We start from the raw sequence: 55063 nt of genomic DNA on the forward strand, positions 1-55063 counted from the left end.
GGCCCGGCCACCTGCTCGGCGAACCACTCCGGGTTCTTGGTGGACGAGGGCGTGTTCGTGAGGTCCCGGGCCAGGCGGGTCATCTCGGCGGTGGTCCGGGCGGCGTCGAGCGTGCCCGCGAGCGCCTCCGGGTCGTCGACGAGCACCAGCGCCTCGGCCAGGGCCGGGCGTCCGCCGGACTCGGTGAGGCGGAAGCGGTACGAGCCGAGCAGCAGGCCCTCGGCCAGGCCGCGCAGCGCCTCGGTCGCCTCGCCGGGAAGCGCGATGGTGATCTGCGTCTCATCCTTCGCCGCGCGGGCCAGCGCGGCGCCCGCGGTGCGCCAGTCGCGCTCGTCGCCGGACCCGACGCCGAGCAGCCACAGCCGTGCCGGAGCGCCGCCGGGACGCAGGTGCTCGCGTACCTCACCGGCGGCGCCGGTGAGCCGGGTGGCGGGCAGCAGGGCGGCGGCCTCGGCCCGGACGTCGTCGCCGGGCGCGACGGCGGTCGGGACCAGTTCGGCCGGAGAGCCGGACGAGTCCGCGGAGTCGGGCTTCCCGGGACGGACGGGCAGGACGAGAGCGTCGGACCCCGCGGGCCCACTCACCAGACGAATGACCAGCACGCTGGACCGTACCTCCGAAATGGTTTCAACGGGGACGTTTCATCGCTCACCCGCAGAGGAAGGCCCTGAGCCACCGGCGGTGCCGGTGGCTCAGGGTATGACGAACCGCCCGCGCGGCGGACGCCACGCGGACACTCCTCGAATCAGCCCGCTGCCGCCTTCAGCGCGTCACCCAACGCGGTGGCCTCGTCGGGAGTCATCTCGACGACGAGCCGGCCACCACCCTCCAGCGGGACACGCATGACGATGCCCCGGCCCTCCTTGGTGACTTCCAGCGGACCGTCGCCCGTCCGCGGCTTCATCGCCGCCATGTTGTCTCCCCTCAGACCTACACCAGGGTCGGTGAGTTGCCCCACAGCCACTTCGCCAACGCCAACCGCAACCATCACGGGAGGCTCGACCAACGATTTTCCCTGATGAACACCGCCGGACCCAAACCGAAGCAGCATTGATGTAACAGCATCTAGCTTATCTTGGATAGGCCTGTCACAATGTGCGGTCATGCAGGCACGGTCGGCACTCTTCGACCTGTACGGCGACCACCTCCGGGCCCGAGGTGGCCGCGCACCCGTCGCCGCCCTGGTCAAGCTGCTCGCCCCGCTCGGGATCGCCCCACCGGCGGTGCGCACCGCGGTCAGCCGGATGGTCCGCCAGGGCTGGCTGGAACCACTCCGGCTCGCCTCCGGACCCGGGTATTCGATCACCCCGAAGGCGGCACGTCGACTCGACGAGGCGGCGTCGCGGATCTACCGGACCGGACGGCACAGCTGGGACGGACGGTTCGACCTCCTGGTGCTCACCCCGCCCGCGTCCCGCCGCGACCGGCAGCGGCTCGCCGCCAACCTCAGCTTCCTCGGCTACGGCACGCTCGACGACTGCACCTGGGTCGCCACCCGCGCCGGCGAGGACGTCGACCTGCTGCTCGACGAGGCGGGCGTGCGCTACGAGCGGTTCACCGCCGCCCACACCTCCGGCACGCCCGGCGCGATGGGCGTGGTCCGCCGCGCGTGGGACCTGGCCGAGATCGGCCGCGCGTACGAGCGTTTCGTCGCCGAGCAGAAGCCGCTCCTGTCCGGCGTCACGGTGCGCAGCAGCGACGAGGACGCGTACGCGGCCCGGTTCCGGCTCGTGCACGCGTGGCGTACGTTCCTGTTCCGGGACCCGCAGCTGCCACCGGCGCTGCTACCCGAGCGGTGGCCGGGCACCAGCGCGGCCAGCTTCTTCGACCGGCACGCCGCCCGGCTCCGGCCGGCCGCCGACCGGTACGTCGAGCAGTGCCTCGACGCGAGCAACCGCCTGGCACGACAGAAGGGTCGTTAGAAACGTGACCGAGCCGCTGCTCGTCGACCGCACCGACGCCGTCGTCACCCTGACGCTGAACCGCCCGACGGCGATGAACTCGCTCGACGTGGCGCTCAAGGAGGCGCTCCGGGACACCCTGGCCGAGCTGGAGACCGACCGCTCCTGCCGGGCCGTGGTGCTGACCGGCGCGGGCGGCTCGTTCAGCGCCGGGCAGGACCTGCGCGAGCACGTGCAGACGCTGGACTCGGCCGACGCCGACCCGCTGGGCACGGTCCGGGCGCACTACAACCCGATCGCCGCCCGGCTGGCCAACCTGCCCAAGCCGGTGGTCGCCGCGGTGCGCGGCATGGCCGCCGGGGCGGGCGCCTCACTGGCCCTGCTCGCCGACTTCCGCATCGGCGGCCCGAAGACCCGTTTCCTGATGGCCTTCGCCGGGGTGGGGCTGGCCGCCGACACCGGCGCGTCCTGGACGCTGCCCCGGCTGGTCGGCCACGCCAAGGCCGTCGAGCTGCTGATGCTCGCCGAGCCGGTGAGCGCCGACGACGCCTGCCGGCTTGGCCTGCTGAACCGGCTGGTGGACGACGACGAGCAGGTGCTCCCGGCCGCGCAGGAGCTGGCCGCGCGGCTCGCCGCCGGCCCGACCGTCGCGTACGGGGCGATCAAGCGCCAGCTCTCCATCGCCGACGCCGGCACGCTCGCCGACGCGCTGGCCGCCGAGGCGCAGGCGCAGGCGATCTGCGGCGCCACCGCCGACCACCACGCCGCCACCAAGGCGTTCGTCAACAAGCAGAAGCCGGTCTTCGAGGGCCGCTGAACCGGGCCGGGGCGGGCGCCGGGCACCCCTCGCGCGCCCGCTCAGCGGGCCACGTAGCCGCCGTCGATGGGGATCGTGTGCCCGGTGACCCAGGCCGCGTCGTCGGAGGCGAGGAAGAGCACCACGCCCGCCACGTCGTCGGCGGTCGGGATGCCGGGCTTCGGGTTGAACGACTCCATCTGCCGGCGCATCTGTTCCGGGTCCGGCGCGTTCGCGATGAAGTGCTCCACGAGCGGGGTCATCACCACTGTCGGGGCGACCGCGTTGACGCGTACGCCCCGGGCGGCGTACTCGACGGCCGCGGACCGGGTCAGCCCGACGATGCCGGCCTTGGTGAACGTGTACGGCGAGATGTTGTCCTGCGCGGTCAGCCCGGCCGTGGACGAGGTGTTGACGATCGCGCCGCCGCCGGAGCGCAGCATCGCGTCGATGCCGTACCGCAGCACGTAGAACACGCCGTCGCCGTTGATCCGGCGGACCTTCTCCCAGTTCGCCAGGTCCATCTCGTGCAGCGCCTGCTGCTGCCCGTCGATGCCGGCGTTGTTGAAGATCACGTCGAGCCTGCCGTACCGCGCGACCGCCTCGGCGATGCCGCGCTCGACGGAGGTGGCGTCGCCGGTGTCCATGGTCACCGCGAGCGCGTCCGGCAGGCTCGACGCCACCCGTTCGGCGCCCTCGGTGTTGATGTCCGCGATCACCAGCTTGCCGCCCTCGGCGGCGAACCGGCGCGCCGTCGCCTCACCCAGGCCGGACGCTCCGCCGGTCACCAGCACGACCCTGTCCCGGAACCGCATGGCACCCCCTTGACCACGCCGGCCGGCGCCGGCCCTCGTCCCGGACGCTACCGCCCGGGACGGGGGGTCAGTCGTCCTCTTCCGGATCCTGGTTGGCCTCGACGCCGAGCACGAACGCCTGCATGGCCAGCTCGTCGCCGTAGGGCGAGACGAACGCCGGCAGCTCCCGCGGGCCCAGCTCCTGCACGTAGGACCAGAAGATCCGGACCGCCTCGGCCCGCGACGCCGCCTCGATCGGCAGGTCCAGGCTGACCAGCCAGGTGCTGCGGGCCGGCGGCGGGCCGAGCCGGTCGGCCAGCGCCCGCCAGCGGGCCGGGTCGAGCGCGACCACCGGTCCGTCCGGCGCCGGGCCGTCGACCGGAACCGGCTCGTCCAGCGCCCGCCGGGTGTACGCGACCACGAGCGGCCCGGCCGCCAGGTCGGACTGCGGATCGTCCGGGTCCTCCCGGGTCCCGGACGCCGCGAGCGCGACCCGGCCGAGCGCGACCAGCCGCAGCGGCTCGTCGACCAGCACCGCCACCCGGTCGCCGGGGCGCGGGCGGGCCGCTGCGGCCGGCCCGGTCAGCTCCAGCACGTCGTGGTGCACCAGCCGCTCGGCCTCGAAGCGCTCGGCGGGCAGCAGCACCGCCCAGGCGCCGGTAGTGGTCTCACCGTCGGTCGTCCCGCTCGTACGCGGCTCGGTGTCGGTCATGTCCCAATCCCATCACGCCGGAGGTGGCGCGCTCGGTCACACCCCGGCCGGTCACCGCTCACGTGACAGTCGGCCAGGTGGTCGTCGACCATGCCGGTGGCCTGCATCAGCGCGTAGGCGGTGGTGGGGCCGACGAACCGGAAGCCCCGCTTCTTGAGCGCCTTGGCCATCGCGGCGGACTCCGGGCTGGTGGCCGGCACCTCGGCGAAGGACCGGGGGCGCGCCGCCCGGGGCGGCGGCGCGAACGACCAGAGCAGCGCGGAGAGGCCCTCGGGCAGCTCCGACGCGGCCCGGGCGTTGGCGATCGCCGCCTCGATCTTGGCCCGGTTTCGGACGATCCCCGCGTCGGCCATCAGCCGGGCCACGTCGGACTCGCCGTAGCGGGCCACCGACTCGATCCGGAACCCGGCGAAGGCGTCCCGGAACGCCTGCCGCTTGCGCAGGATGGTCAGCCAGGACAGGCCGGACTGGAACGCCTCCAGCGTCAGCCGCTCGTAGAGCGCGTCGTCGCCGCGCAGCGGCCGGCCCCACTCCTCGTCGTGGTAGACGGCGTAGTCGGGGGTGCTCGCTCCCCACGCGCAGCGCGGCAGCCCGTCGGGGCCGTTCACCAGGTCAGTCACGGCGTCCACGATAGGCCGGGCCACCGACAGCCCCGCCGCGCCGACCGCCGGTCAGGGCAGCCGGCCCTGCTCGACCAGCCGGGCGAACTTCTTCAACGCCTGGGTCAGGCTGAACTTCGAGCCGGGCCAGAGCACCGGCCAGGCCACCCGCCCGGCCGGGCCACCCGGCAGGTGGAACCACTCGTGCCAGACCACCTGGGTGCGGTCGCGGTCCATCGGGGTGCAGCGCAGCACGCCGGGGCCGCGCAGCAGCTTGCCGCAGTGCACCACGCCGACCTCGTACGGGGCGTCGACCCGGACCACACGCATCTCGTCCCGGAGCACGGCCGGGCCGAGCGCGGTGACCGCCTCGACCAGGCTGCCCTCGCCGCCGTCACCCTCGACCACCCGGACCCGGGTCAGCGGGATCCAGTCCGACTGGCGTTCCCAGGCGGTGAGCGCGGCGAAGACGCGATCGGCCGGCGCGTCGACGATCACGGTGGCGGTGACCTCGCCGGCGCCGCGCCGGGACGCCTCGGTGAAGTCGTCGGCCGGGCGGCCGGCGCCGGTCACGCGGACTCCGACCGGACCACCGAACCGCGCTCCCGGTCGTCGTCGGCCGAGCCGGCAGCGATCCCGTTCGCCGGGGAGACGGTGTCCTCGGTCGCCGCGGCGGCGGGGGCCTCCGCCACGCCCGGCTCGGCCGGGGTGCCTCCCGGCTGTCCGTCGGCGTCGGTACGGGACGGCTGCTCGGGCGCGGACAGGTCGATCACCACCGGCTCCAGGTCGGACGGGTCGGGCGCCTGCTCGGTCTCGGGCCGGGTCGCGGCGGCCTCCTCGCGCGCCCGGCGCAGCGCGTCGGACGTCCTCGGTGCGGCCGTCGCGCAGGGCCGCGTTCTCCGCCTCCAACACGCTGATCAGCTCGGACTTGTAGCCGATGTCGTACGCCGCGCGGCGCAGCGCGGAGTCGACCTGGGCCATCCGGTAGCCGCGCAGCGCGGTGTCGAAGCGGACGCCTGTCACGTCCGACTCGTCGAGCGGACGGCTGCCCGGCAGGGGCACGGCCCGCCCGTCCGGCTCGGCCGGTGTCAGGCCCGGATCCTTGCCGGAGACCAGCACCGTCACGCCGAACACCACCGCCGCGACTGTCAGCGCGACGACCAAGAGGAGCAGAACCTCACCCATGCACAGATCGTGGCATGCGGGCCGGGATCGGGCGAGCCCTCCGGGACGTCCGGTCGGTAAATGCGTCCGACGCACGGGACCGGCAGGGGTGGCGCGCACGGGACCGGATAGCGTCGGACCGGCCGGCGAGCGCGGGCGACGAGGAGGCGGGCATGACCGGGGCGTTGCGGCTGGGCGGACGGACGTTCGGCCCCGGTGAGCTGGTGGTGATGGCGATCGTCAACCGCACGCCCGACTCGTTCTTCGACCGGGGCGCCACGTTCGCCCAGGACAGCGCGCTGCGCGCGGTGGAGCGCGCGGTCGACGAGGGCGCTGAGATCATCGACATCGGCGGGGTGAAGGCCGGCCCGGGCGACGAGGTGGACGTGGCCGAGGAGATCCGGCGGACGGTGGACACCATCGCCGCGGTCCGGTCCGCCTTCCCCGAGGTGGTCGTCTCCATCGACACCTGGCGGGCCGAGGTGGCGGTGGAGGCGGTGGCGGCCGGCGCGGACCTGCTCAACGACACCTGGTCGGGGGCGGATCCGGCGCTGGCCCGGGTCGCCGCGGCGACCGGCGCCGGGCTGGTCTGCTCGCACGCCGGCGGGCTCGCGCCGCGTACCCGGCCGCACCGGGCCCACTTCGACGACGTGGTGGCCGACGTGCTCACCACGGTGACCGGGCTGGCCGAACGCGCGGCCGGGCTGGGCGTACGCCGGGACGGCATCCTGATCGACCCGGCGCACGACTTCGGCAAGAACACCCGGCACTCGCTGGAGATCACCCGGCGGCTGGCGGAGCTGACCGACACCGGCTGGCCGCTGCTGGTGGCCCTGTCGAACAAGGACTTCATCGGCGAGACGCTCGACCTGCCGGTGCCCGAGCGGTTGGAGGGGACGCTCGCCGCCACCGCGGTCTCGGCCTGGCTCGGCGCCCGGGTGTTCCGCGCCCACCAGGTCCGCGAGACCCGCCGGGTGCTGGACATGGTGGCCTCGATCCGGGGCGACCGGCCGCCGGCGGCGACCCGGCGCGGGCTGGCCTAGGAGGTCAGGTGACGCGCGGCGCCTGACGGGTCAGGTCCAGCGCAGGACGCCGCGCCGCCAGGCGTAGAGGATGCCGAGCGCGACGATCGCCACGAAGACGCCCATCTCGACCACGGTGGTGGCGCCGAAGCCGGGCCGGTCGAACACCAGCGCCCAGGGGAACAGGAAGACCGCCTCGACCGCGAAGAGCACGTACAGGTAGGCGTAGACGTAGTAGCGGATCTGCATCTGGGCCCAGTCGCCGCCGACCGGGTCGATGCCGCACTCGTACGTGGCCCGTTTGCCCCACGGCTCGGCCGGGCGGCTCGGACGTAACACCCGGTTCGCGGAGAACGCCGTCACGAAGAAGAGCACGGCGGCGAGCAGCAGCAGACCGAGCGTGGCGTACGAGCCGAGATATCCGGTCACGAGCGGAGCGTACCGGTCCCGTCCAGATGTCCCGGACACGTTACGAATTCGTTTCCTGGCAGGACTAGTGCCTGATGGCAAGCGTCACCGAATAATGGGACACCTTGACCCGCCCCGGAGGACAGATGGCCCGCCTGCGCGTTCGACCCGTTCGGCGGGCCGCGCTCCGTCGTACCCTCGCACTGCTGGTGCCCGCGTTGGTCGCGGCGGCGGTGGCGGTGGTGCCGGCCGGAGCCACGGCCGCCGCCGGAGGTCCGGCCGGCCTGGCCCGGGTGATCGAACCCGCCGATCCGGCCGGCGAGCCGACCGAACCGGTCCCCACCGCGGACCCGGGAACCAGCTCGCCCGCACCGCCGCCCACCGAGGCGCCGCCACCCCCGAGCACGCCTCCGCCGCCGGTCACCACCGCGCCGGCCCCGCCGGTCAGCAGCCCGCCCGTCGAACCGGCGCCGACCAGCGCGGCCCCGAACACCACCAGCGCGCCGCCGCCGGTCGTGCCGCCGGTCCAGCCCCCGCCGCCGCCCTCGGCCCAGCCGCCCGGCGGGCCGCTCGGGGTACGGGTGAACACCGAGGACGTGGTGCTCACGCCCGACTACTGGAACGCCGACAGCACGGTGGCCACGCTGCGGGTGACGGTGACGAACACCGGCGGCCGGGCGGAGCGGATCACGCTCGCCTACACGCTGCCGCCCGGGCTGACCGACGCGGGCACGCCGGGCTGCCAGCCGACCGGCGGCGCCAACCACAGCTGCGTCGGGTGGGACGCCGAGCCGGGCGCCCGGTTCAGCGCGACCATCCGGGTACGGGTCGACGGCGACGCCTGGCGGACCATGCCGCTGACCGGTTCCGTGCAGGTCACCGCCGTCGCGCCGGGGGTCAGCGGAGCGGCGTACGACGACGAGGGCTTCCCGGTGCTCTTCCCGCCCGGGCCGCCGGTGCCCGGGATCTCGCTGCGCGCCGACGAGGTGCTGTTCGACATCAGTGGCGCGCCCAGCACGCTCACCGTAAGGCTCGGCAACACCGGCGCTGTCGACGCCGCGGGCCGTGTCGAGGTGCTCCTGCCGGCCGGTGTCACGGTCGGCGACACCGGGAGCGGCTGTGCCGCGGTGACGCCCGACCGGACCCGGTGCGAGCTGGGCGTCCTGCCGGCCGGCCGGACCGCGACCCTGCGGCTGACGCTCGCCGCCTCGGCCGAGGCGCAGCGCCGTGCCCCGCTGGCCGGCGCGGTGATCGGCCGGCTGGACCCGCGCAGCGGGCGGGACCGGCAGGTGCAGATGAGCTTTCGGATCAGCGCCGCCGCGGCGGACGCCACCCCGCCGGTGGGCGTGCCGGGTCCGACCGCCTCGCAGGGCGTGCTCGCCGCCGGTGGCGGGCCGGCCGACGACGACGCCTCGACCCGGCGGACCGCGATCGCGCTGATCGCCGTGTCCGGCCTCCTGGTCGTGCTCGCGCTGACGCTGGCGACCCGCTCGCTGCGCCGCCGCAGTGACATCACGGTGCCGGAGCGGCCGGCAACCGACCGGTGATCATGAATACGTGGTGATCTGGGTTACGGACCCAGGTACTAAACGCTGCAAAGCGGGGCATACAGCGGCCCGAACCAGTCCCATACGTCGGACCTCGACCAAGGTGGCCCTAACGTGGCGACGTAGGCTCTGACGTGAGAATCGGAGCGGGCCGGGCCGGCAGGGGCGACGGCGCTCAGCGAAGCGAGGTGCGGGTGTGACCAAGCAGATCCGTCAACTGGACCGGGTGGTCATCCGGTTCGCCGGGGACTCCGGCGACGGCATGCAGCTCACCGGCGACCGGTTCACGTCGGAGACGGCGCAGCTGGGCAACGACATCTCCACGTTGCCCAACTTCCCGGCCGAGATCCGCGCCCCCGCCGGCACCCTTCCCGGCGTCTCCAGCTTCCAGGTGCACTTCGCCGACTACGACATCCTGACCCCGGGTGACGCGCCGAACGTGCTGGTGGCGATGAACCCGGCCGCGCTCAAGGCCAACCTGGCCGACCTGCCGCGCGGGGCGGACATCATCGTCAACACCGACGAGTTCACCCGGCGCAACCTGGCGAAGGTCGGCTACGCGACCAGCCCGCTGGACGACGACTCGCTCGACGGGTACGCGGTGCACCCGGTGGCGCTCACCTCGATGACGATCGGCGCGCTGGCCGAGCACGACGTCTCCAAGAAGGACGCCGAGCGCGCCAAGAACATGTTCGCGCTCGGGCTGCTGAGCTGGATGTACTCCCGCCCGTACGAGTCCACGCTGCGCTTCCTGGAGCGCAAGTTCGCGGCCCGCCCCGAGCTGGTGGCGGCGAACGTGGCCGCGTTCCGGGCCGGCTGGAACTTCGGCGAGACCACCGAGGACTTCTCCGTCCGGTACGAGGTCAAGCCGGCCAAGATGCTGCCCGGCACCTACCGGAACATCACCGGCAACGCGGCGCTGTCGCTGGGCCTGGTGGCCGCCGGGGTGCGCTCCGGGCTGCCGGTGTTCCTCGGCGCGTACCCGATCACGCCGGCCTCGGACATCCTGCACGAGCTGAGCAAGCACAAGAAGTTCGGCGTGGTCACCATGCAGGCCGAGGACGAGATCGCCGCGGTCGGTGCGGCGCTCGGCGCGTCGTACGGCGGCTCGCTCGGCGTCACCACGACGAGCGGTCCCGGTGTGGCGCTGAAGAGCGAGACGATCTCCCTCGCGGTGGCGCTGGAACTGCCGCTGGTCATCGTCGACGTGCAGCGGGCCGGACCGTCCACCGGCATGCCGACCAAGACCGAGCAGGCCGACCTGAACATGGCCCTGTACGGCCGGCACGGCGAGGCCCCGGTCGCGGTAATCGCGCCGAAGTCGCCGTCGGACTGCTTCCACGCGGCGCTGGAGGCGGCCCGGATCGCGCTGACCTACCGCACGCCGGTGATCCTGCTGTCGGACAACTACGTCGCCAACGGCTCCGAGCCGTGGCTGCTGCCGGACGTGGAGTCGCTGCCCGACCTGCGGGTCGAGTTCGCCACGAAGCCCAACGGCGAGGACGGCACCACCTTCCTGCCGTACCTGCGGGACCCGCAGACGCTGGCCCGCCCGTGGGCGGTGCCCGGCACGGCCGGTCTGGAGCACCGGATCGGCGGCTTGGAGAAGGCCGACAAGACCGGCGACATCTCGTACGACCCGGACAACCACGACTTCATGGTGCGGACCCGCGCGGCCCGGATCGAGACCATCCCGGTGCCGGCCGTCGAGGTGGAGGACCCGGACGGCGACGCCCGGGTGCTGGTGCTGGGCTGGGGCTCCACGTACGGCCCGATCGGCGCGGCCTGCCGTGGCCTGCGCCAGCGCGGGCACTCGGTGGCCCAGGCGCACCTGCGGCACCTGGCCCCGATGCCGGCCAACCTCGGCGAGGTGCTGGCCCGGTACGACAAGGTGGTCGTGCCGGAGATGAACCTCGGCCAGCTCGCCCACGTGATCCGGGCGAAGTACCTGGTCGACGCGATCGGCTACAACCAGGTCCGCGGTCTGCCGTTCACCGCCGCCGAGCTGGAGACGATGCTGGAAGAGGTCCTGAAGAATGTCTGAGCCCGTCGCCCTCAAGCTCACCGCCAAGGACTTCAAGTCCGACCAGGAGGTGCGCTGGTGCCCCGGCTGCGGCGACTACGCCATCCTGGCGGCCGTGCAGGGCTTCATGCCGGAGCTGAACATCCCCCGGGAGAACATCGTCTTCGTCTCGGGCATCGGCTGCTCGTCGCGCTTCCCGTACTACATGAACACGTACGGGATGCACTCGATCCACGGGCGTGCCCCGGCGATCGCCACCGGCCTGTCGGTGTCCCGGCCGGACCTGTCGGTCTGGGTGGTCACCGGTGACGGCGACGCGCTCTCCATCGGCGGCAACCACCTGATCCACGCGCTGCGCCGCAACGTCAACCTGAAGATCCTGCTGTTCAACAACCGGATCTACGGGTTGACCAAGGGCCAGTACTCGCCGACCTCCGAGGTCGGCAAGATCACCAAGTCGACGCCGGTCGGTTCGGCGGACGCGCCGTTCAACCCGCTGTCGCTGGCGCTCGGCGCCGAGGCCACGTTCGTGGCCCGGACGATCGACTCGGACCGCAAGCACCTCCAGTCGGTGCTGCGGGCCGCCGCCCAGCACGAGGGCTCCGCGTTCGTGGAGATCTACCAGAACTGCAACATCTTCAACGACGGCGCGTTCGACACGCTGAAGGAGCCGGCCACCCGGGACGACTTCCTGATCCGGCTGGAGCACGGGCAGCCGATCACGTTCGGCAAGGACGGGCAGTTCTGCGTCGTCCACCCGCCGGGCGGCTTCGGCCTGGAGGTCCGGGAGACCGCGAACACGCCGGCCGAGGAGATCGTGGTGCACGACGCGGGCGTGGCCGACCCGGCGTACGCGTTCGCGCTGTCCCGGCTGCCCGGCCTGGATCTGAGCAACACCCCGATCGGCGTGTTCCGGTCGGTGGGCCGCCCCTCCTACGACAGCGTGGTGCAGGAGCAGGTCGCGGCCGCCAAGGCGAGCGTGGACAAGACCCCGGAGCAGCAGCTCGCCGCGCTGCTCGGCAGCGGCGACACCTGGACGATCCTCTGATCCGCCGCTGACGCGTCACGCGAGAGGGCGGGCCGTTCCCCGTGGAGCGGCCCGCCCTCTCGCGTGTGACGCAGCCCGGTCAGGCGGCCGCCGAGGCGGGCACCCACAGGTCGTCGACGGCCCGCTCGGCCGCGGCGAGGCTCTGCTCGAACAGCGGGACCAGCTCGGCCATCGCCGGGTTGACCGGGGCCAGGGTCAGCTCGGCGCAGATGAACCGCGGCTCCAGGCCGGTCAGGGACAGGCCGTGCGGCAGCCACGGCTCGGCGTGGTCCCAGCCCTCGCGCGGGGTGCCCGGGCCGTACCCGCCGCCGCGGCTGACCAGGACGACGAACTGGCGGTCGCCGAGCAGCCCGGCGTTCGTCACCGGGTCGTAGGCGATGCCGGGGGCGATCAGGTGGTCGACCCAGGACTTCACGCTGCTGGGCGCGCCGTAGTTGTAGAGCGGGAGCCCGAGCAGGACCGTGTCGGCCTGCTTCACCTCGGCCACGACCTCCTCGGTCAGCCGCCAGGACGCCGCCTGATCGGGGGTGTGCTGATCCGGCGGCACCATGCGCGCGAGGCCGCTCGCGGTGTTCAGGTGCGGCAGCGGGTTCTGTCCCAGGTCCCGGTAGGTGACGGTGCCGTCCGGGTGGGCGGCGCGCCAGGCGGCGGCGGCGCGGGCGGTGAGCCGCCGGCTGATCGACCGCTCCCCGGTGATGCTGGAGTCGATGTGCAGTAGGTGTGCCATTGGTGATTCCTCCTCCGACGATCGTTCGTGTAGAACCAACTATTTATAGCAGGTCGATGTTCCTCGGAGCGCGTAAACTGGGTCACATGTCCGCCGCACCGGTCGAGGAGTCCGAGCGCCGCTCCGGGCCCCTGCTCGACCACCTGGCCCGGCGGATGCGGCTGCGCTCGGAGTCGGTGCTGGCCCCGCTGGGCCTGCGCCCCCGCCACCTGGTGGCGCTCACCGTGCTGCGCGACTCCGGCGGCATCAGCCAGCAGGCGCTCGCCGGCACGCTCCAGCTCGACAGCACGAACGTGGTCGGGCTGCTCAACGACCTGGAGGCGGACGGCCTGGCCGAGCGCCGCCGCTCCCCGGAGGACCGCCGCCGGCACGAGGTACGCCTCACCGAGGCGGGCACGAAGCGACTGCGCGAGGCCGAGTGCGCGCTCGCCGGAGCCGAGGAGGAAGTTCTCGGCGCGCTGGCGCCCGGCGAGCGGGACCTGCTCTACGACCTGCTGCGACGGGCCACCCAGGGCCGGTCGTCGACCTGCGGCGAAGTGATGGCGGAGGGCGGCCCGGGCGCCTGCTGACCGCCGGCGCTCAGCGGGGCCGGGTCAGAGCGCCGTGGTGGCCTGCGGCCGGTCGTCGCGGACGTGGACCAGCATGTCGCCGGTCTCGATCACCGCGCCGGCACGGTCGTTGAGCGTGACCACCTTGCCCCGGCGGACCAGCGCGATGACCAGCGACTCCAGCTCACGCGGAGAACGGCCCACCTCGTCGCGCTCGGCCGACCGCATCGCCAGCGCCATGCCCTGCCCCGGGGTGAGCAGGTCCTCCACCACGTCGATCAGGGGCGGGGCCGAGGTGGACAGGCCGAGCAGCCGCCCGGCCGTGGCCGACGAGACGATCACGTGGTGCGCGCCGCTCTGCTTGAGCAGCGGCGCGTTCTCCGCCTCGCGTACCGCCGCGATGATCCGCACCTGACCGGCGGTGAGCTGCCGGACCGTGAGCGCCACCAGCACCGAGGCGTCGTCGCTGTCGGTCGCGATGATGACCGACTTCGCGGTACGCACGTGCGCCTGCTCCAGCACCGACGAGCGGGTCGCCGAGCCCTCGATCGTCACCAGGCCGTTCGAGGTGGCCTGCCGAAGCGCCGGGCCACTGCGCTCGACCACCACGATCTTGGACTTGTCCGTGCCGTTCTCCAGCAGGGCGGAGACCGCGCTGCGGCCCTTGGTGCCGTAGCCGCAGATGATGACGTGGTCCTTCACGGTTCTCCTCCACCGCGACAGGCGACGCCCGGTGCGGTACTGCTCGGTCAGGACTTCCAGGGTGGTGCCGACCAGGATGATCAGGAAGAGCACCCGGGCGGGGGTGACGAACAGGACGTTCGCCAGTCGAGCCGACGAGCTGACCGGCGTGATGTCGCCGTACCCGGTGGTGGAGAGCGAGACCACCACATAGTAGAAGCAGTCGAGCAGGCTCAGGCCGCTGTCGTCGACGTCGCGGTAGCCGTCGCGGTCGAGCCACACCACGAACACCGTGGCGAAGACCAGGCCGAGAGCGGCGAGCAGGCGCAGGCTCAGCGCGCTCAGCGGCCCTCGCCGCTGCGCGGGAAAATGGATCACCGTCGGTCCTGCTCCGCCACCTGCACGCCCACAAGATAACGGGTACGCGGGGACGCGGCCCGCCGGGTGACGATCGGAACCCGTCGGGGCCGCTGCCGGAGGCGTGGAGAGGGCATGATGGGTAAGTCCGGGGCGCCCGACCGCGAGGAGGCCGGCATGTCGTTGCTGCGACGGGTGATCGGCGGGGTGCTCCGGCGCATCCGCCTGCGCCAGGGCCGCACGCTGCGCGAGGTGGCCCAGGCCGCCGGCGTCTCCCTGCCCTACCTCTCCGAGGTCGAGCGCGGACGCAAGGAGGCCTCCTCCGAGGTGCTCGCCGCGATCTGCCGGGCGCTCGGGATCCACCTCGCCGACCTGCTCGAAGAAGCCCGTGACGAGCTGCGCCGCGAGCGGCCGACGCCGGTCGTCCCCGGAGTCTCGGCGGCCCGGTTCGACCGGGTGCCGGTCGCCCGCACCGGGCCACAGCTGCGGGTCGGCCCGCCCCGGCTGTCCGTCACGCGCCGTCCGGCCGTGTCGTCCCGGCCACCCGTGTCCCGCCGGCCCGCCGTCTCGCTCCGGCCGCACGTCGCCCGTCGGCCGGTCACCGCCACGCCGCTGCTCGGCGGCACGCTGCGGCCCCTGGGCCCCGGGCCGGCGCCGCTCGGCGCGCCCCTCGGCGCCGCCACGCCGATCGGGTTCGGTGGCGGCATCCGGATCTGGCCGGCTCCCTCCGCCCCGACCGCCCGCCCCCGTCCGCGTACCTCCGTCACGCTGGCCCGGCGGCGGGCCCGCGCGGGCCGGCGGCGGCCGGTCGCCGCGTAGCTTCTGCCGAGGGCGGATCTGCCCCGGGCAGAAAGCCTGGGCCGCGACCGTGCGCCCGGCGGACGCTGGAGACCGCCGGGTTCCCGGGCGGTCCACCGTCCACCGGCGGTACGGAGGTGCGCGGTGATGGGTGGCATCTGGATGCTCGACGATCGGCAGGCGGTGTTCGACGACCGGGTCTTCGAGCGGTTGCTGAAGGAACGGATCATCTTCCTCGGCACCGAGGTCACCGAGGCGTCGGCGAATCAGATCTGCGCGCAGATCCTGCTCCTCGCGGCCGAGGACGCGGAGCGCGACATCTTCCTCTACATCAACTCGCCCGGCGGCTCGGTGAGCGCCGGCATGGCCATCTACGACACCATGCGGTACGTCAAGAACGACGTCGCGACGCTGGCGCTCGGGATCGCCGGCTCGATGGGGCAGTTCCTGCTCTGCGCCGGGACGGCCGGCAAGCGGTTCGCGCTGCCGCACACCCGGATCCTGATGCACCAGCCCTCCGGCGGGATGGGCGGCACGGCCTCCGACATCACCATCCAGGCCGAGAACATGCTGCACGTGAAGCGGACCATGCAGGAGCTCATCGCCCGGCACAGCGGGCGCACGCTGGAGGAGATCCAGCGCGACTGGGACCGCGACCGCTGGTTCACCGCCGAGGAGGCCCGCGAGTACGGCCTGATCGACCAGGTGCTCTCCCGCGTCGACCAGCTCGCCGGGTGAGCCGGGCGGCCCGGCCGGATCACCGGCCGGGCCGCCGCTGACGTCACGGGTAGCTGATCACCGTGCTGGTGCCGTACGAGCCGACGACCGGCATCCCGACGTCGTTTATCGTGCGCTCGATCCCGCCGCTGCCGTCGAGGAACACGGTGATCGCGTCGTGGAACCGCACCCCGGCCCGGCGCGGCGCCTCGATCCCCCTGTCACAGCGGATGTCCACGCCCTGGTTGAAGTACGAGTAGACGCCCAGTCCCCACGCCTCGTGCGTGCGGACGTGATCGGCCACCTTGTACGAGGCCCAGCCGTTGCCGGTCGGGCTGCGCCAGGCCGCCTGGCTGGGCGGGTCGTAGGGCAGCTCGCTCTGGTAGAACACGGTCCGGCCGCGCTCGCCGTTCCAGATCGTCTGCCAGCGCTGGTAGTGCTCGACGAAGAGCCCGTACGCGGTCACGTCGTCACCGTTGACGATCACGCCGGTGGCGGCGGTGTTCACGGTCCAGCCGATCGTGCCGGCCCGGCCGTGGTCGCCGCGCCAGGCCCAGATGTTGTCGATCAGCGTGTGCCGGCTGTGCACCACGAGGCTGGTCACCGCCCGCCCGGCGTACGGGCCGCCGATGCGGAAGAAGACGTCCTGCAGCGAGATCGGGTTCGTGGCGTGCGACCGGTGGCAGTGCCGCGTACCGACCTCGACCAGCACCGGCGACTCGACCGGCCCGGCGTCCACCAGCACCCCGGCGATGCGGACCCCGTCCACGTCCTCGATCCGCAGCGCCGCGTCCCCGCGGTCCGGCACCAGGCTCGGCATGCCGAGGCCGAGCACGACGGTGTTCGGACGGCGTACCCGCAGGGCCCGGTCCAGGTGGTAGACGCCGGGGGTGAGCAGCAGGTGCCGGCCCCGGGCCAGTTCCGCGTTGATCCGCTTCGCCGAGTCGGTGGGCCGGGCCAGGAAAAACGCGGACAGCGGCAGCGACGGCACCGGCGCGCCGCCGGTGGCCCAGGTGGTGCCGGCGGTGTTCCGGCGCAGACGCGGTACGGCGACCCGCCAGGCGCCCCGGGCGTCGACAAACAGGTACGGCTTCTCCCGGGTCACCGGGCTGGTCGGCAGCGTCGTGTACGGCGGGTCGGGGAAGCCCTGGGCGGGCGCGCCGATCACGCCGGAGAAGACCTGGTTCCACACGCCGTTGGTCCACTCGCCGCCGAGTTCGCTGTCCCGGGTGAGCCACTGCTGCTGGGAGCCGTTGATGGTGATGCCGTCCACCTTGGAGTCGGCGATGTAGCCGCCGCTGGAGTAGCCGCCGTTGCCGGGTTCCAGCCACAGCACACCCTTGACGTGCACCCGGCGCATCGGCGACGCCTGGGAGACGGCCCATTGGTTCGACCAGTCGGTCGGGGTGACCGCGAGGTTCTCCGCCGAGCGCCAGAAGTTGGTCAGCGCGGAGATGCCGGCGGGCGAGTTCGGGTCCGGCTGCCCGACCACCCGGACCGCGCCGTGGATCTCCACGTCGTCCGGGTGGGCGCCGAGACCAGCGACAGTCGTGTAGTAGCCGAGCCTGGCGTCCACCTCGTAGCGGCCGGGCTTGAACAGCACGGCGTACCTGTCGAAGCCCATCTCGTTGCGTTCCTGGGCGGTGAAGAGCCGGTCCAGCGTGGACTGGATCTCCTCCACCGGCGTGCCGGGGTCGTACACGAAGACGTTGGGGCCGAAGTCGGGCTCGCGTGCCGGGCGCGCGGCCGGGGACGCGGCGGCGGCGCCGGCCGGGAGGCCGAGGGCGGTGAGCGAGGCCGCGGAGGCGGTGAGCGTGAGGAAACGGCGGCGGGAGGGGTCGGGTGATCGCATCTGCCTGCCTGTTCGGTGGATGGGACGGGAGAGCGCTCTCTCGGCTGTTCCTACCTCATCACCGTCGATACCGCCAGAGCCCCGCCGGTTCCGGAACCGGCGGGCTCTGCGTCGCACGTCGGTCAGGCGCGCCCGGCGCGCTGCTTCACCAGGTCGTCGACGAGCCGCTCCACGTAGTCGGCGGTGTCCTCCCACCGGGTGACCGCGTGGCAGCGGATGTCCATGGCCTTGACCGGGTAGTCGTTGCCGCCCACGTCCAGCCGGTCCCCCACGAAGAGCACGTTGTCGATGGTCAGGTCCAGGTGCTCCAGCAGCTTCCGCATGCCGTACGCCTTGTCCACACCCTTGCGGGTGACGTCGATCGAGGTCGAGCCGCCGCCACGGACCTCCAGGTCGGGCAGCTTCGCCGCGACCGCGTCCCGCAGCCGCCGCTTCTTGTCGCCGTCCGGGTCCCAGCCGTACTTCTCCGCCGGCGGCGCGGACTGACCCAGCGCGGAGAACGTGATCTGACTGCCCCGGTCCTCGATGATGTCGCCCCAGGTCTTCGCCTCCCACAGACCCAGCGCCTGCGCCGACTCGGTCAGCGCGGCAACGACACGTGCCTTGTCGGACTCGCTCAGATCCTCGGCGTAGACCTGCCGCCAGTCCCCGTCGGACCAGCGGTAGTACCGGGTACCGCAGGTGGGCATCAGGTGCAGCCGCTCGCGCTGCTGCTCGGTGAGGTCGAGGTGGGCCAGCACCTGCGACTGGAACTGCTCGAACCGACCACCGGAGATGATGAGTACGTCCACCTCGGTGAGCAGGTGGCCGAGCAGCTCCGCCATCCGACGATCGATCTGGGACTTGGAAATCGCCAGGGTGTCGTCCAGGTCGAACGCCACCACTCGAAGATCGTTCACGAATACCTCATGTCGTCGCGGACAGGCCAGAACTAGCAGGGTACCGACGCACCCTGACACCGACCTGGAGGGCCCGGACCGGAGGGCTCACCAGACCACGCGGCCCTCATGACGGAGCGTAACAGCGGCTCCGCAGCGGGTTCGGGCCTTCCGGAACCGGGCTCGACGGTGAAATGCGGTCGACAGCGTCCGGCGCCGATCGCCATGGTGAGCGGATGCGCCAGGACGAGATCTGGAACGCCGAGACCGCCGAGCGGTACGACACACCGGGCACGGGGATGTTCGCGCCGGAGGTGCTCGACCCGGCCGTGGACCGGCTCGCCGCGCTCGCCGGCGACGGGCCGGTGCTGGAGTTCGCCATCGGCACGGGCCGGGTGGCAGTCCCCCTGGCCGGACGCGGCGTGCGGGTCAGCGGCATCGAACTCTCCGTACCGATGGTGGAGCGACTGCGGTCGAAGGCCGATGCGGCGACGATCCCGGTGGTGATCGGCGACATGGCCACCGCCACCTCACCCGGGGAGTACAGCCTGGTCTACCTCGTCTACAACACCATCTCCAACCTGCTCGAACAGGCCGAACAGGTGGCGTGCTTCCGCAACGCCGCCCGCCACCTCAAGCCCGGCGGCCGGTTCGTGATCGAGCTGGAGGTGCCGGAGCTGCGCGTACTGCCGCCCGGCCAGCGGGCGGCGGTCTTCGCGACCGAGCCCGGATACGTCGGCGTGGACACCTACGACGTGCTGCGGCAACACCTCGTCTCGCACCACTTCGAGTTCGGCGACGGCCGCGAGGCGCGCGTCTTCCGCAGCCCGCACCGCTACGTCTGGCCGTCCGAGCTGGACCTGATGGGCGAGTTGGCCGGCTTCACGCTGGAGCATCGGCACGCGGACTGGTCCGGCGCGGAGTTCACCGCCGAATCGCGCTCCCACGTGTCGATCTACCGGCTCCCGGCCCGACCCACGCACCTCGCGTCGCATTGATTCATTGACTTCGATCACTCACCGTCGATAGCCTCGCGTCGACAATTACCTTCATCGATGGAGGCTGAGCGGTGAGAATCTTACGACTGCGCGAGGCGCTCGTCGCGCTCGTGACGACCGCCCTGATGACCACCACAGCGGCAACACCCGCCACGGCCGCGCCCGGCAGCGGCCTGTCCACGCTGGCGAGTTCGTCCACCTTCCCGCTGGCCGACCCGGACACCCTGCTGGCGAAGGACGGCACCTACGTCACCTACGGCACCACAGTCGGCGCCGGCACCGGCGCGCGCTGCGGCGCGACCGGCAGGCTGTACGTACCCGTCCTCGTCCATGGCTCCGGCAGCAGCGTCGGCATGGCCGATTGCGCCTCGCACGACGCGCTGCCGTCCGGTCCGGGCGCCTGGGCCGAGCCCGGCGGCGCGGTCTGGGCCCCCGGCGTCGCCCGCTTCGGCAACCGGTTCTTCATGTTCTACACCGCCTCCCGCAAGGGCTCCGGCCAGAAGTGCATCGGACGGGCCATCTCCGACAGCGCCCGCGGCCCCTTCCAGAACCAGGGCGAGTGGGCCTGCCCGGACGCCGGGCGGTGGGCACTCGACGCGAACCCCTTCGTGGCCGGCGGGAACCTGTACGTGACCTACCGGGACGACGCCATCGCCTCCGGCGCCGAGACCGGCATCTCCACGGTCCGCACCGACAGTGAGGGCCGCGCGATCTGGGACACCCGCCGGGACATGCTCAAGAGCACCGACATCACCTGGGACACCGCCAAGATCAGCGGCGGTACGCACGTGGTCGAGAACCCGGCGATGTGGAAGGCCGCCGACGGCGACTGGTACCTGATGTACTCGGGCAACAACTGGGACAGCGCGCGCTACTCCACCGGCATCGCCCGCTGCGGCGCGACTCCCCTGCCCGGCTCCCGCTGCACCCCCATCCGCGAAGGCGTGTCCCGGCCCTTCTTCGGCTACACCGGCAGCGCCGGACTCAACCCGATCCGCGGCCTGCCCGGCAACCACCAGGGCCCCGGCGGGATGGACGTCTTCGACGCCGCCGATGGCACCGCGCGCGTCGTGTGGCACTGGTGGAACGGCTCCACCCGCTTCCCGATGACCGGCGTCCTGACCCGCCCCTCCACCGGCTTCCTCGTCTCGTAGTCGGCGCGCTTGCCGACACGACTGCTCACCGTAAGCTTCGGGATGGTCACGTTCGGTAGAACTCGTTCACGGAAAATTGCATTTGGCAAGAGGTGGCACCGAAATTTTCTCGATGCGATGCATCTGCTTGTCAGGTACCCGACAGTGAATTGCCCGCTCTTGTGCTAGCTGTCCGGCGAGAGGATGCTCGAACCGTCGAACGGCACTGCGTCGCCTCACACAGAGGGCGGCGCCCGGCTGCCACCGGACGCCGCATTCGACTCCACCGCTGCAACGGAAGGAGTCACGTTGACTGTAATCCCTCACGGGTCAGACTTCGAGACACCAGAGGACGAGGACGAAACCGTTGCCGAGCCGACCGACCGGCACCGGCTCATCCTGGCGTACATCAAGACGCTCAGTCCGATCATCGCCGCCGTCGTCGCCTGCATCGGGACGCTGGTGGCAGCGCTGGTCCGCTGACCCGCCGGCCCCGCGCTCCGGCTCCGGCCGGACGCGGGGCCGTCCGCGTCACCGCCTCGTCGCCGGTTCGTCGTCCAATGTCGCCGGCGCGCCGCGTCGCGGCCACTGTCACCGGCGGGCTGCGTCGCCGTCCGGCAGCCGCCGGGACCTGACCTCCGCCAGGATCAGGACCGCCAGGAGCACCACGAACAGCCCTGCCGACCCGGCCACCAGGGGATTGACGTAACCGGGCACCAGGTCGGGGCCGCACGTGGTGTCGCGCAGCGGCCACATGCTCGACGACCCGTCAGCCGACGCGCCGATGCGGTGGCTGTAGCCTTCCGGCCGCCGCAGCATGCAAGCGTCATCGGGATCCAGGATCCCGAAGGTCGTCGCCGCCAACCCGCGACCGTAAGCGGCGGCCCCGGTGAACGCCGCACCGGCGGCCAGGAACCATCCCGCCCGCCTCAGCGCCCATGCCCTGCCCCGGAGGTGCGGGTCGCGACGGAGCGCCAACAGTGCGACCACCACGAACACGAGGGCAGCGGCCGCGAACACCGGCCAGGCCAGAGCGAGCAGCACAAGTGCGAAGAAGACGAGAAACATCGACGTGCAACCTACCGCTCCAGGCGTCGTCGTACCGGCCCCGATCACCTCGCCGGATGGTCAGCATGCGCAACTCTTGTCGCCGGGCTCGGACTTGACCGTGTGCGCATCGGCTATCTGGCCGCCCACCTCACCTGGCACCTCGCGACGGGCACTGTCACCTTGCTCGTTTGTGGCCCGGGAGAGTCGCCTACTCGCCGCTGGAACCCCGGGTGAGCACGTGAGCCGGGACGGCCGAACAGAGCGTGCCCCGCCGCCCCGGCCATGATCAGAACCGCGACGAACGGTCGGGAAATGAGTGAATGCAGGCACCGCCGGCAGGGTTTTCACCCGCTTCCGCACTGACCGGCAACGATTCCGAGACGGAGCCCCTTCGCGCGTCCTCTACACGGGTGGACGCTGCCGTCCCGTCGGGAACGAAGTGACGTACGGCAATCGCAACCGCACGTCCCGCGCCGGCCAACTCATGCAGCAGAACGCGTCAGCGGTCGGACGACATTCCACCAGCAACGGCTGAGGAGATCATCGGCTGAAGCGGGGATGGTTATAGATGGCCCGGCTGAGCAGACTCGCCGTATACGCGGTTACGCACAGTCTCCCGAAGGGTCCCATCAGTGAGCTACAGCGCTCCGCCGCCCCCCGGTTACCCAGCTACGCATTTGCAGCAGCCTCCGAAGAAGCGCCCCGTGCGGCTCATCATCGCAGCGGCCGTCGGCGGTGTCTTGGTGCTCTGCTGCGGCGGAGTGACCATCGCTGCGGCAGTCGGCGGTGGCGACTCACCCCCCGCAAGGAGCGCCGCCGCGGAGGCGACCGCTGCCGCGTCCGTCCCGGCAGAAAGCCCTACAGCAGCACCGTCGGTGGAGATCACCACCGCAGCACCCACTACCCCAACACCCACCACCGCAGCTCCTACGACAACAACACCGAAGCCGAAGCCGAAGGCCACCACCAAGGCGCCGACCGAGCCGAAGGTGTCCGTAGAGCAGGAGAACGCCATCAGGGCCGCCTCCGACTACCTGCAATATCAAGCGTTCTCCCGCTCCGGCCTGATCAAGCAGTTGGAGTTCGAGGGCTACCCGAGGAAGATCGCAACCCAGGCCGTGGATTCTCTGAAGGTTGACTACAAGAAACAGGCTGCCAAGATGGCGAAGGACTACCTCGACACCCAGCCGTTCTCTCGTTCGGGCCTGATCAAGCAGTTGGAATTCGAGGGGTACACGCACGCACAGGCCGTCTACGGTGTCGATCAGGTGATGTGAGAAGGGCATGCGGGTGCCTGTTGCGGCTTTGTCCATGGCGGGTGGCAGGCTCTGGCATGGCTCGCCGTGTCACCTACGGTCGACCGCAGACCATGTCAGTCGGTCGTAGGAGCGCCCCGCATCCGGCGCCTGCCTCGCGCCTCCGGCCAGTTCAAGGCCAGGTTCATCTAGTGGCGGCCGTTGGCGTCTGTGCGGAATTCGGGGTCAGCAAGGACGACCTGTTGCAGTTCTTCGAACGGGTCAGCGACGAGCGAGGGTGGCCGCTGCTGTCAGTCCCGCTCACACAACCGCGTTGCTGCAGCAGATCTCGGCGAGGCGATCGGGCACGCAAGCTCCGGAAGGCGGCACAGTGATCGTTGATCAAACACCTGACCTGGTGCCCCCGGCAGGATTCGAACCTGCGACACACGGTTTAGGAAACCGATGCTCTATCCCCTGAGCTACGAGGGCGCGAGGGCACAGTCTAGCGACCTGGGGTTCACCTGGGGTGGCAGGGAGTGGCCCCCGTTCACCCACGTTCCCCGGACCGCCGTTCTCCCAGCCCAGGAGCACACCTGAGCACACGAACCCCGGTTTGCGGCCGGCGGTCGGCCATGGTGACCCTCGTTGGCACCGGTCCACCCCGGTCGGCATCCGCTGGAGGAGTCTCCAGGTGACTCTGGTTGATCTTGGCGGGCAGGATGAAGTGGCCGGCGTCGACTGTCTGGGGCGTCACGCTGACACGCCGCACCGGCCCTCCACGATCCTTGCCACACCTTGGCGACGGTCAGCGAAGAACCATGCGTCAGGTGTCGAGGCCTGCGAGGTTGAGGCGTTCGAGCAAACTGGGCTTGCGGGCATGCGCCGCCCGGAGCTCGGCCAGCCGGTGCTGGAACGACGAACTGTCCCCGTCGCGTTCGCTGAGTTCGCGCAGGTCGATGAGGAGTTGCACGGCGGTGTCGTACTCGCGGGGTTTCTTGGTGGCGATGAGCTCGTCGACTCGCTGCCAGGCGGCGGGTTGGTCGACTGCGAGGGTGTCGAGGTGCCGTTGCCGGGCTGCTGCGGCGGACCGTTCGCGGCGGATCCGGTCGCGTTCGCGTTGCTCAGCGTCCCGTCGTTCCCGTTCGGCGCGCAACCCCGCGGCGGTGGAGAGCAGTTCCCCGGCGGTACGGGCGGCTGCCGGGGTGGGCGTATCAGTGCGGTGTGCGTCGCGGTAGCGGCGCAGCAGTCGGTTGCGCAGGTGGCTGTCGCCGCCGGTGATCAGGTCGGTCAGGATGGCGTCCTTGTCCCGAGCGGGCAGCCCGACGACCCAGGTGCGTAGTTGCGCAGCGGTCGGTTCGCCGGAGGTGGCCGGCGGCGGTCCGGCCGCCGCGGCCGCGATCAGGTCGGGGTCGATGCGTAGGAACTCGGCGACGGCGGTGAGGGACGCGTCGAGGGTCCCCAGCCGGGCGGGGACGGGCGGTTCAGGCTCGTCATCGGCGATCTCGGCGGACTGTACGCAGCGCAGCCAGGCCAGGTAGAGCAGGCGCAGGTCGCCGGCGGCGAGGCGGGCCCGGACCGGGATGACGGAGGCGAGGAGGCCGTGGCCGTCGAGGTCCCACTCGTCGGTGCCGTCCTCGTCCTCGTCGTGCAGGTCGATGATGACGTGCTTGCCGGTGGTCCACGCGGATGCGCTGTCCCCTTGGCAGTACTGGGAGACGGTGGCGGGGTCGAGCACGTGTCTCGGTAGCCGCAGCATGAGCTGGCGGGTGCCCCAGTTCGTCAGGTACAGGTGCGCGTCGAAGTACCGCTCCATCAGCGTGCGCGGGTCGCCCTTGAAGTCGCCCCACTCGTAGGTGTTGACGAAGCTGGTGGCGGTGATGTCGGCCCGGGTCGACAGCGACCGAAGCTCGGCCCGCTCCCGGCCGGTGAGGGGCCGGTCGACGGCGGTGAACTCGTAGTACTGGTACTCGCTCACCGTGGCCTACCGTCCGGCCCAGTGCCGGTAGGCGTCGATCCACGCGGCGCCGTCCGGCGCGGGGGTGAGCAACGGCAGGTCGAGGAGATCGATCCTCTGCCGGTGGCGACCTCGGGCGCAGACCGCGACGATGTTGTCCGCCGCCAGCTCGACCTTCCGTACGGTGGCCTCGACGCCGAGGACGGTGGTGGTGAACGGCACCGCCAGATGCTCCTCGATCATGGTGAACAGGCCGGCGCGCTCGTCCTCATGACCGTCCGTGTCGGCGGTGGCTTCCTCGATCATCGCCTCCAGCGCGGCGTTGTCCTTCGATGCCATCGGCGGAGGATAGCGGACCGGCGCCGGGATGTTCGACGCCCCACTGGGATGGTGCCTTTCCCGAACTCGCCGCGATCCGCAGCAACGCGACGTAGCGGTGGACCCTTTCACGAACCGCCCCGTTCGCCTGCCCCCGCAAATCGAACATCAAGTAACCGCGTATCGAACGCCCAGCGTGCCGCAAATCGAAAGCGGACGTCCTCGCAGATCGGAAATTCGCGTTGGTCCCGTCCGGGAAGGACCATGTCATGGCAGACAAGAAGAACGCTGTTCAGCTTCCTGAACCGACGTCGGCGGAGGTGGAGTTCGCTCAGCAGTTGGTCGAGCGGGGCAAGGCCGACGGCACAGGTACTCCGGCTACATCCACCGTGGCGCGGGCGCAAAGTGCGCTGGGCACGGCGACCTCCAGGTCGCCGTGCCCGCGGGTCTGCGCGCCGTGGAACAGATCCACCACCTGGCCAGCCGTGACGTACCAAGGAACTGCGGAGGCGTTCGGCCAGAACGGCGCGGATGTCAAGCCCTCACGCGTCGGCATCAGGAGGGCGCACGACCACCAGCCTGAAGCGGACGAGGGCCGGACAAGAGATTCGTCTGCTCGTCGAGGGACGGGCGGTCGCCCTCACCCACCCGCGCCGAACCATCCGTCGGAACCTCGGGGATCGGCGTACCCTCGCACTCCGCTCCCCGTTTCGGCAGCTTTCCGTTCAGCAGGTAGTCGTCGATGGCGGCGTCGACGCAGGCGTTGGTGCCGTGGACGACGTGGTAGCCATCGCGGGGAACGCTGAGGAGCCGGTGCCCGAGCAGGTCCGCCATCGCCCGACCGCCCTCGTACGGCGTCTGCGGGTCGAACTCCTCCTGCACGACCAGCCCTGTCGGGTAGCCGCTGCGGCGCAGCTTCACCAGCGGCTCAACCCGCTCCACCGAGCCGAAGGTGCACTCACGCGGAGAAACCGCCGAAGCACCCCAGCCGTAGGGGAAGTGCTCGGAGAAGTAGCGCATGTCCGCGTAGTACACCTTGAGGTCGGCGGGCCATTCGGCCTCGCAGTTGACTGCCTCCCAGACGCCGTTGCTGGTCGGCGGCGGGTCGGCCTGGATCTCTTGCTGAAGAGCCAACGCCCGGCCCAGGTCACCCGGCACGTCCGAGGGTGTCTCGACCTGCTGACGCAGCCGGCTCGCCGTCGCTGCGAAGAAGTCCCAGTACGCCACCTCGTTGGTGGCCCCGATGAGGCCGTCGAACTCGGTGCCGTCGTACACGAAATCACCCTGGTCGATCGGGCGTTGCTCCAGCTTCGCCCGGGTCCGTTCGATCGTGGCGCGCACCTGCGACCGGGTGGTTCCCAGCCCGTAGATTCCGTTGCGCTCGGCCACCCACGTCATCCAGGCGTCGGCGGTCCTACGTTGGGCGATTGCCTGTTGCTTCCACGCCTCCCGCCATATCCATTGCGGGTGGATCGCGGAGTCCAGGACGTTGCGGTTCAGTCGCTTCGGAAAAAGCGTGCCGTAGACGGCCGTCACGTACGTGCCGTAGGACTTCCCCATCAGGTTCAGCTGACGCTCACCCAGGACCGCGCGGACGATGTCGAGATCTCTGGCGTTGTTGGCGGTGGTGAAGTAGGGACGTCGGGCACCGTCCGCGCGTTCGCATTGCTGATCACGCCTGCGGAACTCCTCGGTGTACGCCCGCATCTGCGCGTCGGTGAAGCGTGTCCTGCCGGACAACTGCACGCTCGTGCCCTCGCACAGCAGAGGCTGTGACTGCCCGACACCGCGCGGGTTGTACCCGATGATGTCGTACCGCGTTGACAGCGCCTCGTACGCCGGGTCCTCCGGCGCGTAGATTCCCTGCCCGCCCGGCCCGCCGGGGACCTCGACCAGTACGCCGAGCCGGTTCGGCTGATCGCTCGCCAGGCGCCGGGAGAGCTCGACGGTCTCCCGGGGGCCGTCCGGTCGCCGGTAGTCCAACGGCACCCGCACAGTCGTGCATTCCACCGCCGGGGACGCGCTCCCGGCACGGGGGAGCGCGGACGCCGAAGCATCCGGTGACCGCCTCGGTGGCACCGGCGGGCGGGGGCAGGGTCCCCACGCAGGACGCTGTGCGTAGAACTCCGCCAGTCCGACCGGCACCGCGTCGGACTTCGGCGCGGTATTCGCCTCGGCGAGAGGCACCACCTGTACGCACAGAGCCGCTGTTGCCGTGGCAATCAGACCGGCCTTTGCTCTGCGTCTCATCCCAAGCCTTCATTCTTCGCGACAGGAGCGGCTGAAGCGGCCCTGCGGAACAGCACCGTCGTGGTGCCGGCGCCGGCCGTCATGGCCGCAGGGCGGTCGCGGCCGGAGTCCAGGTCGACTCGTCCTCGACGTCGGCGACCGTGATCCCCTTGGCGATCTTCTCCAGCTCGACCCGCGGCAGCGTGTTACCGGCACCATCGGGGCTGACCTCGACTACGACTGCGCCGTCGGCGCTCCGGAACTGGCACCAGATGTCGACCTGCGGGCCGTCCCACCCGGGCCGGTCGGGTACGTCGTAGCACTTCGTCACACCGGGCTCCGGCGTCTGGTTCGCGCTGCTGCTCGGGATGACCGAGATGTGGAACCCGTCTTTGATGCCACCCTCGCTCGCCTCGTACGGTGCGGTCAGCCCGGTGGTGGGCGCGGCGGACCTGGTGTACGTCGCGCCGCCGTAGTCGCCGCCGCGGGCCGAGGCGATGCCGCCGAGGCCCGCCGTGGCGTGGGTGCCGATCTGCAACGGCACGTAACCGTCCGGCAGGTAGCCCACCGTGAAGGGCACCAGGGCCGGCGTCGGCCTGCTGGGCTTCAGGCCTTCGACCAGGCCGCCCAGCTCCTCGAAGCTCGGCGTGGCCTTGTCGCCGGAGTACGACGTGACAGCCGCCCAGGCGTTGTCGGCGTACTCCCAGGCGAAGAGCTTGTTGCCGCCATCCACCGGGCGCTGCGGGTCAAGGCCGACCGGCAGCGTCGCCTGCACGGCCCTGCGCCCGGCCACGGTGACGTTCGCGCCGTCCTTGATCCCGGCCGGGTCGAAGGCACCGGGCCGGTAGACGGTCAGGTACGCCAAGAGGGCCGGCTTCCCGTTTTCCTTGTTCCGCAAGAACGCGTCGCCCTGCTCCTCCACCTCCTGGCGGGTCATGGGCTTGTCGTTCGAGGTGTGACCGTCGGAGTAGACGGGAGCGATCTGGTACGCGGTGGACGCGACGATCGGGTCCTGCACATGCAGCGTGCCGGCGTCGTACCCGGTGAAGGTGAAGGTGAACGACGCGGCGTCGGGCCACTCGGCCCCGGCCGGCTCGGACGCCGCCGCACCGGCCACGAACGGCGCGGCCGGGGGGCTCTGCTGCGCACCCAGGGCCGGTACCACGAACGCACCGGCGACCACGGCCACGACGAGGCCCGCCGCGCCGGCTGACGCGAATCCGGCCCGACGGCGGCGCTGCGCCCGCCGCCCTGCCGTGATGATGTCGTCGACGGTGCGGGACATCGGCGGCTCATCGCCCGTTACCGCGTCCACGAGATCATGCAACCGCATGGGTCCACTCCTTTATCGATGGTCCGTTGAGATCGGTACGGTCGCCGCCGAGTGACTCGCGCAGCTTCGCCAGGCCACGGGACACCTGACTCTTGGCCGTGCCCACCGTGCAGTTCAGGACGCTGGCGGTGTCCTCCAGGCTCAGATCCAGGTAGTGCCGGAGCACGACCGCGGCTCGCTGCCGGGGTGGCACCGAGTCGAGCGCCGCCCGCAGGCGCATCCGCTCGTCGCTCGCGCCGGCGGGGTCGCGCAGCGCGATGTCCGGCATGGCGTCACCGGCCGACCGCTCGCGCCGCCACGGCCGACGGGTCTCGTCGACCGCGGCCCGGTAGACCATGGTCTTGACGTAGAGATCGGGCCGGTCCAGCTTCCGCCAGCGGGGATAGAGCTTGACCAGAGCATTGGCCACGGCGTCCTCCGCCGCGTGCCAGTCGCCGCAGGTCACGTACGCCAGCTTGCGCAGTGACGCCATTTCTGACGTCACGAACTCGCGGAATGCTTGCTCGTCTTCGGCTATCAAGTGCGCTGCCTCCTCGTGACGGAGGTAGAACGGAACCGCCCACCCGGAAAGTTGCACCGCTCGAAGAAGTTGGCGGATCAACAGGATGATCGAGCGGGTTCTACGGTCGCGCCGACGCGCTCTGAAGAGATCATCGTCGCGGTCGAGCAGGTAGTGGTCGCCCGCCGGTCCAGGCCGTCCACACCCGAGCAGGATTCGGCCGACACCGACCGTCCGGATCGTCGTACCGGCGGCCGCTCATCCGTCCCGGCCGCCCGGAGCGGATTCCACCATCGCGGCGAGGAGCGTGGCCACCGGCACGGTGGCGAACCCGACCCGGTTGTCGCCGGCCCCGTACGGCAGCCACAGCTCGCCGTCGTGTACGAGCGCGCCGCAGGAGTAGACGACGTTGGGGACGTAACCGTCCTGCTCGGCCTCGTCGGGTGACAGGAGCGCGCCGGGCAGCCGCGCGATCACCCGTTCCGGCCGGCGCAGGTCGAGCAGGAGCGCGCCGATGGCGTACCGGCGCATCGGGCCGACGCCGTGGGTGAGCACGAGCCAGCCGGCGTCGGTCTCGATGGGCGATCCGCAGTTGCCGACCTGGATCAGTTCCCAGCTGTCCCGGGGGGCGTGCAGCGGCACCGGCCTCCGCCACCGGTTCTCACGGTCCAGGCTGGTCAGGCCGATGGTCTCGCCGTCCGCGCGGCACAGGGCGAGGTGCCGTCCGGCCACGGTACGGGGGAACAGCGCGACGCCCTTGTTGCGGACGCCCGGCCCGCGCATCGGGGTGCTGTCGAACCGGCGCAGGTCCACGCTGGCAAGCGTGCGGGTGGCGATGCGCCGTCCGTCGTAGGCGGTGTAGGTCGCCCGGTACAAGGGTCCGGACTCGCCGGTGAACCTGACGAACCGGGCGTCCTCCATGCCGTTGCCCTCCGCCGGAACGGCCGGCCAGAGGACTCGTTGATGCAGGGCGGTGTCGGCGGGGAAGATCGTGGCGTAACTGGCGGCGTTGGTGCGGCGTACCTGTTCGAGGGTGTCCGGTCCGGTGCTGCGGGAGAGCAGGTCCGGTGGCAGATCGCCGATCACCCGGTCGAAGGTCGCCTCGTCGTAGCGTTCGGGCAGGGCGTGCAGCACGGTGGCGGTGATTTCGTTGTCGCAGTCCACCTCGGTCAGGCCGGCGGCGAGGAGGTCCCGGCGGTGTCGTACGGCCGTCCGCTGTCCGACGACCGGCGGCCCGGACCGGTCGGCGACGGTGAGCCGGAGTCCGGGTCCGAGGACCGCGGTGGCGAACCCGATGGACGACAGGTGCCCCTCGCCGATCTGGCGCAGGCTGATCGCGACGCGCAGTTGCCCGGCGATCAGGCCGGTCTGGTCCGGATGGGCAACCATCGACGGGTTGCACAGGGCCGCCGCCTCGACCGCGTACTCGTGGCTGAAGTAGGCGCCGATCAGGAGCCGGGTGGTGGGGGAAAGGTCCCGGTCCCGGGCGATGCGGTGCCGGACGAGGTCGTAGTGGTGGTGGAACGTGGCGTCCAGATCGCGGTGCCGGGTGCCGAACCGGTCGAAGGTCTCCCTCAGCAGCCGGCCGGTCTCCTCGTCGTCGAGGTGCGCGACGCGGTCGATGAGCGCCCGCGCTCGGCTGCGTACCAGGGCGGCGTCCTCACCCGGGACGAAGAGCTTGACGACGACCCGGCGTGGATCCGGGGCCAGGATGGCGCCGTGCCGGACGGCCAGGGTGTCGGTCACGACCACCGCCGGGCGTGCTGCACGGTGGAGATCAGCGCGAGGGTCGATTCGGCGCCCTGGTTGAGGTTGGGTCCGTGCGGGGTCAGCCCGTCGTAGCCGCCGCCGGTCGCCGGATCCCACATCCGCGTACCGACGTCGTTGTCGCCGAGGAACCACCCCACCGCCTGCCGGACGCCGGTCTCCCAGCCGGGGTCGCCGGTGACGGCGGCGGCGGTGGCGCAGGCGTCGGCGAACGCGGCTACCTCGATCGCCTGCTGGTCGTGGCGCAGCCGCGCCGCGCCGCGCTGCCACCCGCCGGCGGGTACGACCGACAGGTGTCCATCACGGAGCTGGACGTCGCGCAGCCAGGTCAGCATCCGCAGGCCGTCGTCGAGGGGCGGGCCGTCGTGGCGTAGCTGACTGGCCGCGATGACGACCTCCGCGAGGGCCGCGTTGGCATAGGTCAGGCACGGCTGCGGCCAGGGCCAGAGCGGGTCGGGGCCGGGGGCGCCGATCGTGGCGGCCGCGTCCATGAGCAGTGTGGCCGCATCGGCGTGGCCCGGGTGGCGGCGCAGCACCTCGATGGCACCGAGCCCGGCGAAGGCCATCGCGTGCGGGGCCGGGGAGCGCCGTCTGGCGCCCCGGCCGAAGGCGACGAGTGCCTCCTCCCGGATCCAGGGCGCGGGGCTGCGGGCGGCGGCGGTGCCGAGCCCCCACAGCGCCCGCCCCCACCAGTCGCCGAGCCCGGGGGCGTCGGTCCACCGCCGGTCGTGGCCGAGCCGATTGCGGAAGGCGCCCCGGGTGTCCTGCGCGTGGGTGAGGAACGCGAGGTAGCGCTCCGCCAGCCCGAGCACCTCCGGGGTCGGCTCCGGCTCCCGGCTGGTGACGACCAGCCCGCGCGCGGCGTCATCGGTGCAGTAGCCGTGTTCGCGGCGGACGATGGCGTGTCGGGCGTGCTCGAACAGGCCGGTGTCGTCACTCAAACGGCTCAGGTGCGCGAAGCTCGGCCGGGGCGTCGGATGCCGGCCACCGCTGCCTGACATGTTGGACAGATCGGTGGTCGCGGTCACGCCGACGCCGCGCTGACCGCGGAGAGGCGGGCGGCGACGAGCCGCTCGGCGAGCGTGCCGTAGCTGGCCGCCACCGCCGGCCAGCGCAGGTCCGCGGCCGGCGGCCGGACGCGGCCCGCCAGCCGGGCGGCCAGGCCGGGCTCGGTCAGGATCCGCCGGATCGCGGCGGCCAGCGCCGCCGAATCCTGGTGGGGTACGACCAGACCGGGCCCGCCGTTGAGCAGCTCGACGGCATGCGGGAAGGCCGTGGCCACGACGGGCACCCCGGCGGCCACTGCCTCGATGAGCACGCCGGAGGTGACCTGTTCGCGGGAGTCGTAGGGCAGCACGACCACGTCGGCGGAGCGGATCAACCGGGCGAGCGCGGGTTGGCCGTGGTAGACGTTCTGGTAGTCCACGGCGTGGGCGATGCCCAGCTGGGCGCCGAGCTGGTGCAGTCCCGCCCGGTACGCCTCCCCCTGGTGCTCGACCACCTTCGGATGGGTCCGGCCGGCAATCGTGTAGGTGGGGGTCGGTTCGAGGTCCTGCAACCGCGCGAGGGCCCGCAACGACCACTCGACGCCCTTGCCCGGGCCGAGCAGTCCCCAGGTCAGCAGGTGCGGGCGGGTACGGCGGTCGGCGGGCACGTGGACGTGTTCGGCGGCGCCGTGCGGGATGACCGTGACCTTGTCCGGACGTACGGCGTAGCCGACGAGCAGCCGGTCGTGAGCCGTGCGGGTCATGGTGACGACCGCTCCCGCGGCGGTGACGATCTGCTCCAGCAGGGACTTCTGCCTGGGCGAGGGCCGGCGGAGCACGGTGTGCAGGACCACGATGCTCGGCACGGTGAGCCGGCGCAGCAGCGGCAGGACGTCCTCGCCGTCGGCGCCGGGGTAGATGCCGTACTCGTGCTGCACGACGGCCACGTCGAAGGTGTTGAGGACGGCCGCGGCGTCCCGCCAGCCGGTCTGCGTACGGGCCGACCAGGTGTGCACGACCCCGGGTCCGGCCCGCAGGTCGTCGCCGTGGTCGGTGACCCGGACGATGCCGCCGCGCGTGCCGTCGGCGGTCAGGTGGGTGGCGAGGGCGGAGTTGAAGGTGGCCAGTCCGCATCGGGTCGGTGGGTGCGTGCTGAGGAAGCCGTAGCTGGGCATGGGTGTCGGGCCTTCCGGTTGTCGGCCGCCTCGGAGTGGGGGCGGCCTCACGCGGTGTCGGCGCACGCCGGCCAGCGTGTGTGGCCGGCGGAACGGATCGGGCGGTGGTGGCCGGGGGTTCAGCGGTGCGACCGACGGGTGAGGCGGTCGTAGACGGTCAGGTAGTCGGTCACCATGCGGTCCGCGCCGAAGCGTTGCCCGGCCCGGGTCCGACAGGTGGCCCGGTCCAGCGCGGCAGCCCGGCCGACGGCGTCGACGGCCTGCTCGGCGGTCCGCACGAGGAACCCCGTCACCCCTTCGTCGACGACCTCCGGCATCGACCCGCGCGCGTACGCGACGACCGGCGTGCCGCAGGCCATCGACTCCACCACCGAGAGCCCGAACGGCTCGTCGAAGGCGATCGGGTGCAGCAGCGCGGCGCTCGCGCCCAGCACCTCCGCACGCCGCCGAGGGCCGACCGAGCCGAGGAAGACGACCCGGTCGCCGTCGATGTGGGGGGCCACCTGCTCGGCGAAGTACCGCTCGTCCTGAACGATGCCGCAGATGGTCAGCGGCCGTCCGGCGCGGCGGGCGATCTCGATGGCGGTGTGGGTGCCCTTGTCGGGGTGGATCCGGCCGAAGGCGGCCAGTCCCGGGCCGGCGTCGCGGGTGAACGGCAGCCCGGTCAGGTCGACACCGTGGTGCACCGTGGCGACGTAGTCGAGGTCCGCGTTCCGGTCGGCGTCGGAGATCGGAGACGTAGGACGAGCGGGCCCGGGCGTACGCGGGGAGGATGCCCGCACCGGAGAAACCGTGCACGGTGGTGAGCAGCGGCGCGCGGCAGTGTTCGGCGAAGGCGAGCGGCAGCCAGTCGAGGTGGCTGTGCACCAGGTCGAACTCCGACGAACGGGCCATCGCGTGGGAGACGTGCATCGCCTCCCACACCCGGCCGTCCATGGCCGGGTCGTCGGCGTACCCGCGGGGGCACACACCGTCGAGGGCGGCGGAGGTGACGGAGTCCAGCGTCGCGAACAGGGTCACCTCCACGCCACGGGTGACCAACCCCTCCGCGAGCAGCCCGGTCACCTGCTCCCAGGGGCCGTAGTGGTGCGGGGGTGTCCGCCAGGCGACCGGCCCGAGCAGGGCGACCCTCACGGGGACGGCGAGTCGGCGAGGTCGGCCGGATCGAGACGCAGGGTCGCGAGCAGCCCCACGTGCTTAGCGGGGTCCACCCGCTCCGGTAGGTCGCGCTCGACCCAGTCGGCCCTGGCGTGCTGACCGCGCTCGCGCAGCGCCGCGACGATCCGGTTTCTGGCGATCCCCATCATCTGCCTCTCGAGAAGCTGTTCGGAGTGGTTCCGCGTGCCGGCGCCGGGTCAGCGGAGGAGCCCTGTTCTCAGTTGAGCCAGCGAGCGCTTCAGCAGCCGGGAGACGTGCATCTGGGACAGCCCGACCCGGGCGGCGATCTGCGCCTGGGTCAGGTCACCGGTGAACCTCATGGTCAGGATCCGGAGTTCGCGTGGGGGAAGCGCCGCGAGGAGCGGCCCGAGGGTGAGGTGGTCGTCGACGGCCGCGTAGCCCGCATCGACGGTGCCGCTGCGCGCGTGGCGTTCGATGCGGTCGGCCGCGAGTCGTGGCTCGTTCAGCGATGCCAGGCGATAGACACCGAGGGCGACGACGGCGGCCAGGACCTGGGCGACGGTCACCTCCAGGTCGTCGGCGAGCTCTCGATCGGTCGGCTGGCGGCCGTGTTGCTGCGCCAGCCTGCCCCGGGCCTCGGGCACCCGTGCACCCAGTTCCTGGGTCGGACGCGGAACCCGGATCGCCCAGGCCGAGTCGCGGAAGTGCTTCCGGATGCCGCCGAGGATGGTCGGGACGGCGTAGGCGGCGAACGGCACGCCACGACCGCCGTCGTATCCGTCGACGGCCTTGATCAGGCCGAGCGCGCCGATCTGCGCCAGATCGTCGTAGGACTCCCCGCGACCGGTGTACCGGCGGGCCAACCGACACGCCATCGGCAGATTCGCCTCGATGACCCGATTTCGTAGCCGTACGCGCTCGGGATCGTCGACGGTCAGGGCGGCGCGTCGACGCAACATGTCTTCATTGATCCCCGAGGCCGGGTTCGGCGTCGGAGGGGAGAAGGTGGCTGTGGGTGTCACGGCGGAGGTGACCATTGTTCCAACGCCCCTAACGGGCTGGTGGCGGCAAGACTGGCGCCACCGGGGACCCGGGCGACACCGTCACCGTACGCCTTCATCTCCAGGACCGACACCCGAACGGGTTCCGGGTGCCGAACCGGTCGTCAGGCGGACCCGTGGTCGACCGGGCCCAGCGTGATCTGCTCGGAGCCGTCGACGATCGCCTGGGACAGGTCGGACAGCCGCCGGTTGCGGCTGCGGGCGCCGTCGCGCAGCAACGCGAAGGCCTGACCCACGTCCACCTGGAGGCGTTCGGCGAGGACTCCCTTGGCCTGTTCGATCAGAACGCGGCTGTTCAGGGCGGTCTGCAGCTGCTCGGCGAGCATGTCGCGCCGGTGGATGGCGCGCTGTTGCAGCAGCCCGATGGTGGCCACGTCGGCGAGCGCCTGACCGATGCGGAGCTTGTCCTCGTCGACAGCTCCCGGCCGGACATCGAAGAGGTTAAGCGCGCCGATGACCTCGGAGCGCAGGCGCATGGGCAGGGCGTGCACCGCGGCGAAGCCGACCTCGGCCGCCGCGGCGGCGAACCTCGGCCACTGTGCGGTGGTCAGTCCCAGGTCGGCGACCGACACCGGTCGGCCCGTACGGAAGCAGTCGAGGCAGGGCCCCTGGTCGGTCTGAAGCTGGAACAGCTCCAGCAGCCGGGTGCGTTCGGAGGAGGCGGCGACCACCTGCAGCCTGTCCCGCTGGTCGGTCAGGAGCAGCCCGGCCGCCGACACACCCAGCAGATCAACGCACCTCTCGGTCAGCACGTGCAGGAACTCGATCACGTCGAAGTCGTCGACGAGAGTGTCGGCCATCTCCACGAAAACGTCGGCCAGCTGGGTTTCGGCCATGTCGGTCACCTCGCCAATCAATGGTTCCACCGGTCACCCGACGGGACGGTCCGTGCGGCGCCCGCCCTGGCGCCGATCCCCCGTTCACCCCTTCCGGTCACCGTGTCCGGTCCGGGCCGAGACGCAGGCGCCGGGCGACGATGTCGGTCGCCACGTCCCGCAACCGCCGGTCCCGGGAGTACGCGTGGGCCAGCATCCGGGCGAGTGCCACCGCCGCGGGCACCTCCAGCTGGGCCATGATCATTCCGGTAGCCTGGTGCACCTCGGGGTGGTGCAGGCCGGTCCCCTCGGGCCACCGATCGTTCCGGTCCGCGCCGTGGCTCGTCGCGCCGTCCAGCAGCACCGCGCATGCCGTGTCCGCCAGGATCAGCACGTCGGCCAGCTCCTCCGCCGCGAGGTCCTCGGCGCGGGCCCGGTAAAGGTCCAGGACACCGAGGTTGATCCCGCCCACCCGTAGTGGCAACGCGAACACTGCACAGGCCCCGACGCGCACCGCGGCCGGCGCGAACGCCGGCCAGCGCTTCCGGCATTCCGGCAGGGTCAGATCGGCGGCAAGGACAGGCCCGTGTGTGGTCGCGTCCACGCACGGCCCCTCGCCGAGGGTGAGGCTCAGGTCTTCCAGATCCGCAGCGCTTCGATCCGTCGCGTGCACCAGTTCGCGCGGCGTGGCATCGAGGACGACGGCGACGGCCGCGGAGTCGACGTCGGCGGCCGAGACCGCAGCCGCGCAGACATGACCGACCGTGACCGCGCCACCTCGGGCGGCAGCGCCGAGAGCGGCCCACAGCCGCAGCCGGCGATCGGAGGTCGTCGGATCGCCGTGCCCGGGGTTGTCCGTGTCCACCACTGACTCCGACCCGGATCGCTCGAAGCGGACGTTACGGACAGCGCCAGGGACCCGGGCGAAGGGCAAACGGTACTCCGCATGACGCCGCCGCGCTACCGGCGGCAACGGACGCGACGACGCCGAGCCGATCGAGGCAAGGGAGCGTACGCTGGCAGTGTCGCTCGGGACCCCGGTGGCTGACAGCCCGCCGCCGACGGACGCCCCGTTCGCGACGCCATCCCGACCGGTCAAGTCGCGGGGCCTACCCTCGCTCCCGGCAGGGCACCGTCCACCGCACGTCGGACCGCGACGGTCTGTCACAGGCCCGCAATCAACCAGACGCGCCGGCGCACCACCGCGCTCAGGCCGGCCGGATACTCCTCGGAAGGCGGCGGTTCTCATGACCGCACCCCGGAACAGTCATGTTCGATTCTTCCCGCGCGACGGTCACCGCGGCACCGATGCCTCTCGCCCGATTCCCCCGCGACCGGCGGTGAAGCGCTCGCGGGTCGGGGGTCTGTGGGTCGCTGCCGTGGTGTTCGCGGTCGTACTCCTGCTGCTGCTCGTCTTCGTGCTGCAGAACGGGCAACCCGCCGAGGTGTCGTTCCTCGGCGCGCACGGCACGCTGCCGATGGGGGTGGCCCTGCTGCTGGCCGCGGTCTCCGGGGTCCTGCTCGTCGCACTCCCCGGCACCGCCCGGATCGTGCAACTCAGATTGCTGGGTCGCCGTCGCATGCGGGAAGCCGGCGCGCCCGAGCATCGTCCGACTCCCCCGCCGGTGAACGGCATCACGGTAGTCCCGCTGCCGCCCCGCGCAGCGGATCAGGACGACTGAGCCGTGTCCGCGGGATCAGGCGTGGGGAGCGGAGCGGCTGCCGGCCTTGGCCAGGCCGCGGCTGACCAGGTAGCCGATGGTCAGCATGGTGACGTAGAGCCGGGCGCGGTCGGCGCGGAAGAAGGGGCGATCAGCGACGCGGCGCTGCTCGGCGTCCAGTCTTCGGCCACCGGCAGGTCAGGACGCAGCGTCACCAGCTCTTCCATGTTCGTGATCCGCAGCAACCGCAGGATGCTGCCCCCGGGCCGGCAGACGACGAGGGCGGAATCAGCCGCGAGCGCGATATGCGCCCGGGCGAGGAAACTGGGCAGCGCGGAGGAGGCGAAGGTGACATCGGCCAGATCCACGACGACCTCGGTCGGCGCGATGATCGACAGGCGCTCCACCACGCCCGACAGTGCCGGGTCGGCCTCCATGTCGATCTCACCCGCCAGGCGGATCAGGGCGCTGGGACGTCGAGGCGAGATCAGTAGGGTGATGACGAAATGCGCGCCGGACACCTGGGCCATAGCCTCACCTCGGCATGAACGACCTGATGCCGAGGGCTGGGGCAACGACCTGAACAGGCCGTGTCCTGATGCTACCGCCCGGCGACCCGATGCCGACAGCCGATGTGACCGGGCGGGACGCGGCGGTCCTCCGCCTCACCGGTTGTCGCGCAGCGGCGCACCGACCTCGTGCAGGTGCCGCAACGCCTGCCGGTACGACTGGACCAGGCTGGCCTGCTCGTAGGCGACTCCGATCTCCCTGCAGTAGGCCTCGACCATCGGTTGCGCCCGGCGAAGGTTCGGTGTCGGCATCGCCGGGAACAGGTGATGCTCGATCTGATAGTTCAGACCGCCCAGCGCGGCGTCGGTCAGCCGGCCACCGGTCACGTTTCGTGAGGTCAGCACCTGCTTGCGCAGGTAGTCCTCGGTGCCCTCCGGATGCGGCATGCCCTTGTGGTTCGGCGCGAACGTCATCCCCAGGTAGACACCGAACACCGCGTGGTGAACGGCGAAGAACGCCAGTGCCTGCCAAGGGGTGAGCACCAACAGCAGGGCGGCGACGTAGGCAGCGAGGTGAAGGCCCATCAAGCCGGCCTCCAGACCGCGGCGCTTCATCCCGGGGGCCAGCAACGCCCTGACGCTGGACACCCGCAGGCCGATGCTCAGCAGCGTCAGCAGCGGGAAGAACAGACCGGCCTGGTGACGGGTGACGTATCCCTTCAGCCCGCGTCGCCCCCGGGCCGACCCGCTGGCCCAGATCAGCACCTCCGACGCCACATCCGGGTCGAGATCGTCATGGTTGGGGTTGTTGTGGTGGCGGGTGTGCTTCTCCATCCACCAGCCGTAGCTCATCCCGACCGCGATGTTGGCCGCGATCCGGCCCGCCCGCTCGCTGAGCTTCCCGGTGCGGAACACCTGCCGGTGCGCCAGATCGTGGGCCACCAGAGCCGCATGCGAGAACGCGACACCCAGGAAGGCGGCGACGGCGAGGGTCCACCAGGACGCTCCGACCAACCACAACGCTGTCCATCCGGCCACCAGCATCGATGCCACCGTGACCATCCGTACGGCGTAGTAAGTGGGACGCCGTTCGAGCAGACCGGCCCGGACGACCCGTCGGTTGAGCACGGCGAAGTCACTGCCGCCCGCGGGCTTCCGGTGCGGAGGTGAAGTGTCGGCGAATTCGGTGACGGGAGGACAGGCAGTCGAGCTCGACATGGGACTCCTCGGATCTCCCACCGCACAGGAAGGTTCACGTCTCCGAGTGCGGCAAGCGTGTGCGGGAGGTGCGGACGACAGGCCGCGGGAGTCCGGGCGACCGCCGCGATCCGGCTAGGACGTCGGATGCAGCCTGAGGTCAGTACCCTCGTCGGCGACGTAGGAAACGGATCGTCTCACCCAGCAGGGTTACCACGTCGACTCCCGGCGTGTACCGGATCGGTGCCGCGCGCCAGCCGGACCGGCGCCGTCACAGTGGGCACGAACACCATCGACGCCCCCGTCTGCCTGCATCTGATGGTCACCTGCAAGGGCCCGGGCGGGATTCGGTCAGTGGTGGCTTCGGCAGAGTCGGAGCGTTCAGGTCCGGGCCGGCGCGGTGGGTGGGCGATCGCGCTGAACGTGGCCGCCTTCGGTCTCCCAGCCGGCGACGTCGTCGTCGGCTCGCGCCGACCGTCCCTGGCGGGGGTGGGACGGTATGGACGTCTCACCAGTGGCGCGCGTGCTGTCGGCGGGACGCGAAGCCGCGAGCATGGTCGCCGTCGCCACGGCATGGGTGGCCCCAGGTGCGACCACGGCCAGGTCGACTCGCAGATCCCGTGGGCCTGTAAGAATCACCAGCTCGGCCGCGAGACTGGTGAACCAACCCACCCTCACCACGGCACCACCGACGCCGATCCGGCCGGGGTGCCGGTCCCAGGCATCGGGCTGAAGCATGATCCGTTCGATCACGCCGCCACGCCGGGCGGTGAGCGCTGTGACGAGGCTGCACAACTCGACAACCGGTTCTCGTGACGTCGGCCACCAGCCGCCGTCGAGCATCGACCGGCTGGACGGCGAGTCGGCCAGCCGCAGGCGTGCCACCGGCGGCTCACCGGTGCAGACCCACGTCATGCGGTCCTTGGCAGAGCGGACCATCAGATCCGCCTCTCCGGTACGCCGGCGTCCGGGCGGGCGCCGGGAAGGTCCGAACGGGTGGTGGTGCAGGGGGTGACGCGGTGCACGAGGGTCACCGGGCTCCCGGCACGGCCGTCCGGCGTAGGCCGTGGCCGATCGTTGATCTCGGGGCCGGACTGCACACCGGTGGGGACGGGACCGAACCTGACCATGCGCGGACCTCTTTCGATGGTGGTGGGCTCCTGGGGAAGGGAGCAGGGGGCGTCGACGGGCCGGCCGGTTGGTCAGATCGCTCTCGGCGGTCAGGCGGACGGTCCGAGCGGAGTACGAGGCGGGTCGACGAGATCGGCCGGGTCGAGGCGCAGGATGGCGAGCAGCCCGGCGTGCTTCTCCGGGTCTATCTGCTCCGGCAGTTCCCGCTCGACCCAGTCGGCCCTGATCCGCTGGCCGCGTCGGCGGAGAAGACTGACGATCCGCTGTCTGGCGATGGTCATAGGACGCTCTCCCCTGCGGAGCCGTCCGAGAGGATCGCACTCACGGGCGGCCGTGCGAAAGCACTGTCTGGATCGCACCACAGGCTTGCCACGATGAGAGTGACGGTCGGGACCGACCGGGCAGAGTGGTGGCGACGGCTTGGCGGCCACCGGGGACTCGGGTGACATCTTCACCGTACGCCTCGCGGCGTGCTTCCACACCCCCGGTCACCGGGTGCGGCACCCGGGGTGCCGGCCTGGGCGCGGACGAGCCCGGGGGCGCGGGTCGGCGAGCAGGTTGAGCTCTCGTCAGGGCAGCCCTGGCCGGTGGGACGGTCGAGGCCAGCACGGCTGCGGGACATCGCGACTCACGATCGCCAGCCGGGTCGGGTCCGCCCCGCGTGCTTGTCGTAGCCGACGTGGTCGGTGATCTCGCCGCCCAGTGCCGATTCGAGGACCCGCTTCGTCATCTGCTGCAGCAGTCCACCCTCATCGGTCAGCTTCAAATCCGTCACCGCGAGCCCGATCGGCCAGCATCGCGATCAACTGCTCGTCCGTGACCGCATCCGCCGGCCTGGCGGCCGGCTCCTGCCCCGAGGTGATCTCGGCCGTCATCTGGCGCACGGGGGTCATTTTGAGGCGGAGCCGACAGAGCCAGGTGCGCGCACGCGTCGAGCCGCGATGTAGCGGCGGCCGTACGGCGTACCATCAGAATGGTGCGGGTCCGCGGCCTGCCAGCGACATCAATACCTGCGTGGCGAGTAGCTTGCGTATGCGGGTGACGGCGACTGTCCCTACCCGATCATAGGGCAGCTCCAATTGCAGCCCCTGGTCTGCGTTGCGAAGGTCTGTCGTGATCTCGTCCGGACGGAACGTGCCGCCCCAGCCGTTGAGTCCTCCGCGCTGGTTGGTACTGAGGGAAGCCATGCCGGAGATGCAGGCGCCGTCGACCAGGATCAGCCTCGCAGGGCCGGAGTAGGTCGTCGTCATAGTCATCAACCCTTCAGAATGTAGCGCCGTGCACAGAGGAAGGCGTCGAGTCCGACCATGGCGTGCTCCAACTGGACCGCGACCGTACGTGCCTCGACCGTCAGGGCGGCGGCAGTGCGGTATCCGGCTCGTGAGGGACAAGGGTCGATGCTTGGCCGTGGTGAGCGCATGAGACGCCGAACGGCGGCCCGCTGAATCAGTCGGGCCGCCGTTCGGCGGGTGTGGATCAGAGCGGGCGGATGTTCTCCGCCTGCGGGCCCTTCTGGCCCTGGGTGACGTCGAACTCCACCTTCTGGTTCTCGTCGAGGCTGCGGAAGCCGCTCGCCGAGATCGCGGAGAAGTGGGCGAAGACGTCGGCGCCGCCGTCGTCCGGGCTGATGAAGCCGAAGCCCTTGTCGGCGTTGAACCACTTCACGGTGCCTGTAGTCATGTCTGCTCCTTCGCAGGCTGTTAGAGACCGCACGGTGCGGACCCTTACGCCGCCGCGTTGATCACCCGCGTCGAAACGACACGAAAAACGAAAAGCGCCTGGATGGGTTTCAGATGCCCCATCAGGCGCCGGAAAACGTCTACGGAAATCAAAACTGCAACCCGGCCACCGTAGCACATGATCCGCCGTGGAGCCGATGACGGTGAGTGGGTCTGGCCACACGCCGATCCGCCGCGCGCGGGCACCGGCGACCTACGGGGCCCGCCTCGGGCCGCCGGTCACGAACAGCAACATCCCGGCCGATGGCCGGGATACGAAGAGGCGCGCAAGCAGGAGTACGTGCTACCAGGACCGAGCCGGGAGCGGGCCGGCCAGTCTGCCGCCGTGGCCCGCGCTACTGCTTCTCGTTCTGCCGCAGGGCTTCCTCGAGCTGGTCTTCCAGGATGATGATCCGACAGGCGGCTTCCAGTGCGGTGCCCTGATCCACCATCTCGCGGGCCCGGGCGGCCAGGCGCAACTGGTAGCGGGAGTAGCGGCGGTGGCCGCCGGCCGAGCGGTGCGGGTTGATCAGTTTCGCCTCGTCCAGGCGGCGCAGGAAGTCCTGCGTGGTGCCGAGCATCTCTGCGGCCTGACCGATGGTGTAGGCCGGAGTGTTCTCGTCGCCGAACATGTCATCGGGGTTTCGCCCCATGTCACCTCCACATCGAGGGCCCCGGCGCATAAGCGCCGGGGCCCAGGGTTAACGGGTCAGAACACCATCTACCGACAGGAAAGTCGGCTTGTCGTATCCGCACCAGCCATCGAAGGCTTCGGGTGCGAGGATCGCATATGCGTGACCGGAGACCACCTCTCGTTCGATGGAAACTGCGGTGTCCGCCGAGCCTGGAATGACGGCTGCTGGCGGGCGATCCAACGGTGTACGGCCCTCCCTTTCCTCTGCTACTTCTCACCCTTGCGGTCGTACGGTCCGCCGGCGCCGGAACCCACGCGACTTCATGGCCCCGACACGTGCGGCGAACATCAGCTGGAGCCCTGAGCAAGCCTTGGCCCCACCTGCGTGCCCCATCGCGCATCACGCGTTGGGGCTGACGTGCTCCTACTGCCGTTCCAGGCGGAACGAATTCCGCTTCTCACCGTCCGTCGTGACCTCACGGCCGGGCGGTCCCGTCTGCGTCTTGACGGATCTCATCTCTCGACTCGAAGAAGAGTATTCCACGCTGCAGAGGATGTCTAGGCGTTCCGACCTAGATTTTCTGGTCGACCGCCCTCAGGGTCAGCGGTGTGTCCCAGCAGGCACGTGCGGGCCGCGCCGGCGGCTGAGCCCACCGCGCACCTCATCGGAGATCACAACCCCCCGGAAGTGTCGGCGTCGGTCGCTAGCCTGCCGGCGTGACGAAGATCGATGCAGAGAAGGCCACGCTGTGCGAGTTCCTCAAACACCAGCGTGCCAGCGTCCGAGCCATCCTGGCCGATCTGGACCCGACCGCCCTGCGAACGTCCGTCCTGCCTTCCGGATGGTCGCCGCTCGGCCTGGTGGAGCACCTCGGTCACGCGGAGCGCCACTGGTTCCAGGAGGTCTTTCGCGGTTCGGTGGAGCCACTGCCCTGGCCGGACGAGAACACACCGCTGCGCACGTCTCGATCGCCGGCCCAGGTCTTCGACTTCTATCGCGACCAGTGCCGGATCTCCGACGCGATCATCGCCGCGGCGCCGTTGACGGCGGAACCAGTCGGCCGGCACCCGGAGGAGCCGCTGGCGTCGCAGACCACTGACCTGCGTCGGATTGTTCTGCACGTCATCGAGGAGACCGCCCGACATGCCGGCCACCTGGATGTCGTGCGCGAACTCCTCGACGGGCGAACCGGGCTGGGCCCGCGCTGAGCCGGGCGAGCACCGGCTCAGGTCACGACGCGGACGCCGGGCCAGCGTTCGGCGGGGCGGTGACGGGCCAGTCGTTGCCGGGAGACCTCCGGGCTGACCCTGGTCGGGTTGCGTCGCCACACGCCGTCGAGCAGGTCGTCGAGGCCGTGCGGCGCACACACCGCGATCTCGTCGTACGTGTCGAGGCGTACGGCCACGGCGGTGGCGTACTCGGGCCAGGTGGCGACCGCGTCGGCGACGGTGCGCAGCGGTGTCACCGGACCGCCGCCGAACTTGGCGGGATACCAGGTGTGCACGGCGGCCTGGTTCTTCGCCTCCCACGGCGGATCCGACCATCCCGCCACCAGTCGCCGGGTGGCCCGGTCGTCGTTGTCGCGGCTCAGGTCCGCCGGGTCGAGGAAGACCACGTCGACGTCGCGCACGGACGAGGGGTCGAATCCGTGGCCGTACCGCTCGCCCCAGACGAGGTCGCGGATGACGCCCGCGCCGATCCAGGCGTCCGGGAGGCCGCAGTCCCGAACGACGCCCAGCGCCCGGATCAGCCAGGGGCTGCGCCGCACCAGGCCCCGCAGTTCGTCCTCCCGCATCGGTTCTCCTGAGATCAGGCGGGGGTCGCCGGGCCGGGTACGAGGTTGAGCACCCGCAGCGCGACGTCGACCGAGGCCTGGAGGTCTTCGCGGCTCGCGCCGGCTGCGGCGTGCACGGCGTGGCCCTCGCTGAGCGCCATCACGAACCGGGCGAGTGCCCGGCTGTCGACGCCTTCCGGGAGGTCGCCTTCCTTCGCCGCGCGGGAGAGCCGTTCCTCCAGGGCGGTCTCGGTGGCGGCCCGGCCGGCGGCCAGCATCTCGGAGATGCGGGTGTTCTCCGGGGAACAGGAGAGCCCTCCTTGGATGGAGAGGCAGCCGGCGGGGTGGTCGTCGGCGGTGAGCGCGTCGGCGCTGGCGCGCAGGAAGCTCTCCACGGCGGCGTACGCGGTGGGTTGTTCTAGTGCGGCGCGGGCGTTGGCCAGGTTGGTCTCGTGGTAGCGGGCGAAGGCACGCCGGAACAGCTCCTCCTTGCTGCCGAAGGTGGCGTACAGGCTCGGCCGGTTGATGCCCATGGCGCTGGTGAGGGAGCTGAGCGACGCGCCTTCGTAACCGTGCCGCCAGAAGACCTCGGCGGCCCGGTCGAGGACCGTCTGCTCGTCGAAGGCTCGCGGCCGTCCCGGTGTCGAAGTGCCCATGCACCTACTCTACCGCTCGGTACAGAAGTGACGCAGCGCACCAACCGATCGGTACAGAACCTTGCTACGGTGACGCCATAACCGATCAGTACAAAAGAGCGAGGGAGACGCATGACCGTCACGTTGATCACCGGCGCGAACAAGGGCATCGGTTTCGCGACCGCCGGGCAGCTTCTGGACCTGGGGCACATCGTCTACATCGGGGCGCGCGACAAGCGCAAGGGCGAGGAGGCGGCGGCGACGCTCGGCGCGCGGTTCCTGCACCTGGACGTGACCGACGACGCCTCGGTGACCGAGGCCCTGTCGACCATCGACGCGGCCCACGGCCGGCTCGACGTCCTGGTGAACAACGCGGGCGTCGCCGAGGACGGCACCGTGGACGGGCCCACAGCGCTGCGGGTGTTCGACACCAACGTGGTCGGGATCATCAGGGTCACCGAGGCGGCACTGCCCCTGCTGCGCGGATCCGCCAACCCCACGGTGGTCACGGTGTCGAGCAGCGCGGGTTCCTTCTGGGCGACGAACAACCCGGACCGGCCGGAGTTCGATCTGAGGTTCCCGCTCTACTCGGCGTCCAAGGCGGCCGCCACCATGATCACCCTCAAGTACGCCCGGTCCCAGCCGGGCATCAAGTTCAACGCGGTCGAGCCGGGCTTCACCGCCACCGACATGACCGCCGCGCTCGGCGGTGGCAGGTCACCGGCCGAGAGCGCCCGGATCGTCGTACGTCTGGCGACGCTGCCCACGGACGGCCCGACCGGGACGCTCCAGGACGAGTTCGGGCACCTGAACTGGTAGCCGCGACCGACAGCCGGGAGGGGAACCCATGACAACCATCGGCATCATCGGCGCGGGCGAGGTCGGCAGCCAGATCGCACGGGCGGCGATCGCGGCCGGGTACTCGGTCGTCATCGCCAACTCGCGCGGGCCCGAGACGTTGGCGGGCCTCGTCACCGAGCTGGGTCCGTCGGCGCGGGCGGCGTACGCCAGGGAGGCCGCGGCGGCGGGCGACTTCGCCGTCGTCGCCGTACCTCTGAAGGTCGTCAACGACATGCCGGCCGAGGAACTCGCGGGCAAGATCGTCCTGGACACGAACAACTACATGGTCTGGCGTGACGGGCACATCCCGGTCCTCGACTCGGGCGAGAAGACGGTCCACGAACTGCGTCAGGAGCAGCTCCCCACGTCGAAGGTCGCCAAGGCGTTCACCCACATCCAGGCGCCCCGCCTGCTCACCTCCGCCCGGCCCGCGGGCGCCCCTGACCGGCTGGCGCTCTCCGTCTCCAGCAACTTCCCGGAGGCGGTTGCTCTGGTGACGCGGCTGTACGACCAGTTCGGCTTCGACACCGTGGACAACAGCCCGCTGAGCGAATCGTGGCGCACCGGCCCGGGTCAGCCCGCGTGGATCCGGCACGCGCACCAGAACCGCGAGGAGCTGGCCCTCAACCTGAGGAGAGCGCGGCGCCACGCGCAGGCGTGACTCTCGGCGTCAGCGCCGGGCGTGCTCGCCGGCTCGCTCGCGGGCGGGCTCCTCCGCGGCGAACGGACTGCGCAGGCGGGTCATGGAGGCGGCGCTGATGTCCGCGGCCGGACTGCGCTCCTCGTCGGTGGCCTTGCCCCCCTCGATGCTGAAGGGATTCAGGGCGAACGTCTTGTCGGGCACGTCGTGCTCCAAGGGAATCTGCACGGCAGCACTCGACTCAGTCGTCGCGGCTGGGAAACCGTGGGAAGGGCAGGGGGTCGGCGATCAGCCGTCGAAACCCCGCATCGACAGCCTAACCCCCGTCGGCCGCCTGGGCGAGCCACGTCGACCAGGAGCACGCGGACGGGCCCGGCGCGGAGGAGTGTTCCTCCGCGCCGGGCCCGCAGGTGTCGTGCGGGTCAGGCGGCGCAGGTGGCCGTCGCGCCCTGACCGGTGCCGGTGCCCTGGAAGCCGAAGTTGGTCGTCTGCCCGGCGCCGACCTGGCCGTTGTAGCCGACGTTCGTGAACCGGACGGTGCCGCTGGTGCCGCTGGCCTGGGCGTTCCAGGTGCCGGTGATCGCCGCGCCGCCGGGCAGCGCGACGGTCACGGTCCAGCCGTTGATGCTCGCCGAGCCGGCGGTGACGTTCACGCTCGCGGTGAAGCCGCCGTTCCACTGGTTGATCGCGACCGAGGCGGAGCAGCCGTTACCGGCCGGCGGCGGCGTGGTCGGGGGCGCCGTGGTCGGCGGCGCGGTCGTCGGCGGCGCGGTGGTGGGCGGAGCAGTGGTCGGCGGGTTGGTCGTCGGCGGCGTGGTGGTGGGCGGGTTGGGCGCGCCGTTGGCCAGGCTGAAGGCCAGGTCCGGCTGGAACGAACCGGCCGTGTAGCGGCAGCCGTCCGCCTCACCCGGCGGCTTCACCCAGAGGTACGCATCGATGTTGGCGTCGCCGGTGTTCGTCGTGGGGTACTGCCCGATGCGCCGGTCGGTGTTGTCGTCGGCGCACCAGTCCCCGGCCGCTCCGCCGTTGCGGCTGGTGTCGATGACCTGCCGCTTGCCGGAGATGCCCATGCCGTTGAGGGCGGAGATGACGGCCCGGCCGAAGTTCGCCTCGCTGGACGTGGGGTTGAAGTTCGACACGTTGGTGAAGAAGCCGTCGGCGTACTGCACGCCGGCCGCGCGGAGCCGGTTGGCCGTGTCGTTCGCGCTGTTCCAGGTGGAGTGGCCGCCGTCGAGGTACACCTTGGCGTTGGGGTTGCCCGACTTGATGGTCTGGGTCGCCGTGGTGAGCGCCTGGTTGCGGGCGTTCAGCTCGCTGGTGCTCAGGCAGGTCTGCAGGGCCAGCGAGTCGGTCTCCAGGATGATCAGGACCGTCTGGTTGCCGAGCCCGCGGGCGAAGTTGGACACCCAGGTCTGGTACTGGTTGAGGTCCGGCGCGCCACCGGCGCTGGCGCCGCCGCAGTCGCGGTTGGTGATCTCGTACACCGACAGCACCGGGATCTGCTGCGCCGAGTTGGCGGCGCCGATGAACGCGGAGACCTCGGACTGGATGGTCGACGGGTTGAAGTTGGCGTACCAGCGGGCCTGCGGCTGGCTGGCGATCTTGTCGCGGATGACGGCGGCGCGGGAGTCGCCCGGGTTGGCGGCGACCCAGCGGACGACTGCCGAGGACGGGTCGCGGTAGAGCGATCCGGACACGGTGCCGGCGGACGCGCCGCCGACGGCGAGGCCGACGCCGGCGGCGGCGAGACCCGCTACGGCCGCCACGCTGATGGCCGCTGACCTGCGGCGGGCGGAGAGGATAGCCACGACGTGTTTCCTCCTGATCACATCGACGTATCTAAGTTCGTGGGAGCGTTCCCACGACGGTAACGGAGGCGGACGTCGATGCCAAGATGTGAACGTCGGTCACTGACCCGTAATCTTGCGACGGTCGACGAAGCGGCGGGAGGAAGACCAGGCATGACGGCGCTATCAGGCCAGGACCTGCCCAGGCCGGCGGACGAGGATCTGCGGACGCTGTTCGGCAAGTCCATCGCCGTCTTCGCGGCGCTCGCCGGGCCGACGCACGTGGTGGAGGCGGCGAACCCGGCATTCTTCGCCGCCATCGGTGAGGAACGCGCACGTACCGGAGTTCCGCTCGCCGAGTTGATGCCGGAACTGGACGGCCAGGGCTTCATCGCCCTGCTGGACGAGGTCTACCGGACGGGCGAGTCCTACACCGGTCACGACGCCCGGATCATGCTGGGCACCGGCTCGCAAGCGCGGGAGGCGTTCTTCGACTTCACCTACGAGGCGCGCCGCGACCCCGCCGGCACGGTGACCGGGATCCGCGTGATCGGGGTGGAGACCACGCAGGTCAAGCACGCGCAACGGCTGATGGCCGAGCACCGCGCCATGCTGGAGCAGATCGCCCGGCAGGCGCCCCTGACCGAGGTGCTCGACGGGATGGCCCGCTGCATCGAGAACCTCGCGCCGCAGGAGGTGCTCGTCTCCGTCCTGCTCGCCGACGCCGACGGCCGGCACCTGCGCCACGGCGCCGCGCCCAGCCTGCCCGACTTCTACAACGAGGCCATCGACGGGATCGCCACCGGTGAGGGCGTCGGATCGTGCGGCACCGCCGCGCACCGGCGGGAGCCGGTCGTCGTCACCGACATCGCCACCGACCCGTTCTGGGCCGACTTCCGCGATCTGGCCGAGCGGGCCGGACTCGCCGCCTGCTGGTCCACGCCGATCCTGGCCCGCGACGGCAGCCTGCTCGGCACGTTCGCCATGTACCACCGCACCCCGCGCGTCCCGCGGGACACCGATCTGGCCCTCGCCCGGGTCTTCACCGGCACCGCCGCCCTGGCCATCGAACGTCACCACATCGAACAGGCGAAGTCCGAAGCGGACGCCCGCGCGCGAGCCGCCCACGACGAGCTGGCCCGGGTGGTGCGGGCGGAGCGGGAGCTACGGGCCGAGGCGGAACAGCGCGCCGCCGCGGCGGCGGAACTCACCGCCCGGCTGCGCGCCGCCGCCGCCGCGCAGGCCGCCACTCCCCGCCCCGAGCGGTGTCAGCTCGGCGGCAGCGACGGCTGCGCCGCGCCCGCCGAGATCAAGGTCGCCGACTCGTGGGGCGACTCGGCGTGGGGCTGCCCGGTGCACGTCGAGGAAGCCGTCATCAACGTCCGTTCGGTCTTCATCGCCAACGAGGAGCTCGGCGGCCTGTCCGCCTACCTCGACCGCTGACGCTCTCAGAGCTGCACGACGTGGCCCACCCGGGGCGGCGTACGGCCGGCGAGGACGTCGAGCCAGGCGTCCCGCAGCGCCTCCGGACCGGCGCCGGCCCGCACGTCGAGCCATCCGCTCACCACCTGCGAGAACCGCTGCCAGGCGTCGGCGAACCGGGCGTCGAGGCCGTCGCGGCCCCAGTCCCGGCTGCGCTTGCGCATCTGCACCGGCGCGAAGAAGACCTCCTCGGCGGCGTCGGCGTTCGGCGTCTGCCGGGTCAGGCCGACGGCGATGTCCCGGACGAGCCGGTCGCCGAGGTGGGCCCGCAGGGCGGCCCGGTGCGCGGGCGCGCCGGACAGGTCGAGGTAGACCGTCGGCACAACGTCGAGCGCCGCGATGTCGTCGTACGCGAGGACATCGTCGTAGCAGCCGAGCGACCTGGTGAAGGCGAGGTTGCCGGGTGAGGTGAGCCCGATCAGGCGATGGCCGCGGCCGTGCAGCTCGAACGCGGCGGCGTACGCCGTCTTGCTCGACGCCGACGACAGCACCAGCGATTCCGCGCCGTACCAGTCGTTGTCGACGACCTGGTCGGCGAGCATGAACGAGGTGAAGAACAGCGGCCGGAACAGGATCAGCAGGTCCTCCTGCTCCGCCCGGTACGCGGGGTCGCCGGTGGTCGACCGGTAGGAGTTGTACGGCGAGGGCAGCCCGGCCCGGTGCGGGCTGGCGTCCCGGAAGCCGGTCCCGTCCACCCGCTCCGGGCGTACCACGAGGTGGCCGGCGGGCGGCAGGTAGCCGTAGACCCGCACGCCCGGCTCAACTCCTGACACTGTGGATGCAACCACCTCGGCGAAGCCCCACAGCGGCGGCAGTCCCCACCGCCGGTCGAGCCCGCGCGGCTCGGGCGGGAAGAACTCCCAGTAGCGCATCGCCTCGCCGAGCACCGCGTACGTCACGTTGTTGGCGGTCAGGCCGACCCGGTCCACGCGCAGCAGCACCTCCCCGTCGGCGAGGGCGGGCGCCGCGCCGTCGGCGAGCGCGGTGCGGGAGAGGTCGTCACGGGCCACAGCGAACGTCCACGAGTCAGCCATGGCCTGACGCTAGGCAGCAGCGAAACCGGAGACAAGTGCACTGGGAGTGCAAAATCCCACTCGGCGGGGTGCGCCGGCCCGACCGGCGCTCGGGTCACCGCGTCGGCCGGGCCGGGGCCGGGAGCTGGTGCCGGCGGATCAGCCGCTGCCCGATGAACGTGCGCCAGACCCGGTCGGCGACCGCCGGTTCGACGATCCAGAGCCGACGCTGCGCCTCGGCGAGCGTGAGCGGCGTGCTGAACAGGTCCAGGAACAGACGGCTGCTGCGGTTGAGCGCGAACACCTGGCCGTCGGTGCGGCGGAACAGGTGCCGGTTCGCCGGCAGGTCGCCGGGGACGCCCTCCTGCTCGTCGGACCGGATCCGCCGGTACGCGTCCCAGACCTGCTCGTCGTCGCGGTCCACGAACGCGCCGTTGGCGAGGAACTCGGTCCGGTCGTCGGTGTCGTGCCGCACCCGGTCGTGGGCGAGCACACCACGTACCGCGGTGCCGTACCGGTCGTGGTAGAAGAACGTGTGCGGGGTGTCGGTGCTGCCCAGCCAGGGACGGTGGAAGTGTCCCGGGTTGAGGTCGGCCTTGGCCCGGGCGACCTCGGCCTGCGCCGCCTCGGTCACCGGTTCGTCGTACCGGAGCATCCGGACGATGTCCGAACCCTCCACCGGCCGCACGTTCGTGATGCCGAACCGCTCCGGCTCCTTGGCGACGATGGCGCCCGGGGTCAGCATGAAGTCGCCGAGCCCGCCGAGGGTCCACAGGTCGGGGTTGTCGCGCAGGAACGCGATGCTGTCCAGCGCCTCCTCGCGGGTCTCGGTGGGAAAGCCGGTGAAGCCCATCATCTGCACGCCGATGTTGGCCTTCGTCATCGCGGTCATGGTGCGCCGTACCTGCTCCGGTCTGGTGCCCTTGTCGATCAGGTCGAGGATGCGCTGGTTGCCGGACTCGAAACCGACCGACACGGCCACGCATCCGCTGCGCCGCAGCAGCTCGCAGCGCTCGTCCGACCAGTACTTCTCCAGCCGGATCTCGGCGCCCCAGCGGAAGTCGAGCCCGCGCTCCACGACCTGCTCGGCGAAGCGCAGGATGGTCGCGGGAGCGAGCACGTCCACGGAGAAGTAGATGAACTTGGCGAACTTCGACAGCTCGGTGACGTCCGTGATCATCTTGCCGACCGTGTCCTGCCGCCACGGGCTCGTCGGGCCGTCGGTGTTCAGGCCGTAGTCGCAGAACGTGCACTTGTTCCAGTAGCAGCCGCGGGTCGGCGAGTAGTAGACGAACCGTTCCGGGCTGAGGTAGAGGTCCCAGGGCAGACCGGAGAAGTCCGGGACCGGCACCTGCGCCAGACGCTCGTAGCGCAGGGGCAGCTGGCGCTGGCGGCCGTACTTCGGGTGCAGGCGGACGTTGGGGTGCCCGGCCGGCAGGGTGCCGGTCGCCACCGCGTCCAGGATCTCCGTGTACGCGCTCTCCCCCTCCCCGACCACGATCGCGTCGAAGTCGGCGAGCACCTGGAAGACGTACTCGGGTCTGCTGGCGCACTTCCAGACGTCGGAGATCTCCGTGCCGCCCGCGACGAGGAAGACGCCCGGGCAGGCCCGGCGGACGAGCCGGGCGATCCAGAGCGCGAACGGAAGCTGCCACTGATAGGTGGCGCTGATCCCGATCACCTGGTGGCCACCGGCGGCCAGCCGCGGGATCAGCACGTCCTCGTAGTACGGCTGGAAGGGCTTGTTGAGCCGGCCGAGCAGCGCCTCGTCGGTGAGCGCGGCCACCGAGCCGATCGAGATCATCGGCGGTGGCTGCAGCCGGAAGCCGGCGCGGAACTGCCCGGGGAACCCGACCGCGCCGAGCGCGTCCATCCAGGAGATCACGCCTTCGACCGCGTCCTGGTAGTGCCGGTAGTCGTAGAACAGGTTCGGATCCTGCAACACCCCGATCGACCGGCGCAGCCGCTCCGGATCGGGGTCGGGCAGGCCGAGGTGGTTCGCCCGGGCCATCAGCGCGTCCGGGCCGCTGAGGTCGTCGGTCGAGGACCGGGACAGCTCCCGTCGCAGCCACTCGTACGCCGACGGCGTGTACGAGTGGTGGAACGCCTCGATGTTGGCGTCGATGATCTCCGCCGGCCGGTGCCCCTGTGCCCGGGCGTACGAGTCGAGGTAGTTCAGGGAGTGGTACCCCGAGGTGGGGTCGGTCAGCGGGGGGTAGATTAGTGCCGCCTTCACCGTTCCGCTCATCGACGCCTCCTCAGCCGACCCGGGCCGTGCAACCGGCCGGAATGTCCTCCTGCGCGCCCTGCGCCACCGCCGGCAGTCGCGGGGCGCCGAACGCCTTGACGTACGCCACGAGCGGCTCGGCGGCGAACCGGAACGACGCCAGGCCGTCGAAGCCCCGGTCCCACGCCGCCGACTCCAGCCCGTCGGCGTCGCAGCCCCACAACCGCGCGAAGCACTCGTCGACCACCTCGGTGCGGAAGTGGAGCCGGCCGCCCGGGCGGCGGTGTCCCGTCGTACGCGGGACGAGCGTCTCGTTCAGCGACGCCGCGGTCGCCGCGACCTGCCGCGCCGCCGCGAGCAACGCGGGGGTACGCAGCGGCGCCGCGACCATCCACAGCGCCAGGCTGCGGTACGGCGTGGTGCCGAACGCCCGCACCAGCACCCGCAGCACCGCCTCGCGGTCGCCGATGCCCCGTTCCCGGTCGGTGAGCCAGTCCCACCCACCCGGCGCCGTGCCGGTCAGGCCGCGCTCGCACGCCGCCTGGTGGGCGCGTTCCTCGACCGCCGGGTCGGCGATGTCGACCTCGGCCAGCCCGGCCAGCACCCCACGCCGGTGCCAGGCCGGCGCCTCGGGGTGCAGCAGCATCAGCACCGCCGCGGCGTCCCGGTCGCTGACCCAGTGCCCACCGACCTGCTTCCCGGCGAACCGCGACCGCCAGCTGTCGAGGAAGCGGGTGTGGAGGTTGTCGATCGGCTGGTCGCCGGCGTGCGCCGGGCACAGCTCCGGCGCGTCTGCCGCCGCCATCGACAGCAGCAGCCGCGCATCGGCGCCCTTGGCGTCCCAGGGGTCGTGCCGGCGCCAGGTCAGGAACCGGTCCACCACGGCCGCGGCCCCGGGTGGCGCGGTGCGCTCCAGCGCGCGGTACGACCGCCGTCGGAACGGCAGGTCCCGGGCGACGTCCAGCAACAGCGTGGCCTCGGCCTGGCCGAGCACCCCGGCGGCGACGGCGCGACGCAGCTCGACCCGGATGTTCACGAGCGGCTCGCTCAACGTGCGGTGGCCCTCCTCGGCGGGCCCGTGCACCACCGCCACCTCGTCGTCGCCGGTGACGACACCGTCGCGGTAGAGCTGGAACACCTCGCCCACGCCACGCATGCCGAATGGCCACAGCTCGGCGGCGCGCAGCGCACCCATGCTGGCCGCGCCGGCCACTGTCACCCCGCGGTCGAGCAGGTCGAGGATCTCCCGGTGGCGTACGGGCGGGTGTTGCAGGAAGAACCCGTCGACGACGAGGACCCGGTCGCCGGGGCCGACGTCCAGGCGGAGCAGGTCGCCGTGCGCGACGGGCGGCAGCACCACCGCGTCGGGCAGCAGCCGGCCGACCTCGTCGGCCGGCAGGCTCGGACCGATGAAGACGACGTCAGTCACGGGGCACTCCTGGTCGGGTGCTCAGGGCCCGCTCGTCGAACATCCGCAGGCCGGGGGCGAAAACCTTGCTCACCGGGATGCCGATGTCGTCGTGCGTCAGGTCGACGCTGAACGGCTCGACGCCGGTGATCCGCTGCA

The 55063-nt window shown here is 71.4% G+C and carries 61 protein-coding genes, 1 tRNA gene and 2 pseudogenes (1 of these 64 only partly in view); 18 read left to right on the forward strand and 46 right to left on the reverse strand.

Annotated features, from left to right (window positions below; genetic code table 11):
• Positions 1-602 (reverse strand): M17 family peptidase N-terminal domain-containing protein (locus tag MCBG_RS16810; RefSeq protein ID WP_369799311.1); only part of this gene is annotated, 602 nt, incomplete at its 3' end.
• A 143-nt stretch (positions 603-745) separates the two neighbouring features.
• Complete coding sequence (locus MCBG_RS31835; protein ID WP_013283866.1) at positions 746-913, reverse strand: DUF3117 domain-containing protein; 168 nt, start codon at positions 911-913, stop codon at positions 746-748.
• Positions 914-1103: 190 nt separating this feature from the next.
• On the opposite strand from MCBG_RS31835, the gene MCBG_RS16815 reads away from it, so the two are divergent.
• Positions 1104-1922 (forward strand): PaaX family transcriptional regulator, encoded by an 819-nt coding sequence (locus MCBG_RS16815; RefSeq protein WP_043326925.1) that lies wholly within the window; start codon positions 1104-1106, stop codon positions 1920-1922.
• 4 nt (positions 1923-1926) lie between these two features.
• Positions 1927-2718: an enoyl-CoA hydratase/isomerase family protein gene (locus MCBG_RS16820; RefSeq protein ID WP_043326927.1), complete on the forward strand. Its 792-nt coding sequence runs from the start codon at positions 1927-1929 to the stop codon at positions 2716-2718.
• A gap of 41 nt (positions 2719-2759) precedes the next feature.
• On the opposite strand, the gene MCBG_RS16825 is transcribed toward MCBG_RS16820, so the two are convergent.
• From MCBG_RS16825 to MCBG_RS34150, 6 genes and pseudogenes are all read right to left on the reverse strand, one after another.
• The gene (locus MCBG_RS16825; RefSeq protein WP_043326929.1) at positions 2760-3512 is read right to left on the reverse strand and encodes an SDR family NAD(P)-dependent oxidoreductase; all 753 of its coding nucleotides are present in this window, start codon (positions 3510-3512) and stop codon (positions 2760-2762) included.
• A 67-nt stretch (positions 3513-3579) separates the two neighbouring features.
• A complete protein-coding gene (locus MCBG_RS16830) occupies positions 3580-4203 on the reverse strand; it encodes a hypothetical protein (protein WP_043326931.1) in 624 nt (207 codons plus the stop codon).
• The gene (locus MCBG_RS16835) at positions 4200-4823 is read right to left on the reverse strand and encodes a DNA-3-methyladenine glycosylase I (protein ID WP_051611548.1); all 624 of its coding nucleotides are present in this window, start codon (positions 4821-4823) and stop codon (positions 4200-4202) included. The genes MCBG_RS16830 and MCBG_RS16835 overlap by 4 nt, the downstream gene beginning before the upstream one ends.
• Positions 4824-4874: 51 nt before the next feature.
• Positions 4875-5375 (reverse strand): SRPBCC family protein, encoded by a 501-nt coding sequence (locus MCBG_RS16840; RefSeq protein ID WP_043326933.1) that lies wholly within the window; start codon positions 5373-5375, stop codon positions 4875-4877.
• On the reverse strand, positions 5372-5575 hold the full coding sequence (locus tag MCBG_RS34145) for a hypothetical protein (RefSeq protein ID WP_223201477.1): 204 nt from the start codon (positions 5573-5575) through the stop codon (positions 5372-5374). The genes MCBG_RS16840 and MCBG_RS34145 overlap by 4 nt, the downstream gene beginning before the upstream one ends.
• A 205-nt stretch (positions 5576-5780) precedes the next feature.
• Positions 5781-5987: pseudogene (locus MCBG_RS34150) on the reverse strand (cell division protein DivIVA); the annotation flags it as partial.
• Between the two features lie 152 nt (positions 5988-6139).
• Here MCBG_RS34150 and folP point away from each other — a divergent pair.
• Positions 6140-7009 (forward strand): dihydropteroate synthase, encoded by an 870-nt coding sequence (gene folP, locus MCBG_RS16850; protein WP_043326936.1) that lies wholly within the window; start codon positions 6140-6142, stop codon positions 7007-7009.
• 30 nt (positions 7010-7039) lie between these two features.
• On the opposite strand, the gene MCBG_RS16855 is transcribed toward folP, so the two are convergent.
• On the reverse strand, positions 7040-7417 hold the full coding sequence (locus MCBG_RS16855) for an NADH-quinone oxidoreductase subunit A (RefSeq protein WP_030501070.1): 378 nt from the start codon (positions 7415-7417) through the stop codon (positions 7040-7042).
• A gap of 188 nt (positions 7418-7605) precedes the next feature.
• On the opposite strand from MCBG_RS16855, the gene MCBG_RS16860 reads away from it, so the two are divergent.
• The 3 genes from MCBG_RS16860 (at position 7606) to MCBG_RS16870 (ending at position 12014) form a co-directional block, all read left to right on the forward strand.
• Positions 7606-8943, forward strand: a complete 1338-nt coding sequence (locus MCBG_RS16860) for a hypothetical protein (RefSeq protein WP_223201250.1) — start codon at positions 7606-7608, stop codon at positions 8941-8943.
• 196 nt (positions 8944-9139) lie between these two features.
• Positions 9140-10987, forward strand: coding sequence for a 2-oxoacid:acceptor oxidoreductase subunit alpha (locus MCBG_RS16865; RefSeq protein ID WP_043326939.1), 1848 nt, complete (start codon positions 9140-9142; stop codon positions 10985-10987).
• A complete protein-coding gene (locus MCBG_RS16870) occupies positions 10980-12014 on the forward strand; it encodes a 2-oxoacid:ferredoxin oxidoreductase subunit beta (RefSeq protein WP_043326944.1) in 1035 nt (344 codons plus the stop codon). The genes MCBG_RS16865 and MCBG_RS16870 overlap by 8 nt, the downstream gene beginning before the upstream one ends.
• 79 nt (positions 12015-12093) lie before the next feature.
• Here MCBG_RS16870 and MCBG_RS16875 read toward each other — a convergent pair whose 3' ends face one another.
• Complete coding sequence (locus MCBG_RS16875; protein ID WP_043326946.1) at positions 12094-12741, reverse strand: FMN-dependent NADH-azoreductase; 648 nt, start codon at positions 12739-12741, stop codon at positions 12094-12096.
• Between the two features lie 86 nt (positions 12742-12827).
• Between MCBG_RS16875 and MCBG_RS16880 the strand changes: the two genes are divergently transcribed.
• Positions 12828-13310: a MarR family winged helix-turn-helix transcriptional regulator gene (locus MCBG_RS16880; RefSeq protein WP_174536704.1), complete on the forward strand. Its 483-nt coding sequence runs from the start codon at positions 12828-12830 to the stop codon at positions 13308-13310.
• A gap of 24 nt (positions 13311-13334) precedes the next feature.
• Here the strand turns inward: MCBG_RS16880 and MCBG_RS16885 are convergent, their stop codons facing one another.
• Complete coding sequence (locus MCBG_RS16885; RefSeq protein WP_043326951.1) at positions 13335-14348, reverse strand: potassium channel family protein; 1014 nt, start codon at positions 14346-14348, stop codon at positions 13335-13337.
• Between the two features lie 156 nt (positions 14349-14504).
• Between MCBG_RS16885 and MCBG_RS16890 the strand changes: the two genes are divergently transcribed.
• Complete coding sequence (locus MCBG_RS16890; protein WP_043330676.1) at positions 14505-15146, forward strand: helix-turn-helix domain-containing protein; 642 nt, start codon at positions 14505-14507, stop codon at positions 15144-15146.
• A gap of 126 nt (positions 15147-15272) precedes the next feature.
• Entirely contained in the window at positions 15273-15863 is a 591-nt protein-coding gene (locus tag MCBG_RS16895) for a ClpP family protease (RefSeq protein ID WP_043326952.1), read from the forward strand.
• A 43-nt stretch (positions 15864-15906) separates the two neighbouring features.
• Here the strand turns inward: MCBG_RS16895 and MCBG_RS16900 are convergent, their stop codons facing one another.
• Positions 15907-17694: an adenylyl cyclase gene (locus MCBG_RS16900; RefSeq protein ID WP_043326954.1), complete on the reverse strand. Its 1788-nt coding sequence runs from the start codon at positions 17692-17694 to the stop codon at positions 15907-15909.
• A gap of 122 nt (positions 17695-17816) precedes the next feature.
• The gene (locus MCBG_RS16905; RefSeq protein WP_043326956.1) at positions 17817-18593 is read right to left on the reverse strand and encodes an HAD-IIB family hydrolase; all 777 of its coding nucleotides are present in this window, start codon (positions 18591-18593) and stop codon (positions 17817-17819) included.
• 215 nt (positions 18594-18808) lie between these two features.
• Here MCBG_RS16905 and MCBG_RS16910 point away from each other — a divergent pair, with 215 nt between their 5' ends.
• The 3 genes from MCBG_RS16910 to MCBG_RS33050 all read left to right on the forward strand — a co-directional run bounded on the left by MCBG_RS16910 (position 18809) and on the right by MCBG_RS33050 (position 21186).
• Positions 18809-19570, forward strand: coding sequence for a class I SAM-dependent DNA methyltransferase (locus tag MCBG_RS16910; protein ID WP_043326958.1), 762 nt, complete (start codon positions 18809-18811; stop codon positions 19568-19570).
• Between the two features lie 71 nt (positions 19571-19641).
• Positions 19642-20724 (forward strand): family 43 glycosylhydrolase, encoded by a 1083-nt coding sequence (locus MCBG_RS16915; RefSeq protein ID WP_223201251.1) that lies wholly within the window; start codon positions 19642-19644, stop codon positions 20722-20724.
• A gap of 288 nt (positions 20725-21012) precedes the next feature.
• Positions 21013-21186 (forward strand): hypothetical protein, encoded by a 174-nt coding sequence (locus tag MCBG_RS33050; protein WP_013283846.1) that lies wholly within the window; start codon positions 21013-21015, stop codon positions 21184-21186.
• 108 nt (positions 21187-21294) lie between these two features.
• Here MCBG_RS33050 and MCBG_RS16920 read toward each other — a convergent pair whose 3' ends face one another.
• Positions 21295-21771 carry a hypothetical protein gene (locus MCBG_RS16920; protein ID WP_043326959.1) on the reverse strand — a complete coding sequence of 159 codons (477 nt, stop codon included), beginning with the start codon at positions 21769-21771 and terminating at the stop codon, positions 21295-21297.
• A gap of 686 nt (positions 21772-22457) precedes the next feature.
• Here MCBG_RS16920 and MCBG_RS32555 point away from each other — a divergent pair.
• The gene (locus tag MCBG_RS32555; RefSeq protein WP_198033303.1) at positions 22458-23030 is read left to right on the forward strand and encodes an Ltp family lipoprotein; all 573 of its coding nucleotides are present in this window, start codon (positions 22458-22460) and stop codon (positions 23028-23030) included.
• 374 nt (positions 23031-23404) lie between these two features.
• On the opposite strand, the gene MCBG_RS16930 is transcribed toward MCBG_RS32555, so the two are convergent.
• The 15 genes and pseudogenes from MCBG_RS16930 to MCBG_RS16990 form a co-directional block, all read right to left on the reverse strand.
• A tRNA-Arg gene (locus MCBG_RS16930) sits at positions 23405-23480 on the reverse strand.
• Positions 23481-23814: 334 nt separating this feature from the next.
• Positions 23815-24966, reverse strand: coding sequence for a hypothetical protein (locus MCBG_RS16935; RefSeq protein ID WP_043326961.1), 1152 nt, complete (start codon positions 24964-24966; stop codon positions 23815-23817).
• A gap of 6 nt (positions 24967-24972) precedes the next feature.
• On the reverse strand, positions 24973-25284 hold the full coding sequence (locus MCBG_RS16940) for a hypothetical protein (RefSeq protein WP_043326963.1): 312 nt from the start codon (positions 25282-25284) through the stop codon (positions 24973-24975).
• 534 nt (positions 25285-25818) lie between these two features.
• Positions 25819-27252, reverse strand: a complete 1434-nt coding sequence (locus MCBG_RS16945; protein WP_181373711.1) for an alpha/beta hydrolase — start codon at positions 27250-27252, stop codon at positions 25819-25821.
• 340 nt (positions 27253-27592) lie between these two features.
• On the reverse strand, positions 27593-28825 hold the full coding sequence (locus MCBG_RS16950) for a hypothetical protein (protein WP_043326967.1): 1233 nt from the start codon (positions 28823-28825) through the stop codon (positions 27593-27595).
• Entirely contained in the window at positions 28812-29345 is a 534-nt protein-coding gene (locus MCBG_RS16955; RefSeq protein ID WP_043330679.1) for a SigE family RNA polymerase sigma factor, read from the reverse strand. Before MCBG_RS16955 ends, MCBG_RS16950 begins: the two co-directional genes overlap by 14 nt.
• Positions 29346-29582: 237 nt before the next feature.
• Positions 29583-31070, reverse strand: a complete 1488-nt coding sequence (locus MCBG_RS16960) for a glycoside hydrolase family 130 protein (protein ID WP_043330680.1) — start codon at positions 31068-31070, stop codon at positions 29583-29585.
• A complete protein-coding gene (locus tag MCBG_RS16965; protein ID WP_043330681.1) occupies positions 31067-32092 on the reverse strand; it encodes a hypothetical protein in 1026 nt (341 codons plus the stop codon). Before MCBG_RS16965 ends, MCBG_RS16960 begins: the two co-directional genes overlap by 4 nt.
• 23 nt (positions 32093-32115) lie before the next feature.
• Positions 32116-33252 carry a glycosyltransferase gene (locus MCBG_RS16970; protein ID WP_043326969.1) on the reverse strand — a complete coding sequence of 379 codons (1137 nt, stop codon included), beginning with the start codon at positions 33250-33252 and terminating at the stop codon, positions 32116-32118.
• 119 nt (positions 33253-33371) lie between these two features.
• Positions 33372-34034 (reverse strand): glycosyltransferase, encoded by a 663-nt coding sequence (locus MCBG_RS34155; protein WP_369799312.1) that lies wholly within the window; start codon positions 34032-34034, stop codon positions 33372-33374.
• Positions 34030-34386, reverse strand: a pseudogene (locus tag MCBG_RS34800) (glycosyltransferase); the annotation flags it as partial. The pseudogene MCBG_RS34800 and the gene MCBG_RS34155, both read right to left, overlap by 5 nt.
• Entirely contained in the window at positions 34383-34559 is a 177-nt protein-coding gene (locus tag MCBG_RS33055) for a hypothetical protein (protein ID WP_198033357.1), read from the reverse strand. The gene MCBG_RS33055 and the pseudogene MCBG_RS34800, both read right to left, overlap by 4 nt.
• Positions 34560-34607: 48 nt before the next feature.
• A complete protein-coding gene (locus tag MCBG_RS16980) occupies positions 34608-35408 on the reverse strand; it encodes a SigB/SigF/SigG family RNA polymerase sigma factor (RefSeq protein WP_082931161.1) in 801 nt (266 codons plus the stop codon).
• 128 nt (positions 35409-35536) lie between these two features.
• Positions 35537-36268 carry a GAF and ANTAR domain-containing protein gene (locus MCBG_RS16985; protein WP_043330684.1) on the reverse strand — a complete coding sequence of 244 codons (732 nt, stop codon included), beginning with the start codon at positions 36266-36268 and terminating at the stop codon, positions 35537-35539.
• A 97-nt stretch (positions 36269-36365) separates the two neighbouring features.
• Positions 36366-37346, reverse strand: a complete 981-nt coding sequence (locus tag MCBG_RS16990) for a GAF and ANTAR domain-containing protein (protein WP_158629851.1) — start codon at positions 37344-37346, stop codon at positions 36366-36368.
• 148 nt (positions 37347-37494) lie between these two features.
• On the opposite strand from MCBG_RS16990, the gene MCBG_RS16995 reads away from it, so the two are divergent.
• A complete protein-coding gene (locus MCBG_RS16995; RefSeq protein ID WP_124778774.1) occupies positions 37495-37929 on the forward strand; it encodes a lipopolysaccharide assembly protein LapA domain-containing protein in 435 nt (144 codons plus the stop codon).
• Positions 37930-38009: 80 nt separating this feature from the next.
• On the opposite strand, the gene MCBG_RS17000 is transcribed toward MCBG_RS16995, so the two are convergent.
• The 9 genes from MCBG_RS17000 to MCBG_RS17040 form a co-directional block, all read right to left on the reverse strand.
• Entirely contained in the window at positions 38010-38438 is a 429-nt protein-coding gene (locus tag MCBG_RS17000) for an STAS domain-containing protein (RefSeq protein WP_043326971.1), read from the reverse strand.
• Positions 38439-38573: 135 nt separating this feature from the next.
• The gene (locus MCBG_RS17005; protein ID WP_043326973.1) at positions 38574-39635 is read right to left on the reverse strand and encodes a fatty acid desaturase family protein; all 1062 of its coding nucleotides are present in this window, start codon (positions 39633-39635) and stop codon (positions 38574-38576) included.
• A gap of 360 nt (positions 39636-39995) precedes the next feature.
• Positions 39996-40553 carry a DUF5994 family protein gene (locus tag MCBG_RS31200; protein WP_051611247.1) on the reverse strand — a complete coding sequence of 186 codons (558 nt, stop codon included), beginning with the start codon at positions 40551-40553 and terminating at the stop codon, positions 39996-39998.
• Positions 40554-40834: 281 nt separating this feature from the next.
• Positions 40835-41026 carry a hypothetical protein gene (locus MCBG_RS17020; RefSeq protein ID WP_043326977.1) on the reverse strand — a complete coding sequence of 64 codons (192 nt, stop codon included), beginning with the start codon at positions 41024-41026 and terminating at the stop codon, positions 40835-40837.
• 347 nt (positions 41027-41373) lie between these two features.
• Positions 41374-41520, reverse strand: coding sequence for a hypothetical protein (locus tag MCBG_RS33060; protein ID WP_198033358.1), 147 nt, complete (start codon positions 41518-41520; stop codon positions 41374-41376).
• Positions 41495-41629, reverse strand: a complete 135-nt coding sequence (locus MCBG_RS34805; RefSeq protein ID WP_255358612.1) for a hypothetical protein — start codon at positions 41627-41629, stop codon at positions 41495-41497. Before MCBG_RS34805 ends, MCBG_RS33060 begins: the two co-directional genes overlap by 26 nt.
• Before the next feature lie 84 nt (positions 41630-41713).
• Positions 41714-41995, reverse strand: coding sequence for a hypothetical protein (locus MCBG_RS17030; RefSeq protein ID WP_043326979.1), 282 nt, complete (start codon positions 41993-41995; stop codon positions 41714-41716).
• Positions 41996-42221: 226 nt separating this feature from the next.
• Positions 42222-42425: a transcription antiterminator/RNA stability regulator CspE gene (locus MCBG_RS17035; RefSeq protein WP_043326981.1), complete on the reverse strand. Its 204-nt coding sequence runs from the start codon at positions 42423-42425 to the stop codon at positions 42222-42224.
• Positions 42426-42819: 394 nt separating this feature from the next.
• Positions 42820-43116, reverse strand: coding sequence for a helix-turn-helix domain-containing protein (locus MCBG_RS17040; RefSeq protein ID WP_043326983.1), 297 nt, complete (start codon positions 43114-43116; stop codon positions 42820-42822).
• A gap of 698 nt (positions 43117-43814) precedes the next feature.
• Between MCBG_RS17040 and MCBG_RS17045 the strand changes: the two genes are divergently transcribed.
• Positions 43815-44306 (forward strand): DinB family protein, encoded by a 492-nt coding sequence (locus MCBG_RS17045; protein ID WP_140946146.1) that lies wholly within the window; start codon positions 43815-43817, stop codon positions 44304-44306.
• 17 nt (positions 44307-44323) lie between these two features.
• Here the strand turns inward: MCBG_RS17045 and MCBG_RS17050 are convergent, their stop codons facing one another.
• Positions 44324-44893, reverse strand: coding sequence for a nucleotidyltransferase family protein (locus MCBG_RS17050; RefSeq protein ID WP_043326985.1), 570 nt, complete (start codon positions 44891-44893; stop codon positions 44324-44326).
• Between the two features lie 14 nt (positions 44894-44907).
• Entirely contained in the window at positions 44908-45528 is a 621-nt protein-coding gene (locus tag MCBG_RS17055; protein WP_043326987.1) for a TetR/AcrR family transcriptional regulator, read from the reverse strand.
• Positions 45529-45639: 111 nt separating this feature from the next.
• Here MCBG_RS17055 and MCBG_RS17060 point away from each other — a divergent pair, with 111 nt between their 5' ends.
• Positions 45640-46326 carry an SDR family NAD(P)-dependent oxidoreductase gene (locus tag MCBG_RS17060; RefSeq protein ID WP_043326989.1) on the forward strand — a complete coding sequence of 229 codons (687 nt, stop codon included), beginning with the start codon at positions 45640-45642 and terminating at the stop codon, positions 46324-46326.
• 28 nt (positions 46327-46354) lie between these two features.
• Complete coding sequence (locus tag MCBG_RS17065) at positions 46355-47008, forward strand: NADPH-dependent F420 reductase (RefSeq protein ID WP_043326991.1); 654 nt, start codon at positions 46355-46357, stop codon at positions 47006-47008.
• 9 nt (positions 47009-47017) lie between these two features.
• Here MCBG_RS17065 and MCBG_RS17070 read toward each other — a convergent pair whose 3' ends face one another.
• Positions 47018-47215 (reverse strand): hypothetical protein, encoded by a 198-nt coding sequence (locus MCBG_RS17070; protein ID WP_043326993.1) that lies wholly within the window; start codon positions 47213-47215, stop codon positions 47018-47020.
• A gap of 194 nt (positions 47216-47409) precedes the next feature.
• Positions 47410-48795 (reverse strand): glycoside hydrolase family 6 protein, encoded by a 1386-nt coding sequence (locus MCBG_RS17075; RefSeq protein WP_043326995.1) that lies wholly within the window; start codon positions 48793-48795, stop codon positions 47410-47412.
• A gap of 153 nt (positions 48796-48948) precedes the next feature.
• On the opposite strand from MCBG_RS17075, the gene MCBG_RS17080 reads away from it, so the two are divergent.
• Positions 48949-50217, forward strand: a complete 1269-nt coding sequence (locus MCBG_RS17080) for a GAF domain-containing protein (protein WP_043326997.1) — start codon at positions 48949-48951, stop codon at positions 50215-50217.
• 5 nt (positions 50218-50222) lie between these two features.
• Here MCBG_RS17080 and MCBG_RS17085 read toward each other — a convergent pair whose 3' ends face one another.
• From MCBG_RS17085 to MCBG_RS17100, 4 genes are all read right to left on the reverse strand, one after another.
• A complete protein-coding gene (locus MCBG_RS17085) occupies positions 50223-51290 on the reverse strand; it encodes a DUF2855 family protein (protein WP_043326999.1) in 1068 nt (355 codons plus the stop codon).
• A 94-nt stretch (positions 51291-51384) separates the two neighbouring features.
• A complete protein-coding gene (locus tag MCBG_RS17090) occupies positions 51385-53517 on the reverse strand; it encodes a B12-binding domain-containing radical SAM protein (RefSeq protein ID WP_084789551.1) in 2133 nt (710 codons plus the stop codon).
• A gap of 10 nt (positions 53518-53527) precedes the next feature.
• Positions 53528-54925, reverse strand: a complete 1398-nt coding sequence (locus tag MCBG_RS31205; protein ID WP_051611251.1) for a TfuA-like protein — start codon at positions 54923-54925, stop codon at positions 53528-53530.
• Positions 54918-55063: the final stretch of a YcaO-like family protein gene (locus MCBG_RS17100; protein WP_043327001.1), read on the reverse strand. 1021 nt of this gene lie beyond the right edge of the window; the window shows 146 of its 1167 coding nt (coding positions 1022-1167); its start codon lies beyond the right edge, outside the window; the stop codon is at positions 54918-54920. Before MCBG_RS17100 ends, MCBG_RS31205 begins: the two co-directional genes overlap by 8 nt.

It is taken from the genome of Micromonospora sp. M42, from assembly GCF_000568915.1.
Classification (GTDB): Bacteria; Actinomycetota; Actinomycetes; order Mycobacteriales; family Micromonosporaceae; genus Micromonospora; species Micromonospora chalcea.

Coding starts and splice junctions, on each gene's coding strand:
- MCBG_RS33055 (WP_198033357.1), bottom strand. CDS start 34,559: ATGATGGGGATCGCCAGAAACCGGATCGTCGCGGCGCTGCGCGAGCGC.
- MCBG_RS16870 (WP_043326944.1), top strand. CDS start 10,980: ATGTCTGAGCCCGTCGCCCTCAAGCTCACCGCCAAGGACTTCAAGTCC.
- MCBG_RS17060 (WP_043326989.1), top strand. CDS start 45,640: ATGACCGTCACGTTGATCACCGGCGCGAACAAGGGCATCGGTTTCGCG.
- MCBG_RS17050 (WP_043326985.1), bottom strand. CDS start 44,893: ATGCGGGAGGACGAACTGCGGGGCCTGGTGCGGCGCAGCCCCTGGCTG.
- MCBG_RS16950 (WP_043326967.1), bottom strand. CDS start 28,825: ATGCGGTTGCATGATCTCGTGGACGCGGTAACGGGCGATGAGCCGCCG.
- MCBG_RS16895 (WP_043326952.1), top strand. CDS start 15,273: ATGGGTGGCATCTGGATGCTCGACGATCGGCAGGCGGTGTTCGACGAC.
- MCBG_RS17035 (WP_043326981.1), bottom strand. CDS start 42,425: ATGACTACAGGCACCGTGAAGTGGTTCAACGCCGACAAGGGCTTCGGC.
- MCBG_RS16825 (WP_043326929.1), bottom strand. CDS start 3,512: ATGCGGTTCCGGGACAGGGTCGTGCTGGTGACCGGCGGAGCGTCCGGC.
- MCBG_RS16985 (WP_043330684.1), bottom strand. CDS start 36,268: ATGGCCGAAACCCAGCTGGCCGACGTTTTCGTGGAGATGGCCGACACT.
- MCBG_RS16875 (WP_043326946.1), bottom strand. CDS start 12,741: ATGGCACACCTACTGCACATCGACTCCAGCATCACCGGGGAGCGGTCG.
- MCBG_RS17030 (WP_043326979.1), bottom strand. CDS start 41,995: ATGACGACGACCTACTCCGGCCCTGCGAGGCTGATCCTGGTCGACGGC.
- MCBG_RS17000 (WP_043326971.1), bottom strand. CDS start 38,438: ATGGCCCAGGTGTCCGGCGCGCATTTCGTCATCACCCTACTGATCTCG.
- MCBG_RS17005 (WP_043326973.1), bottom strand. CDS start 39,635: ATGTCGAGCTCGACTGCCTGTCCTCCCGTCACCGAATTCGCCGACACT.
- MCBG_RS17065 (WP_043326991.1), top strand. CDS start 46,355: ATGACAACCATCGGCATCATCGGCGCGGGCGAGGTCGGCAGCCAGATC.
- MCBG_RS16995 (WP_124778774.1), top strand. CDS start 37,495: ATGACCGCACCCCGGAACAGTCATGTTCGATTCTTCCCGCGCGACGGT.
- MCBG_RS16910 (WP_043326958.1), top strand. CDS start 18,809: ATGCGCCAGGACGAGATCTGGAACGCCGAGACCGCCGAGCGGTACGAC.
- MCBG_RS16880 (WP_174536704.1), top strand. CDS start 12,828: ATGTCCGCCGCACCGGTCGAGGAGTCCGAGCGCCGCTCCGGGCCCCTG.
- folP (WP_043326936.1), top strand. CDS start 6,140: ATGACCGGGGCGTTGCGGCTGGGCGGACGGACGTTCGGCCCCGGTGAG.
- MCBG_RS17020 (WP_043326977.1), bottom strand. CDS start 41,026: ATGACCATCGCCAGACAGCGGATCGTCAGTCTTCTCCGCCGACGCGGC.
- MCBG_RS16970 (WP_043326969.1), bottom strand. CDS start 33,252: ATGCCCAGCTACGGCTTCCTCAGCACGCACCCACCGACCCGATGCGGA.
- MCBG_RS16980 (WP_082931161.1), bottom strand. CDS start 35,408: ATGGTCACCTCCGCCGTGACACCCACAGCCACCTTCTCCCCTCCGACG.
- MCBG_RS31200 (WP_051611247.1), bottom strand. CDS start 40,553: ATGGTCCGCTCTGCCAAGGACCGCATGACGTGGGTCTGCACCGGTGAG.
- MCBG_RS17085 (WP_043326999.1), bottom strand. CDS start 51,290: ATGGCTGACTCGTGGACGTTCGCTGTGGCCCGTGACGACCTCTCCCGC.
- MCBG_RS16815 (WP_043326925.1), top strand. CDS start 1,104: ATGCAGGCACGGTCGGCACTCTTCGACCTGTACGGCGACCACCTCCGG.
- MCBG_RS17040 (WP_043326983.1), bottom strand. CDS start 43,116: ATGGGGCGAAACCCCGATGACATGTTCGGCGACGAGAACACTCCGGCC.
- MCBG_RS31835 (WP_013283866.1), bottom strand. CDS start 913: ATGGCGGCGATGAAGCCGCGGACGGGCGACGGTCCGCTGGAAGTCACC.
- MCBG_RS16890 (WP_043330676.1), top strand. CDS start 14,505: ATGTCGTTGCTGCGACGGGTGATCGGCGGGGTGCTCCGGCGCATCCGC.
- MCBG_RS17055 (WP_043326987.1), bottom strand. CDS start 45,528: ATGGGCACTTCGACACCGGGACGGCCGCGAGCCTTCGACGAGCAGACG.
- MCBG_RS17080 (WP_043326997.1), top strand. CDS start 48,949: ATGACGGCGCTATCAGGCCAGGACCTGCCCAGGCCGGCGGACGAGGAT.
- MCBG_RS16830 (WP_043326931.1), bottom strand. CDS start 4,203: ATGACCGACACCGAGCCGCGTACGAGCGGGACGACCGACGGTGAGACC.
- MCBG_RS17090 (WP_084789551.1), bottom strand. CDS start 53,517: ATGAGCGGAACGGTGAAGGCGGCACTAATCTACCCCCCGCTGACCGAC.
- MCBG_RS16900 (WP_043326954.1), bottom strand. CDS start 17,694: ATGCGATCACCCGACCCCTCCCGCCGCCGTTTCCTCACGCTCACCGCC.
- MCBG_RS16920 (WP_043326959.1), bottom strand. CDS start 21,771: ATGTTTCTCGTCTTCTTCGCACTTGTGCTGCTCGCTCTGGCCTGGCCG.
- MCBG_RS16965 (WP_043330681.1), bottom strand. CDS start 32,092: ATGTCAGGCAGCGGTGGCCGGCATCCGACGCCCCGGCCGAGCTTCGCG.
- MCBG_RS16940 (WP_043326963.1), bottom strand. CDS start 25,284: ATGGCATCGAAGGACAACGCCGCGCTGGAGGCGATGATCGAGGAAGCC.